The 55,763-nt window shown below is 66.4% G+C and carries 58 protein-coding genes, 4 tRNA genes and 2 pseudogenes (2 of these 64 cut by a window edge); 29 read left to right on the forward strand and 35 right to left on the reverse strand.

Translation table 11 applies throughout. The annotated features are described in order from the left end of the window. On the reverse strand, positions 1-170 hold the 5' portion of the coding sequence (locus AAHH99_RS22350; protein ID WP_418770654.1) for a hypothetical protein. The gene continues 139 nt to the left of window position 1, outside the view; the window shows 170 of its 309 coding nt (coding positions 1-170); its start codon is at positions 168-170; the stop codon falls past the left edge of the window. Between the two features lie 248 nt (positions 171-418). Beyond that, positions 419-1,156 carry a hypothetical protein gene (locus tag AAHH99_RS22355; RefSeq protein ID WP_418770655.1) on the reverse strand — a complete coding sequence of 246 codons (738 nt, stop codon included), beginning with the start codon at positions 1,154-1,156 and terminating at the stop codon, positions 419-421. A gap of 73 nt (positions 1,157-1,229) precedes the next feature. On the opposite strand from AAHH99_RS22355, the gene AAHH99_RS22360 reads away from it, so the two are divergent. Continuing rightward, positions 1,230-1,856 carry a maleylpyruvate isomerase N-terminal domain-containing protein gene (locus AAHH99_RS22360; RefSeq protein WP_418770656.1) on the forward strand — a complete coding sequence of 209 codons (627 nt, stop codon included), beginning with the start codon at positions 1,230-1,232 and terminating at the stop codon, positions 1,854-1,856. A 149-nt stretch (positions 1,857-2,005) separates the two neighbouring features. Next, a complete protein-coding gene (gene car / locus AAHH99_RS22365) occupies positions 2,006-5,527 on the forward strand; it encodes a carboxylic acid reductase (RefSeq protein WP_418770657.1) in 3,522 nt (1,173 codons plus the stop codon). A 75-nt stretch (positions 5,528-5,602) separates the two neighbouring features. On the opposite strand, the gene AAHH99_RS22370 is transcribed toward car, so the two are convergent. The 6 genes from AAHH99_RS22370 to AAHH99_RS22395 form a co-directional block, all read right to left on the reverse strand. After that, entirely contained in the window at positions 5,603-5,989 is a 387-nt protein-coding gene (locus AAHH99_RS22370) for a DUF1304 domain-containing protein (protein WP_418770658.1), read from the reverse strand. Further along, positions 5,989-6,627 carry a hypothetical protein gene (locus AAHH99_RS22375; protein ID WP_418770659.1) on the reverse strand — a complete coding sequence of 213 codons (639 nt, stop codon included), beginning with the start codon at positions 6,625-6,627 and terminating at the stop codon, positions 5,989-5,991. Before AAHH99_RS22375 ends, AAHH99_RS22370 begins: the two co-directional genes overlap by 1 nt. Before the next feature lie 11 nt (positions 6,628-6,638). Next, entirely contained in the window at positions 6,639-7,703 is a 1,065-nt protein-coding gene (gene ruvB, locus AAHH99_RS22380; protein ID WP_418770660.1) for a Holliday junction branch migration DNA helicase RuvB, read from the reverse strand. Continuing rightward, positions 7,700-8,287: a Holliday junction branch migration protein RuvA gene (gene ruvA, locus AAHH99_RS22385; protein ID WP_418770661.1), complete on the reverse strand. Its 588-nt coding sequence runs from the start codon at positions 8,285-8,287 to the stop codon at positions 7,700-7,702. Before ruvA ends, ruvB begins: the two co-directional genes overlap by 4 nt. Beyond that, a complete protein-coding gene (gene ruvC / locus AAHH99_RS22390; protein ID WP_418770662.1) occupies positions 8,284-8,850 on the reverse strand; it encodes a crossover junction endodeoxyribonuclease RuvC in 567 nt (188 codons plus the stop codon). Before ruvC ends, ruvA begins: the two co-directional genes overlap by 4 nt. Before the next feature lie 75 nt (positions 8,851-8,925). Then, on the reverse strand, positions 8,926-9,234 hold the full coding sequence (locus AAHH99_RS22395; protein ID WP_418770663.1) for a hypothetical protein: 309 nt from the start codon (positions 9,232-9,234) through the stop codon (positions 8,926-8,928). Between the two features lie 127 nt (positions 9,235-9,361). Here AAHH99_RS22395 and AAHH99_RS22400 point away from each other — a divergent pair, with 127 nt between their 5' ends. After that, positions 9,362-10,591 carry a mechanosensitive ion channel family protein gene (locus tag AAHH99_RS22400; RefSeq protein WP_418770664.1) on the forward strand — a complete coding sequence of 410 codons (1,230 nt, stop codon included), beginning with the start codon at positions 9,362-9,364 and terminating at the stop codon, positions 10,589-10,591. Between the two features lie 7 nt (positions 10,592-10,598). Here the strand turns inward: AAHH99_RS22400 and AAHH99_RS22405 are convergent, their stop codons facing one another. Beyond that, on the reverse strand, positions 10,599-10,931 hold the full coding sequence (locus tag AAHH99_RS22405; RefSeq protein ID WP_418770665.1) for a hypothetical protein: 333 nt from the start codon (positions 10,929-10,931) through the stop codon (positions 10,599-10,601). 46 nt (positions 10,932-10,977) lie between these two features. On the opposite strand from AAHH99_RS22405, the gene AAHH99_RS22410 reads away from it, so the two are divergent. After that, positions 10,978-11,379, forward strand: coding sequence for a YybH family protein (locus AAHH99_RS22410; RefSeq protein WP_418770666.1), 402 nt, complete (start codon positions 10,978-10,980; stop codon positions 11,377-11,379). On the opposite strand, the gene AAHH99_RS22415 is transcribed toward AAHH99_RS22410, so the two are convergent. Both AAHH99_RS22415 and AAHH99_RS22420 read right to left on the reverse strand, forming a co-directional pair. Beyond that, on the reverse strand, positions 11,376-12,134 hold the full coding sequence (locus tag AAHH99_RS22415; protein WP_418770667.1) for a YebC/PmpR family DNA-binding transcriptional regulator: 759 nt from the start codon (positions 12,132-12,134) through the stop codon (positions 11,376-11,378). The genes AAHH99_RS22410 and AAHH99_RS22415 overlap by 4 nt on opposite strands. Positions 12,135-12,218: 84 nt before the next feature. Continuing rightward, complete coding sequence (locus AAHH99_RS22420) at positions 12,219-12,653, reverse strand: hypothetical protein (protein ID WP_418770668.1); 435 nt, start codon at positions 12,651-12,653, stop codon at positions 12,219-12,221. A gap of 80 nt (positions 12,654-12,733) precedes the next feature. Between AAHH99_RS22420 and AAHH99_RS22425 the strand changes: the two genes are divergently transcribed. Then, positions 12,734-13,945: an acyl-CoA dehydrogenase family protein gene (locus AAHH99_RS22425; RefSeq protein WP_418770669.1), complete on the forward strand. Its 1,212-nt coding sequence runs from the start codon at positions 12,734-12,736 to the stop codon at positions 13,943-13,945. A gap of 63 nt (positions 13,946-14,008) precedes the next feature. On the opposite strand, the gene pdxT is transcribed toward AAHH99_RS22425, so the two are convergent. From pdxT to pdxS, 3 genes are read right to left on the reverse strand one after another with little or no spacing between them, the layout of a single operon-like run. Next, on the reverse strand, positions 14,009-14,593 hold the full coding sequence (gene pdxT, locus AAHH99_RS22430) for a pyridoxal 5'-phosphate synthase glutaminase subunit PdxT (RefSeq protein ID WP_064415805.1): 585 nt from the start codon (positions 14,591-14,593) through the stop codon (positions 14,009-14,011). Further along, positions 14,590-15,426 (reverse strand): acyl-CoA thioesterase II, encoded by an 837-nt coding sequence (gene tesB, locus AAHH99_RS22435; protein ID WP_418770670.1) that lies wholly within the window; start codon positions 15,424-15,426, stop codon positions 14,590-14,592. The genes pdxT and tesB overlap by 4 nt, the downstream gene beginning before the upstream one ends. 8 nt (positions 15,427-15,434) lie before the next feature. Further along, positions 15,435-16,283, reverse strand: coding sequence for a pyridoxal 5'-phosphate synthase lyase subunit PdxS (gene pdxS, locus AAHH99_RS22440; protein WP_231987587.1), 849 nt, complete (start codon positions 16,281-16,283; stop codon positions 15,435-15,437). 437 nt (positions 16,284-16,720) lie between these two features. Here pdxS and AAHH99_RS22445 point away from each other — a divergent pair, with 437 nt between their 5' ends. After that, complete coding sequence (locus tag AAHH99_RS22445; RefSeq protein WP_418770671.1) at positions 16,721-17,440, forward strand: hypothetical protein; 720 nt, start codon at positions 16,721-16,723, stop codon at positions 17,438-17,440. A 7-nt stretch (positions 17,441-17,447) separates the two neighbouring features. Here the strand turns inward: AAHH99_RS22445 and AAHH99_RS22450 are convergent. From AAHH99_RS22450 to AAHH99_RS22490, 9 genes and pseudogenes are all read right to left on the reverse strand, one after another. Beyond that, positions 17,448-18,475 (reverse strand): annotated as a pseudogene (locus AAHH99_RS22450) (NUDIX hydrolase). Beyond that, positions 18,472-19,665: a glycosyltransferase family 4 protein gene (locus tag AAHH99_RS22455; RefSeq protein ID WP_418770672.1), complete on the reverse strand. Its 1,194-nt coding sequence runs from the start codon at positions 19,663-19,665 to the stop codon at positions 18,472-18,474. The pseudogene AAHH99_RS22450 and the gene AAHH99_RS22455 overlap by 4 nt, the downstream one beginning before the upstream one ends. Then, positions 19,662-20,600 (reverse strand): phosphatidylinositol mannoside acyltransferase, encoded by a 939-nt coding sequence (locus AAHH99_RS22460; protein ID WP_418770673.1) that lies wholly within the window; start codon positions 20,598-20,600, stop codon positions 19,662-19,664. The genes AAHH99_RS22455 and AAHH99_RS22460 overlap by 4 nt, the downstream gene beginning before the upstream one ends. Beyond that, positions 20,597-21,274, reverse strand: coding sequence for a phosphatidylinositol phosphate synthase (pgsA, locus tag AAHH99_RS22465; protein ID WP_418770742.1), 678 nt, complete (start codon positions 21,272-21,274; stop codon positions 20,597-20,599). The genes AAHH99_RS22460 and pgsA overlap by 4 nt, the downstream gene beginning before the upstream one ends. Next, positions 21,271-21,858, reverse strand: a complete 588-nt coding sequence (locus AAHH99_RS22470) for an HIT family protein (RefSeq protein ID WP_418770674.1) — start codon at positions 21,856-21,858, stop codon at positions 21,271-21,273. Before AAHH99_RS22470 ends, pgsA begins: the two co-directional genes overlap by 4 nt. Next, positions 21,855-23,909, reverse strand: a complete 2,055-nt coding sequence (thrS, locus tag AAHH99_RS22475; RefSeq protein ID WP_418770675.1) for a threonine--tRNA ligase — start codon at positions 23,907-23,909, stop codon at positions 21,855-21,857. The genes AAHH99_RS22470 and thrS overlap by 4 nt, the downstream gene beginning before the upstream one ends. Positions 23,910-23,986: 77 nt before the next feature. Next, the gene (locus tag AAHH99_RS22480; RefSeq protein ID WP_418770676.1) at positions 23,987-24,391 is read right to left on the reverse strand and encodes a TIGR02611 family protein; all 405 of its coding nucleotides are present in this window, start codon (positions 24,389-24,391) and stop codon (positions 23,987-23,989) included. A gap of 11 nt (positions 24,392-24,402) precedes the next feature. Further along, positions 24,403-25,020, reverse strand: coding sequence for a PaaI family thioesterase (locus AAHH99_RS22485; protein WP_418770677.1), 618 nt, complete (start codon positions 25,018-25,020; stop codon positions 24,403-24,405). Positions 25,021-25,041: 21 nt separating this feature from the next. Next, positions 25,042-25,908, reverse strand: coding sequence for an aldo/keto reductase (locus AAHH99_RS22490; protein ID WP_418770678.1), 867 nt, complete (start codon positions 25,906-25,908; stop codon positions 25,042-25,044). A gap of 38 nt (positions 25,909-25,946) precedes the next feature. Between AAHH99_RS22490 and AAHH99_RS22495 the strand changes: the two genes are divergently transcribed. Both AAHH99_RS22495 and AAHH99_RS22500 read left to right on the forward strand, forming a co-directional pair. Next, entirely contained in the window at positions 25,947-26,444 is a 498-nt protein-coding gene (locus tag AAHH99_RS22495; RefSeq protein WP_418770679.1) for a DUF1990 family protein, read from the forward strand. Positions 26,445-26,569: 125 nt separating this feature from the next. Next, positions 26,570-27,271 carry a GAF and ANTAR domain-containing protein gene (locus tag AAHH99_RS22500; protein WP_418770680.1) on the forward strand — a complete coding sequence of 234 codons (702 nt, stop codon included), beginning with the start codon at positions 26,570-26,572 and terminating at the stop codon, positions 27,269-27,271. A gap of 13 nt (positions 27,272-27,284) precedes the next feature. Here the strand turns inward: AAHH99_RS22500 and AAHH99_RS22505 are convergent, their stop codons facing one another. Further along, complete coding sequence (locus AAHH99_RS22505) at positions 27,285-28,151, reverse strand: L,D-transpeptidase (RefSeq protein WP_418770681.1); 867 nt, start codon at positions 28,149-28,151, stop codon at positions 27,285-27,287. Positions 28,152-28,378: 227 nt separating this feature from the next. Then, a complete protein-coding gene (locus tag AAHH99_RS22510) occupies positions 28,379-28,855 on the reverse strand; it encodes a hypothetical protein (protein WP_418770682.1) in 477 nt (158 codons plus the stop codon). 353 nt (positions 28,856-29,208) lie between these two features. Between AAHH99_RS22510 and AAHH99_RS22515 the strand changes: the two genes are divergently transcribed. Together AAHH99_RS22515 and AAHH99_RS22520 are read left to right on the forward strand one after the other, a co-directional pair. After that, positions 29,209-29,610, forward strand: coding sequence for a phage holin family protein (locus AAHH99_RS22515; protein WP_418770743.1), 402 nt, complete (start codon positions 29,209-29,211; stop codon positions 29,608-29,610). Beyond that, on the forward strand, positions 29,607-29,936 hold the full coding sequence (locus AAHH99_RS22520; RefSeq protein ID WP_418770683.1) for a DUF3618 domain-containing protein: 330 nt from the start codon (positions 29,607-29,609) through the stop codon (positions 29,934-29,936). The genes AAHH99_RS22515 and AAHH99_RS22520 overlap by 4 nt, the downstream gene beginning before the upstream one ends. Positions 29,937-29,944: 8 nt before the next feature. Here the strand turns inward: AAHH99_RS22520 and AAHH99_RS22525 are convergent, their stop codons facing one another. Then, a complete protein-coding gene (locus AAHH99_RS22525; protein WP_418770684.1) occupies positions 29,945-30,352 on the reverse strand; it encodes a pyridoxamine 5'-phosphate oxidase family protein in 408 nt (135 codons plus the stop codon). Positions 30,353-30,438: 86 nt separating this feature from the next. Further along, positions 30,439-30,510 (reverse strand) — tRNA-Val (locus AAHH99_RS22530). A gap of 300 nt (positions 30,511-30,810) precedes the next feature. Here AAHH99_RS22530 and AAHH99_RS22535 point away from each other — a divergent pair. The 5 genes and pseudogenes from AAHH99_RS22535 (at position 30,811) to AAHH99_RS22555 (ending at position 32,283) form a co-directional block, all read left to right on the forward strand. Further along, a tRNA-Gly gene (locus AAHH99_RS22535) sits at positions 30,811-30,883 on the forward strand. A 27-nt stretch (positions 30,884-30,910) separates the two neighbouring features. After that, a tRNA-Cys gene (locus AAHH99_RS22540) sits at positions 30,911-30,981 on the forward strand. Between the two features lie 13 nt (positions 30,982-30,994). Beyond that, positions 30,995-31,069, forward strand: a tRNA-Val gene (locus AAHH99_RS22545). A gap of 142 nt (positions 31,070-31,211) precedes the next feature. Beyond that, a pseudogene (locus tag AAHH99_RS22550) lies at positions 31,212-31,497 on the forward strand (IS21 family transposase); the annotation flags it as partial. 321 nt (positions 31,498-31,818) lie between these two features. Continuing rightward, positions 31,819-32,283, forward strand: coding sequence for a DUF6197 family protein (locus AAHH99_RS22555; protein WP_418770685.1), 465 nt, complete (start codon positions 31,819-31,821; stop codon positions 32,281-32,283). Here the strand turns inward: AAHH99_RS22555 and AAHH99_RS22560 are convergent. Beyond that, positions 32,262-32,504, reverse strand: a complete 243-nt coding sequence (locus tag AAHH99_RS22560; protein ID WP_418770686.1) for a hypothetical protein — start codon at positions 32,502-32,504, stop codon at positions 32,262-32,264. The genes AAHH99_RS22555 and AAHH99_RS22560 overlap by 22 nt on opposite strands. A 386-nt stretch (positions 32,505-32,890) precedes the next feature. Continuing rightward, positions 32,891-33,199, reverse strand: a complete 309-nt coding sequence (locus AAHH99_RS22565; protein WP_418770687.1) for a hypothetical protein — start codon at positions 33,197-33,199, stop codon at positions 32,891-32,893. Positions 33,200-33,527: 328 nt separating this feature from the next. Between AAHH99_RS22565 and AAHH99_RS22570 the strand changes: the two genes are divergently transcribed. Further along, a complete protein-coding gene (locus tag AAHH99_RS22570; protein ID WP_068197419.1) occupies positions 33,528-33,953 on the forward strand; it encodes a hypothetical protein in 426 nt (141 codons plus the stop codon). A gap of 3 nt (positions 33,954-33,956) precedes the next feature. Here the strand turns inward: AAHH99_RS22570 and AAHH99_RS22575 are convergent, their stop codons facing one another. Beyond that, positions 33,957-34,310, reverse strand: coding sequence for a helix-turn-helix transcriptional regulator (locus AAHH99_RS22575; protein ID WP_418770688.1), 354 nt, complete (start codon positions 34,308-34,310; stop codon positions 33,957-33,959). A 76-nt stretch (positions 34,311-34,386) separates the two neighbouring features. Here AAHH99_RS22575 and AAHH99_RS22580 point away from each other — a divergent pair, with 76 nt between their 5' ends. The 6 genes from AAHH99_RS22580 (at position 34,387) to AAHH99_RS22605 (ending at position 37,832) form a co-directional block, all read left to right on the forward strand. Continuing rightward, positions 34,387-34,875, forward strand: coding sequence for a polyketide cyclase (locus tag AAHH99_RS22580; RefSeq protein WP_418770689.1), 489 nt, complete (start codon positions 34,387-34,389; stop codon positions 34,873-34,875). A 33-nt stretch (positions 34,876-34,908) separates the two neighbouring features. Continuing rightward, positions 34,909-35,634: a Clp protease N-terminal domain-containing protein gene (locus tag AAHH99_RS22585; protein ID WP_418770690.1), complete on the forward strand. Its 726-nt coding sequence runs from the start codon at positions 34,909-34,911 to the stop codon at positions 35,632-35,634. 41 nt (positions 35,635-35,675) lie between these two features. After that, positions 35,676-36,149 (forward strand): RNA polymerase sigma factor, encoded by a 474-nt coding sequence (locus AAHH99_RS22590; RefSeq protein WP_418770691.1) that lies wholly within the window; start codon positions 35,676-35,678, stop codon positions 36,147-36,149. Continuing rightward, complete coding sequence (locus AAHH99_RS22595; RefSeq protein WP_418770692.1) at positions 36,146-36,739, forward strand: methylated-DNA--[protein]-cysteine S-methyltransferase; 594 nt, start codon at positions 36,146-36,148, stop codon at positions 36,737-36,739. The genes AAHH99_RS22590 and AAHH99_RS22595 overlap by 4 nt, the downstream gene beginning before the upstream one ends. A gap of 64 nt (positions 36,740-36,803) precedes the next feature. Next, complete coding sequence (locus tag AAHH99_RS22600) at positions 36,804-37,295, forward strand: hypothetical protein (protein WP_418770693.1); 492 nt, start codon at positions 36,804-36,806, stop codon at positions 37,293-37,295. 6 nt (positions 37,296-37,301) lie between these two features. Next, complete coding sequence (locus tag AAHH99_RS22605; RefSeq protein WP_418770694.1) at positions 37,302-37,832, forward strand: GNAT family N-acetyltransferase; 531 nt, start codon at positions 37,302-37,304, stop codon at positions 37,830-37,832. A gap of 68 nt (positions 37,833-37,900) precedes the next feature. On the opposite strand, the gene zapE is transcribed toward AAHH99_RS22605, so the two are convergent. After that, positions 37,901-38,920, reverse strand: coding sequence for a cell division protein ZapE (gene zapE / locus AAHH99_RS22610; RefSeq protein ID WP_418770695.1), 1,020 nt, complete (start codon positions 38,918-38,920; stop codon positions 37,901-37,903). Between the two features lie 34 nt (positions 38,921-38,954). On the opposite strand from zapE, the gene AAHH99_RS22615 reads away from it, so the two are divergent. The 6 genes from AAHH99_RS22615 (at position 38,955) to msrB (ending at position 51,682) form a co-directional block, all read left to right on the forward strand. After that, entirely contained in the window at positions 38,955-39,737 is a 783-nt protein-coding gene (locus AAHH99_RS22615; protein WP_418770696.1) for a pyrimidine reductase family protein, read from the forward strand. 25 nt (positions 39,738-39,762) lie between these two features. Next, positions 39,763-41,328: an alpha/beta fold hydrolase gene (locus AAHH99_RS22620; RefSeq protein ID WP_418770697.1), complete on the forward strand. Its 1,566-nt coding sequence runs from the start codon at positions 39,763-39,765 to the stop codon at positions 41,326-41,328. Between the two features lie 36 nt (positions 41,329-41,364). Next, a complete protein-coding gene (gene aftC / locus AAHH99_RS22625) occupies positions 41,365-42,678 on the forward strand; it encodes an arabinofuranan 3-O-arabinosyltransferase (protein ID WP_418770698.1) in 1,314 nt (437 codons plus the stop codon). Between the two features lie 128 nt (positions 42,679-42,806). Continuing rightward, positions 42,807-43,874 (forward strand): oxidoreductase family protein, encoded by a 1,068-nt coding sequence (locus tag AAHH99_RS22630; RefSeq protein ID WP_418770699.1) that lies wholly within the window; start codon positions 42,807-42,809, stop codon positions 43,872-43,874. 2 nt (positions 43,875-43,876) lie between these two features. Continuing rightward, positions 43,877-51,259 (forward strand): AAA family ATPase, encoded by a 7,383-nt coding sequence (locus AAHH99_RS22635; protein WP_418770700.1) that lies wholly within the window; start codon positions 43,877-43,879, stop codon positions 51,257-51,259. A 9-nt stretch (positions 51,260-51,268) separates the two neighbouring features. Then, positions 51,269-51,682, forward strand: coding sequence for a peptide-methionine (R)-S-oxide reductase MsrB (gene msrB / locus AAHH99_RS22640; protein WP_418770701.1), 414 nt, complete (start codon positions 51,269-51,271; stop codon positions 51,680-51,682). Positions 51,683-51,759: 77 nt separating this feature from the next. On the opposite strand, the gene AAHH99_RS22645 is transcribed toward msrB, so the two are convergent. Genes AAHH99_RS22645 through hemE form a run of 4 tightly spaced genes read right to left on the reverse strand, consistent with a single transcriptional unit; the run spans position 51,760 to position 55,215 of the window. Then, positions 51,760-52,071, reverse strand: coding sequence for a hypothetical protein (locus tag AAHH99_RS22645; RefSeq protein WP_418770702.1), 312 nt, complete (start codon positions 52,069-52,071; stop codon positions 51,760-51,762). 27 nt (positions 52,072-52,098) lie between these two features. Beyond that, complete coding sequence (gene hemQ, locus AAHH99_RS22650; protein WP_418770703.1) at positions 52,099-52,794, reverse strand: hydrogen peroxide-dependent heme synthase; 696 nt, start codon at positions 52,792-52,794, stop codon at positions 52,099-52,101. Positions 52,795-52,798: 4 nt separating this feature from the next. Beyond that, positions 52,799-54,154, reverse strand: a complete 1,356-nt coding sequence (locus AAHH99_RS22655) for a protoporphyrinogen oxidase (protein WP_418770704.1) — start codon at positions 54,152-54,154, stop codon at positions 52,799-52,801. Further along, positions 54,151-55,215 carry a uroporphyrinogen decarboxylase gene (gene hemE / locus AAHH99_RS22660; protein ID WP_418770705.1) on the reverse strand — a complete coding sequence of 355 codons (1,065 nt, stop codon included), beginning with the start codon at positions 55,213-55,215 and terminating at the stop codon, positions 54,151-54,153. The genes AAHH99_RS22655 and hemE overlap by 4 nt, the downstream gene beginning before the upstream one ends. Positions 55,216-55,379: 164 nt before the next feature. On the opposite strand from hemE, the gene AAHH99_RS22665 reads away from it, so the two are divergent. Next, positions 55,380-55,763: the 5' portion of a DUF3000 domain-containing protein gene (locus AAHH99_RS22665; protein WP_240630794.1), read on the forward strand. The gene runs 153 nt beyond the window's last position; the window shows 384 of its 537 coding nt (coding positions 1-384); its start codon is at positions 55,380-55,382; its stop codon lies off the right edge, out of view.

A 55,763-nucleotide genomic window follows, 5' to 3' on the forward strand; every position in this document is an offset into this window, starting at 1 on the left:
ACGTCGATGTACTGGTACAGCGCCTCTTCGTCGTGCGGCGTCATCGGGCCGCTGGCCAACCGCGCGAACAGCGGCCAGTCCTCTTCCGGGAAGCCGAATGCCTCACACACCGCGGAGGCCGAATTCTGGCGCGCGACAATTGAATCGGTGATACCAGGCCTGTCGGACATGGTTGGCCTCCTGGCAAAGACTGAAGTCACTATCGAACGCCGTTGAGCGAGATCACCGAATGGCGCACATCGGTTGGATTACATAGCCAGGCTAGCTTCTGCCCCGGGTGGCCGGCAGTCATACAGGTCACACGCGTGCGGTGAAACTGGTCGCATGAGCGGACATTTGGGATCTACGTCACCCGCATGGCCCATGGCACGCAAAACGCCCCACAACCTGTGTGGGGCGCTTTGCGATCCGCTAACGCTTACCGGTGTGCGAGCTTGCCACCACGGTGGCCGCGAGAGCGGAACCTGTCAAGCAGGCCGCGGCGACGCGGTTTTGCGGCTTCGGCCGTGGGCCCGATGACCTCGGTTCGCTGCTCCGCCATCGCGGGCTGATCGGCGGCGGGAGCGGTGGTCCCGGTAACTGGGGTGGGCGAGGCCGTCGCGGCCGGAGCCGAAGTGACCGGCGCGCGTTCGTCGGCAACGGTATTCGCGGCGACAGGACGATCCGCCCACTCGACGTCGCGCACGCTTCGCACCGAGATGCGGCCAAGCGCCGCTGCGCCCAGAAACACGATCAGCGCGCCTAGACCGTAGAAGTACGTCAGCTCCAGCGCGATGCGCTTGCCCTCGGCGGCGGCGACCGGCACACCCGCGTCACCCATACCCAACGGGCCGGCCATGGCGCGGCCGATGATGAACCACACGCCACCTGCCACGGCGAGCCACCCGCCGAGCGAGGCCGTCGCACGATTCCGTGACATCAGCAGGAGCAGGCCGCCCACCACGGTCACCACACCCGGCAGTACCTCCAGCCAGCCTCGGCCGGTGGTCCACGTCCAGGCCTGGTCGGGGCTGTACGCGAAGTTGAACAGGGGCCCGATGAAGGGAGCCAGTGCGCCCCAGGCGCCCAGCAGGATCAGCAGAAATCCACTCGTGGCGCCGCGACTGCGCGGCATTCGCAGACGCCCACCACGGGGGTGTACACGCGTATCGGTCATGATGCCTCCTTGGTTGTAAAGCGTGATTACCCAGGCTGGCGATCTATAACCCGCTGTTGGCTAGGTTGGCGCCATGCGACTCGACGGTGATGGAGCCCGCCGCGTCCTGGCCGACGCGTGGGAGCGGTGGGCACGACGGTGCGAGCAGATGACGACGCAAGAGTGGTCGACACCGACGCGTTGCGAGGGCTGGAATGTAGCGGCGCTACTGGCTCACGTCTGTCCTGAACCGTCGATGTTCGACCGTCTCACCGCAGCGGTCATCGATGGACCCGCCGCCGTCGTGGATGCGGCGACCATGTTGCGCCGCTTCAACGAACCCGACGGTGTCGCCAACAGCAACGCCGGAAGCCTTGCCGAGCAAGCGGTTTCGGAGGCCGCCGCGCTGACGCCGCGCACGGCCGCGCAGCGGTTCGTCGAAAGTGCCCGGGTCCTGCGTGCCACGCCGATGCCCGCCGAGACCACAATCGAGTATCCGGTCGTCGGCAGCACAACGCTGGCGGTCGTCGCCGAAACCGCCCTGATGGAGGCGACGGTGCATCTGCTCGACCTCGCCGATGCGGTCGGCGGTGTCGACCCCTCGGCAGAGGCGTTGTGCGCAACCCGGGATCTCTTGATCTGCGTGCCCGATGCGACGTCAGCGGTCGAGGTGCTCGCAGGACGCGCCGCCCCCGCAAGGGCGGTACCGGCGATTCGCTGACCAGGCACGACGAATCCGCGCAGAAGGTACTGCTGTCTTTCACAGCAAGCTCCCAGCCAGGGCGGGAATACTCTTTATATCGCTTATCGATGTTTTTGAAGGACGCAATGGCGCGCCCCGCAGTCCACGTTCGTCCGAAGGATTTCTTGATGACGACTGATACCCGTGAGGCGCGACTCGAGCGCCGTATATCTCATTTGTTCGACACCGACCCGCAATTCGCCGCTGCGCGCCCTCTGGTGAAGATCGCGAACGCGATCGAAGAACCCGGTCTGCCTCTCCCCCAACTGATACAGACGATCTTCGACGGCTACGCGGACCGACCCGCGCTCGGTGAGCGCGCCGTCGAGTTCGTCACCGACCCCGTGACTGGCTACACCTCCGCACAGCTCCTTCCGTGCTTCGACACCATCACCTACCGCGAACTGTCCGAACGTGCCGCAGCCGTCGCCGCCGCATTGAACCAGGCTCCGGTCGAGTCCGGTGACCGCGTGGCCATCGTGGGCTTCACCAGCATCGATTACGTGACCGTCGACTTGGCGCTCATCCATCTGGGAGCGGTCTCGGTGCCGCTTCAGACCAGCGCGGCCGTGGCGCAGTTGCGGCCCATCGTCGCTGAAACCGAGCCTGTCGCGATGGTGTCGAGTGTCGACTTCCTCGACGACGCGGTCGAGCTGATCGCCGACGGCCATGTCCCACAACGCCTGATCGTGTTCGACTACCACCGCGAGGACGACGACCACCGCGCGGCGATCGACGCCGCGACGGCTCGCCTCGACGGCACCGGCGTGCACATCGAGACGTTGACAGACGTTCTCGTTCGCGGCCGTGCGCTGCCCGTCCCTCGGCCCGCCGACCTGGCCCAAAACGATCTCGCGCTGCTGATCTACACCTCGGGCAGTACGGGCGCACCCAAAGGCGCGATGTACCTGCGCGAGATGGTGGCGAACTCCTGGCGTCGCTCGAGCATGGCCATGTGGGGTGGCGGCCCGGCTCTTCCGTCGATCACGTTGAACTTCATGCCGATGAGCCACGTGATGGGCCGCGGCGTCCTTTACGCCACGCTGGGCGCCGGCGGTACCGGGTATTTCGTTGCCAAGAGCGATCTGTCGACACTGCTCGAGGACCTGTCGCTGGTGCGCCCCACCCAGCTGAGCTTCGTCCCGCGGATCTGGGACATGATGTTCCAGCAGTTCCAAAGTGACGTCGACCGCCGCACGGCCGACGGTGTCGATCGCTGGGTCGCAGAGGCCGACGTGTTGGCCGAGTTCCGGCGGCGGCTGCTGGGCGGGCGGTTCATTTCCGCGATGACGGGGTCCGCCCCCATCTCGCCGGAGATGAAGGAGTTCGTCGAATCGCTTCTGGACCTCCACCTGACGGACGGTTACGGATCCACTGAGGCCGGTTCGATATTCGTCGACGGTCAGGTCACCCGCCCGCCCGTCGTCGACTACCGACTGGTCGACGTCCCCGACCTCGGCTACTACCGCACCGACCGCCCGTATCCGCGCGGCGAACTGCTGGTCAAATCGGAGACGATGTTCCCGGGTTACTACAAGCGTCCGGAGATCACCGCGTCGGTGTTCGACGACGACGGTTACTACAAGACCGGCGACATCGTCGCCGAGGTCGGACCGGACCGGTTGGTCTATCTCGACCGGCGCAACAATGTGCTCAAGCTGTCGCAGGGTGAATTCGTCACGGTCGCCAGACTCGAAGCGGCGTTCGGTACCAGCCCGCTGGTTCGCCAGATCTTCGTCTACGGCAACAGCGCTCGCTCCTACCTGCTGGCGGTGATCGTGCCGACCGAGGATGCGCTGGCCGGCTACGACGGCGCTGAACTGAAGCCCGCGATCACTGAATCCCTGCAGGAGGTCGCCAGGACCGCGGGGCTGCAGTCGTATGAGATCCCCCGCGACTTCATCGTGGAGACGACGCCGTTCACGCTCGAGAACGGTCTGCTCACCGGGATCCGCAAACTCGCGCGCCCGACACTCAAGGAGCACTACGCCGATCGACTCGAAGCGCTCTACACCGAACTCGCTGACAGCCAGGCCGCCGAATTGGGGGGACTGCGTCAGCACGGCGCCGAACGGCCCGTCATCGAAACGATCAGCAGGGCCGCGGGTGCCCTGCTCGGCGCCACCGCGACCGATCTGCAGCCCGACGCGCACTTCACCGACCTCGGCGGTGATTCCTTGTCGGCGTTGACTTTCGGCAACCTGCTGAACGAGATCTTCGACATCGAGGTGCCCGTCGGCGTCATCGTCAGTCCGGCCAGTGACCTGGCCGCGCTCGCCGCCTACGTCGAGTCCGCGCGCGAACCGGGTTCCAAGAGGCCGACATTCGCCTCGGTGCACGGCCGTGACGCCACCGAGGTCCATGCGAGTGACTTGACATTGAACAAGTTCATCGACAACAGCACTCTGGCCGCTGCGCCCGCGCTGCCCGGTCCGAGCACCGAGGTGCGCACGGTGCTGTTGACCGGCGCGACCGGCTTCCTGGGCCGCTATCTGGCGCTGGAGTGGCTCGAGCGGATGGCGATGGTGGGCGGCAAGGTGATCTGCCTGGTGCGCGCGAAAGACGATGCGTCGGCGCGCGACCGGCTGGACCGGACGTTCGACTCGGGCGATCCCCGATTGCTGCGTCACTACCGGGAATTGGCCGCCGATCATCTCGAGGTCATCGCCGGCGACAAGGGTGAGGCCGACCTCGGCCTCGATCGTCAGACCTGGGAGCGGCTCGCCGACACCGTGGACCTGATCGTCGATCCGGCCGCATTGGTCAACCACGTGTTGCCCTACAGCCAGTTGTTCGGGCCCAACGCCGTCGGCACCGCCGAGCTGATCCGTATCGCCGTGACGACGAGGATCAAGCCGTTCGTCTATGTGTCGACGATCGGTGTCGGCGCGGGCATCGCGCCCGGACAGTTCACCGAGGACGGCGACATTCGGCATATCAGCCCGGCGCGCAGGGTCGACGACAGCTACGCCAACGGCTACGGCAACAGCAAGTGGGCCGGTGAGGTGTTGCTGCGCGAGGCCCACGATCTGTGCGCGCTGCCGGTCGCGGTGTTCCGGTGCGACATGATTTTGGCCGACACCACATACGCCGGTCAGCTCAACGTGCCGGACATGTTCACGCGGTTGATTCTGAGCCTTGTCGCGACCGGCATCGCGCCGTTCTCGTTCTACGAGGTTGACGAGGACGGCAACCGCCAACGCGCGCACTACGACGGGCTTCCCGTCGAGTTCATCGCCGAGGCCATCTCGGCGCTGGGTGCGCAGGTCGGCCATGACGGCGAACCGGGTTTCGAGACGTACCACGTCATGAACCCCTATGACGACGGAATCGGGCTCGACGATTTCGTCGACTGGTTGATCGATGCGGGTCACCCGATCGAACGCGTCGGTGACTACGCGGCGTGGCTGCAGCGGTTCGACACCGCGATCCGCGGGTTGCCCGAACGACAGCGGCAGGCGTCGCTGCTCCCGCTGCTGCACAACTACCAGCGCCCGGAGACGCCGATCCGGGGTTCGATCGCTCCGACGGAGCGGTTCCGCACGGCGGTACAGGACGCGAAGATCGGCCCGGACAAGGACATTCCGCACGTGACGCGCGAGGTCATCGTCAAGTACGTCACCGATCTGGAGCTGTTGGGGCTGCTGTAGACGACGTCGAGCGTGCGGCCACTGCGAGATTGTCCCGACGGAATCGCAGTGGCCGCACGTTCGGCGCGACGGGCCCTACAGCGTGACGGCCACCGCCAACAGCACGATCGCGATCAGCGGAAAGATCCCCTGTGTCGCAGCGGCGTTCGCCTTGTCCGGTGACGACAACAACAACACCAGCGCCGCCGCCAGCATCGACCCGACACCGGCGAAGATCAACGCGATGCCGACCCAGTTGTAGCCCATGGCGCCGATCACGATTCCAGCGAGCGTGATGATGGCCAGAAACAGGTTGTAGAAGCCCTGGTTGAAGGCCAACTCCTTGGTGGCCAGCGCTTCTTCCTCGGTGAGACCGAAGGTCGCCCTGGTGCGCGCCGACGTCCACGTCAGCGACTCCATCACCCAGATGTAGATGTGCAGCAGGGCGGCGAGGCCCGCGAAGAACAATCCGACGAAACCCATTACGCGACCACGCTTTCCACTCGCACCACCGGCGGTATGGCCAACATCACCAGACCCGTCAGCGCGATCCAGACCACCACGCTGTAGGCGCCGGGCAATCCGGTCCAGGTGTGCAGCAGCGCGGGGATCCCGAGCACCGCAAGGGCCGCCGACCACTTCGGCAGCACACCGGTACGCCACACGATGTACGCGGTGGTGAATATCAATGCGGCCGAACCGATATGGCTGTAGTGGTACAGCCATACCGCCATGCCGAGGAACGGTTGCGAGTACGACGTCACGGTGAGGTCGTCGAACCGCACGATGGCGGCGGGCACGGCGACCTCGGCGGCCAGGCCGGCCGCGGTCAGTGCGAGGAACACCGTCCCACCGATCGCCGCGGTGTACACCGCACCGGTGGGCCCGGCCGCCGACCGCAGCATCGACACGAGCACGCCGAGGAAGAGCAGGCCGAACAGCAGATGCAGTAGCGGAAGCGTGCCGTTCAGGGTGAGAAATGTTGCTGCACTGTCGAAATGGGCGTCCACCCCGTCGGCGTCCTTCGGCATCTCCGGTGAGCCGACCAGATACGCCGGTACGACCACACCGGCGCAGGCCACGCCGAGCAATCCGCCCAGCCTGATCGTGCCGCTGCCCATTGCCGTCCTCCTCAGTCGAAAAGACCCACCTGCCCAAGACCGGTGACGCCGCTCGGCGGGGTCAGGCCGAGGTGCGTCCAGGCCTGCGCGGTGGCCACGCGTCCCCTCGGTGTGCGCGCGATCATCCCGGCGCGCACGAGGAACGGCTCACACACCTCTTCGACGGTCGTCGCCTCCTCGCCGACGGCGACCGCCAGCGTGGAGACACCGACCGGTCCCCCGCCGAAACTTCGTGTCAGCGCGGACAACACGGCGCGGTCGAGGCGGTCGAGCCCGAGCTCGTCGACGTCGTAGACCTCCAGCGCCGCCTTGGCGATGTCGCGGGTGATCACCCCGTCGGCACGGACCTCGGCGTAGTCGCGGACCCGGCGCAGCAGCCGGTTGGCGATGCGCGGTGTACCTCGCGACCGTCGAGCGATCTCTGCACCCGCGTCGGCGCCCAACTCGATACCGAGAATTCCCGCCGACCGCGCCAACACCCGCTCGAGTTCGGCGGGCTCGTAAAAGTCCATGTGGGCGGTGAAGCCGAACCGGTCACGCAACGGCCCCGTCAGCGCGCCCGAGCGGGTGGTCGCCCCCACGAGCGTGAACGGAGCGACATCGAGCGGAATCGACGTCGCACCGGGCCCCTTCCCCACCACGACGTCGACGCGGAAGTCCTCCATCGCCAGGTACAACATCTCCTCGGCAGGCCGAGCGATGCGGTGAATCTCGTCGATGAACAGCACGTCGTGCTCGACGAGGTTGGACAGCATCGCGGCCAGATCGCCTGCGCGCTCGAGCGCCGGACCGGAGGTGACCCGCAGCGAGGAGCCGAGTTCGGCCGCGATGATCATCGCCAGCGACGTCTTGCCCAACCCGGGTGGTCCCGACAGCAGGATGTGATCCGGTGTGCCGCCGCGGTTCTTGGCACCCTCGATGACCAGTTGCAGCTGCTCGCGGACGCGCGGTTGCCCGATGAACTCGTGGAGCGACCGCGGGCGCAGGCTCGCGTCGATGTCGCCCTCCCCGACCGTCAGCGCCGGCGAGACGTCACGCTCGTCGGCGTCGGCGTCGTCGTCGGTGAATCGGCTCATTTGTTACCCAGCATCGACAATGCCGCCCGCAACGCGGTCGACTGATTGGCTTCGGGGTCGTTGGCCAACACCTTGTCGGTGGCTTCTTCGGCCTGTTTGGCCGCGAATCCAAGCCCAATGAGCGCTTCCACCACCGGGCCCCGCACCGCATGGCCAGTTGCCGTCGCCGCACCGGACGGCGAGACGGCGCCAACCTTGTCGCGCAGGCTCAACGCCATCAACTCGGCGGTCTTCTTGCCCACTTTGGGAATCCGGGTCAGCGCGGTGATGTCGGCGTCGCCGATGGCCTGGCGCAAGGTTGGCCCGTCGTACATCGCCAGCGCGCCGAGCGCGATGCTGGGACCGATTCCGGACACCCCGAGCAGGGTGAGGAACAGGTCGCGGGCGTCGCCGTCGGCGAAGCCGTAAAGCGTCTGGGAGTCTTCGCGCACGATCATCGCGGTGATCAGCCGCGCCTCGGCGCCGCGGCGCAGGGTGGCCAGCGTCGACGGGGTGGCCATCACCTTGTAACCGACCCCGCCCGCCTCGATCACGACGTGGTCGAGTGCGATGTCGAGAACCTCACCGCGAACGGATGCGATCACCGTGCCGCCCTCGCTTTCGCCTTGAGCGTGGCCTTGTACTTGCGTTGTTGTTCGGCGGCCAGCGCCTCGGCCGCCGCCATCCGGGCGATCATCGGCGCCCGCCAACAATGGCAGATCGCAAGGGCCAACGCGTCGGCGGCGTCGGCGGGAGTCGGTTTGGCCTGCAGCGCAAGGATTCTGGTCACCATCGCGGTCACCTGCGCCTTGTCGGCGTTGCCGTTACCGGTGACCGCCGCCTTCACCTCGCTGGGTGTGTGGAAGTGCACGTCGATGTCGCGGCGGGCCGCCGCGAGCGCGATCACTCCGCCGGCCTGCGCGGTGCCCATCACGGTGGAGACGTTCTGCTGGGAGAAGACCCGCTCGATCGCGATCACGTCGGGTCTGTGGGTGTCCATCCAGTACTCCACGGCCTCGCTGATCACCAACAGCCGCCGGTGCAGCGGATCGCCCGACGGGGTGCGAACCACGTCGACGTCGAGCGCTGTGACCTGCCGACCCGTACCGCCCTCGATGACCGACAGGCCGCAGCGCGTCAACCCGGGGTCGACTCCCATCACCCGCACGTGAGGCCCTTCTGTGAACACTTGTTCGAGAGCTTAGCCGCCTGCAGGCCCGCCACTGGGCAGGGACACGCCCGCTCAGATCACGAACTGCCCCCCGCGTCCGCCCGCGGTGATCTCCAGCGCGATCTCACTCATGCGGCCCTTCGACCGGTTCCACCCGCGGACCAGTTCGCGGCCTACTTGATGCCCGTCGCGCTCGACGGTGATCACCCAGCGCACACCGCAGAACTTGCCGAGCAACCAGAACGGCCACAACACCACAAACAGCGCGCCGACGAGAAGCTCCAGCCAACCGAACGTCAGGTCAAGGGCGTCGCCCGGGAACGGCCACCACCGCCTGCTGATCTGCCACTCGGTGCCGAATGTGTCGCGTACCACTGCCACCCGCCAATTGTGCTTGTGAGAAAGCAGAACCCGCGTTCGACGCCCCGAAGCCGATGTTTCCTCACGCGGCAACAGGGCTACCGTCGATTGAGGACCTGATCCCGATTCGTGGAGTTGACCTCATCCCATGCCCGACGAGACCGAACTGCAGACCGCAAGCAACCTCGCCGTCACCCTTGCCTGGGCGGCCGGATCGATCGCCGCCGTGTACGTGTTCGGGGTGGTGCTGACCTGGGTGATGGCACGCGTCAGTCGCCGCAGCGCGCTGATCAAGGACATCGAGGTGCTCACCCGCAAACCCGTCCGCATGCTGCTGATGGTGATCGCGGCGACGGTCACGGTGCGACGGACGTCGGACACGGCCGACTCGTGGCGCGGGTGGGTGGACCACTGGCTGCTGATCCTGATGATCGTCTCGATCACCTGGCTGGTCACGGGCTTCGTCCGCGTCGCCGAGAGGCGCATGATCGCCCGTTACGGCGGGGGCGGTGAGGAGATCTCGGACGCCGACCGGCTGTGGCGCCGGGTTCGGACGCAGGTGACGGTCCTGCGCAGGCTGGCAATCGCGATCGTCGTCATCCTCGGCGGTGCCGCGATCCTGATGACGTTCCCGTCGTTCTCCGACATCGGCACCACGGTGTTCGCCTCCGCCGGTGTGTTGTCGGTGGTGGCAGGCCTGGCCGCGCAGACGTCGCTGGGTGCGGTCTTCGCCGGAATGCAGATCGCGTTCTCCGGGGCGATCCGCGTGGGCGACATCGTCCAGCTCGAGAACGGTCAGTGGTGGGGCCGCATCGAGGAGATCACGCTGACGTACGTCGTCGTGCGGATCTGGGACGAGCGCCGGCTCGTGTTGCCGTCCACCTACTTCACCACCGAGCCGTTCGAGAACTGGACCCGCAGCGCCACCGAGATCATGGGCACCGTCGAGTTCGACGTCGACTTCAACGTCCCGTTCAACGACATGCGCGCCGAGTTGGACCGGCTGCTGTCCGAAAGCGACCTCTGGGACGGCCGGCGCGGCGTTCTGCAGGTGACCGACGCGGTCGGCGGTGTGGTTCGGGTGCGCGTCGTGGTCAGCGCACACAACGCCGGTGCGCTGTACGACCTGCAGTGCACGGTTCGCGAAGGATTGGTCGACTGGGTGCAGCGCACCGGCGGCGTGGTGCCGATCCATCGCATTCAGCCCGCCGAAGCGGCTCCGGAACCGGAGATCGGTGGCGACGTCGCCGGCGAGACCAAGCGCGTGGCCGCGGGGATGTTCTCTGGCAGTCCCGAAGCCGAGGAGCGGGCCAAGGCGTTCGATCACACCATCGACTGCGACGACGACGAGCTCGTGCGGTCCAACGGCAGGGGCTGAGCGTGCCTCAGGACGCCGCGGGCTGCTCGACCGGATCGACCGGATACGTACCCGCCTGCACGGACGCCGCGATCTCGTAGATGCGCTCGCCGGACCGGCGCCAGCCGCGCACCCGTTCGCGTCCTATCCGCTCGCCGTCGCGTTCAATGACGATCTTCCACGACACGCCGAGCCACTTCAGCAGCAGCCAGAACGGCCACATCACCATGAACGGCAGCACGAGCAGGAAGATGAACGCGTCCAGCGTGGAAAACCCGGTCTCCCATGGGATCGTGCGCCACCACCAGCGCCGCACCGTCACCGTCTCCCCCTCGGGGTCAGTCACCGTCGCCCTGGCCATACCCGCGGCCTCCGCTCCTTGAAGTCGTCATCCCGATAATGAGCCAATGACGTTCAGCGGGCACGCCGAAGACAGACAACTCATCCGAGAGCGCCTCGAAATCTACAGCGACGCAGTCATGCGCAAGGACCTCGACGCGTATCTGGCGTGCTGGACCGACGATGGCCGCCGCACCGGTTCGGGCGGGGAATGCCGTGGCAAGAGCGAACTGCGCGACCACTGGCACGGCATCTTCGGGGCCATCGAGCAGATGGCGTTCTTCACCCAGATGGCGTCGCTGACCGTGCGCGACGACCGGGCCGACGCACGGTCGTACTGCCTGGAATTCATGAAGCTGCGCGATCAACCGGGTCGCCAACTGGTCGGCGAGTATGTCGATGAACTGGTGCGCGTCGACGGGAACTGGCTGTTCGCCCACCGCCACTACCGCGTGGCCCTGAAGATCTAGTCCTCAGCGTCGAGTTCGGCAGCGACCTCGTCGGGAATGTCGATGTTGGTGTAGACGTCCTGGACGTCGTCGAGGTCTTCGAGCGCGTCGACCAGCTTCATGATCTTGCGCGCACCGTCGGCGTCCAGCGGCACCGTCACCGAGGGCACGAACCCGGCTTCTGCCGACTCGTAGTCGATGCCCGCATCCTGAAGCGCGCTACGCACAGCAACGAGATCGGTTGCCTCGCAGATGATCTCGAAAGAATCACCGAGATCGTTGACGTCTTCGGCCCCGGCGTCGAGCACTGCCATCAACACGTCGTCCTCGGTGAGGTCGTTCTTGTCGAGGGTGACGACGCCCTTGCGCGAGAAGAGGTAGGACACCGAACCCGGGTCGGCCATGCTGCCGCCGTTGCGGGTCATAGCCACGCGCACCTCGCCGGCCGCCCGGTTGCGGTTGTCGGTCAGGCATTCGATCAGCACCGCAACGCCGTTGGGCCCGTAGCCCTCGTAGGTGATGTTCTGGTACTCGGCGCCGCCGGCTTCCTCACCACTGCCGCGCTTGCGGGCGCGTTCGATGTTGTCGTTGGGTACCGACGATTTCTTGGCCTTCTGGATCGCGTCGTACAACGTGGGGTTGCCCGCCGGGTCGCCGCCGCCCACACGCGCCGCGACCTCGACGTTTTTGATCAATTTGGCGAACATCTTGCCCCGGCGGGCGTCGATGACGGCTTTCTTGTGCTTGGTGGTGGCCCACTTGGAATGGCCGCTCATGCAGGTAGTACCTCTCCGTGCGCTTTCGTGCGCCAAGTTTCGTGCGCTGAGTCCGCCCGACGAGTCTACGTGGACGTTTGCGCCCTACCGAACCGCGTCGGGCGACGTCAGCGCGATGACGCGGTAGCCGACGGCGGCCGGCCAGCCGATGTGACCGTGCACGTGCAGCTGCAGCCACGTCGGTGCGCCCGACGGGTCGTCGGTGAAGGTCACGGCGGCGTCGACGATCGCGCCGGTCTCGCCGGAGGCCTGGAGAACGACCGACACCGACAACGTCGCGCTACTCAGCGAGGCCCGGTTGTACGCGAGACTGTCGGGAAGGAAGAACGATGCCGAGAAGTTCGGCGTCCGGATGCCTTTGGGAGCGTTCGGTGCTCTGCGCAGCGCCAGACCGGACACGAGGGGTTTGCCGTCGAACCAGGCGGTTCCGGTGTACTCGGTGTGCCGCGCGTCGCTGCCATTAGGAAGCGTGACCAGGGTATCGATGCGCGGTTGCGGCTCGACTTCGACCATCGTCATCGCGGCGTTCCCGTTCTGCCGGCCCTGTTAGGTCTGCCACAATACTTCGCCGCTATCTTACTCCGCAGTAAGATAGCGGCATGTCCTTCTCGCTTGAGCTCTCGCCGGATCTCGTCCACGTCCGGGACTGGGTGCACGAATTCGCCGCCGACGTCGTCCGCCCTGCCGCCGCGGAGTGGGACGAACGCGAAGAGACGCCGTGGCCGATCATTCAAGAGGCCGCGAAGGTCGGCCTGTACTCGATGGAGTTCTTCGCCGAGCAGGCAGGCGAACCGTCCGGTCTGGGAATGCTCGTGGCGTTCGAGGAGATGTTCTGGGGTGACGCCGGTATCGCGCTGTCGATCCTGGGTACCGGCCTGGCCGCGGCGTCGCTGGCCGCCAACGGCACCCCCGAGCAGATCGGCGAATGGGTGCCCCAGATGTTCGGCAGCGTCAACGAACCGAAGGTCGCATCGTTCTGCTCGTCGGAGCCCGGCGCCGGTTCCGACGTCGGCGCCATCCTCACCCGCGCCCGTTACGACGAGGCCAAAGACGAGTGGGTCCTCAACGGCACCAAGACCTGGGCCACCAACGGCGGTATCGCCGAGGTGCATATCGTTGTCGCGTCGGTGTACCCCGAACTGGGCACCCGCGGGCAGGCCACGTTCATCATCCCGCCGAACACCCCCGGCTTCCGGCAGGGGCAGAAGTTCCTCAAGCACGGCATCCGCGCCTCGCACACCGCCGAAGTGGTACTCGAGGATGTGCGCATCCCGGGCGGGCTGATCGTCGGCGGCAGGGACAAGTTCGAGGAGCGCATCGCGCGGGTGCGCGAGGGCAAGAAGGCCAAGAGCCAGGCGGCGTTGGCGACGTTCGAGCGCACGCGGCCCACCGTCGGCGCCATGGCGGTCGGCGTGGCTCGCGCCGCTTATGAGTACGCGCTCGACTACGCCCGTCAGCGCGAGCAGTTCGGCAAGAAAATCGGCGAATTCCAGGCCATCGCATTCAAGTTGGCCGACATGAAGGCCCGCATCGACGCCGCCCGGATGCTGGTCTGGCGGGCCGGTTGGATGGCGCGCAACGGCAAGGCGTTCGAGAACGCCGAGGGGTCGATGGCCAAGCTGGTGGCCAGCGAGACCGCGGTGTACGTCACCGATGAGGCGATCCAGATTCTCGGCGGCAACGGCTACACCCGCGAGTATCCCGTCGAGCGGATGCATCGCGACGCCAAGATCTTCACGATCTTCGAGGGCACCAGCGAAATCCAGCGCCTGGTGATCGGCCGCGCGATCACCGGCCTCGAGATCCGCTAGACCGTCTGTGATTTCGGTGCACGTAGTTGCGCTGCGCGCAACCAACTACACCGAAATCGCAACTCAGAGCATCGAGACGAACAGTTTGTGGATGCGGCGGTCGCCGGTCATCTCCGGGTGGAAGGCCGTCGCGAGCCGCTTGCCCTGGCGCACCGCGACGATGTGACCGGCGGCCTCGGCGAGCACCTCGACCTCGGGTCCGACGCGTTCGACCCACGGCGCCCGGATGAACACGGCGTGCACCGGCCCGTCGACGCCGCCGAAGGCGATATCGTCTTCGAACGAGTCGACCTGGCGGCCAAATGCGTTGCGTCGCACCGTCATATCGATCCCCTTCAGCGGCGTGGCCTCCCGGCCGGTCGACCCGGCATCGAGGATCTCCGAGGCCAGCAGGATCATGCCCGCACACGAGCCGTACGCAGGCATACCGTCGGCCAGCCGCGACCGCAGGGGTTCGAGCAGATCGAGTTCGCGCAGCAGGTGGCTCATCGCCGTGGACTCCCCGCCGGGGATTACCAGCGCGTCGACGGCCTCCAGTTCTCGCACCCGCCGCACGGTCGACGCCTCCGCCCCGGCCTCGCGCAGCGCCGCCAGGTGTTCGCGGGTGTCGCCCTGTAGCGCAAGGACACCGACGTGCGCAGTGCTCACGGTGTGTAGCCGCGCTTGAAGCGGGTCAGCCCCTCCTGCATGACCGCCGCCACCATCTCGCCGTACTGGTTGAAGATCTTGCCCTGACACAACGACCGGCCCCCGGAGGCCGATGGTGAGGACTGGTCGTAGAGCAGCCACTCGTCGGCGCGAAACGACCGCATGAACCACATCGCGTGATCGAGCGAGGCCACCTGCAGATGCTTACGCTCCCCGGAGTGGTGCACCTGGGCCGATCCCAACAGCGTCAGATCGCTCATATAGGCCAGCGCGCAGATGTGCAGCACATAGTCGTCGGGCAGCGGATCGCGATGACGGAACCACACCTGCTGCTGAGAAGCCTTGCCGGGCAACCGGGTCAGCTTCTCCTGCGGCACGATGCGGACGTCCCACTCGGCGAACTGGTTGAAGCCCGCATCGTCGAACGCCTTGATCTCGGTCAGTCCCGGACAGTCGTCGGGTGGCGGCGCCACCGGCATCGCGTCCTGGTGCTCGATTCCGCTCTGGTCGGTCTGGAAGGAGGCCGACATCGAGAAGATGGTCTCGCCGTGCTGGATCGCATTGACGCGACGGGTGATGAAAGACCCGCCGTCGCGCAACCGCTCGACGATGTAGACCGTCGGCGCCTTGGCATCGCCCGGGCGCAGGAAGTAGCCGTGCAGCGAATGCACCTGAAACGTCGGGTCGACCGTGCGCACCGCAGACACCAGCGACTGGCCCGCCACGTGTCCGCCGAAAGTGCGCTGCAGGAAACCGGATTCGGGGCTGAACACGCTTCCCCGATAAATGTTGACCTCGAGCTGTTCGAGATCGAGGATCTGTTCGATCGCCATTCGGTCGGTTACCAGCCGCGTTCGGCGAGCCGGTGTGGCGCTGCGACACTCTCCACGTTGATGCCGACCATCGGCTCACCCAATCCGCGCGACACCTTGGCCAGCACGTCGGGATCGTCGTAGAACGTGGTGGCCTTGACGATGGCCGCGGCGCGCGCTGCGGGGTCGCCGGACTTGAAGATGCCCGAGCCGACGAACACCCCCTCGGCGCCGAGTTGCATCATCATCGCCGCGTCCGCCGGGGTCGCGATGCCGCCTGCGGTGAACAGCGTCACAGGCAGCTTGCCTGCCCGAGCCACCTCGACCACCAGGTCGTAGGGAGCCTGCAATTCCTTGGCCGCGACGTACAGCTCGTCCTCCGACAGCGAGGTCAGCCGACGGATCTCACCGCCGATCTGACGCATATGGGTGGTCGCGTTGGACACGTCGCCGGTGCCGGCCTCGCCCTTCGAGCGGATCATCGCCGCGCCCTCGGTGATGCGGCGCAGGGCCTCACCGAGGTTGGTCGCACCGCACACGAACGGGACGGTGAACTTCCACTTGTCGATGTGGTGGGTGTAGTCGGCAGGCGTCAGCACCTCGGACTCGTCGATGTAGTCGACACCGAGGCTCTGCAGAATCTGCGCCTCCACGAAGTGGCCGATGCGAACCTTGGCCATCACCGGGATGGTGACCGACGAGATGATCCCTTCGATGAGGTCAGGATCACTCATGCGCGCGACGCCACCCTGGGCGCGGATGTCGGCGGGCACCCGTTCGAGCGCCATGACCGCGACCGCACCGGCGCCCTCGGCGATCTTGGCCTGCTCGGGAGTGACCACGTCCATGATCACGCCGCCCTTGAGCATCTCGGCCATGCCGCGCTTCACCCGGGCTGTTCCGGTATGGCCAGAGCCGTTGTGATGCGAGCCGTTCGCTGCGGTTTCCACTGCTATCTCCTCCGATTGCTACCGATCCAGTGTAGTGGGGCCGCCAAATCAATTGGATCCGCAGTCCGCGGACGGTGACTTGCGAACCGCTGCCGTGACGGCTCCCCCACCGGGAATCAGTTCAGATGCCATTGTCTCATCACACCGGCGATAGCCGACAATTCAGCAGCGCTCGAGTGACCCACGCTGCACGGGAGAGACCTGAAGCCGGCGATTCGGCCGCCGCGGCACCTGGCGCCCGCGTCCCCTGCTGAACCTCTCCGATGCGCTGACGACGGCGATCCGTGGACGATAAGCTGCCTGCGCGCTGGGAGCCGACCGGCTGTCCGCTGATTCTGGGTCCAAGGAATGACAGGAGCGGGCAGATGACAAGCACTCCCATCGGGTTCACGTCGCTGGTAGCCGCACTCGCACTGGGCGTATGGGGCATCGGCGCCGTGGATGTCACGCACGAGGTCGCATTCGCCTCAGCAGGGACACACGGTGTCGCGGAGAGTCCGATGCTTCCGACGGAGATGCACGGTGATCCCGACGAAGCGAGCAACTACTGGAGCCAGCAGAACTTCCAGGATTGCGGCCTGATGGCGGTCGCCACCGTCGTGGGCCTCACCACTGGGAAGGCACCCACGGAGCAGGAAATCGTGGCGGTGGCCTCTAGCCTCAAGAGTCCCGGCAGCGACCGGCCGATCTATACACCACCCAATCCGAACGATCCGAACTCGGACAACGGAACCGACTCCGACGACCAAGTACTTCTCCTGAAGCACTATGGCGTCAACGCCACCGCCACTGACGACGATCTGGCTGCCCAAACCGGTTTGGCCACCGGTATTCCCGCGCTCATCACTTACCTCGACAGCGGGCGTCGACTGATCGCGGGCGTCAACTCCGAGACGATCTGGGCGGAGGATGGCAGCCACACCGACGACGACCACTCCGTCGTCGTGAGCGGTGTGGACCCGGAGGCGGGAATCGTCTACCTCTCCGACAGCGGGAGCGAGGACGGCGACGGCGAACAAGTACCCATTGACGTCTTCGAGAAGGCGTGGGCGCCCGGTGCGCACGATTTGATCGTGGCCGGCTGACGACCCGTCAGCGAATCTGCACTGTCGGCCCCGTGGGGCGGGTTCCCCCGTCGGCCAGAACGGCGGCCTGATCGAGCAGTTCGCCTAGTTGCAGCGGGTAGACGGTCTCGCCACCGGCCGCCAATTCTTGAATCACAGTCTCATCGCACCAGCGGTAGCCGTGAATCGTGCGTCGTTCCAGCGCTGTATGACCGCCCATCGTCGGCTCGAATCGTGTTGTGCGGTGCACGAAGAACAGCTCTTGGCTGCGGATCACCGAACCGTCGAACTCGAAGACCGCCTGCCGCCGCCACAACGGGCCGACCAGGTCGCGGGCGGCCACCCGCAGACCGGTCTCCTCGCCGACCTCCCGTGCCGCGGCGGCCGCGAGCTCCTCGCCCGCCTCCACGGCGCCGCCGACGGTGAACCACCAGCGCGGCGGATCGGACAGCGCCGGGTCCGAACCGCGAAACAACAGCACGGCGCCGGTCTCGTCGAGCAAAACCACCCGCGCCGACGTGCGCCAGCTCACCTCCGACCGCCCTCCGGTACCGTCTCGGACCGCTCGACGATTTCGAAATATGTTGGCAGCGCGGCGGTTCCACCGAGCCGCAACATGCGCACCACCGGCCGTTCGCGCAGAGCCAGAGTGTCGCGCACCGCGTCGTTGTGGAATCGCCGGGCCAGCACCACCCGCGCTTCGGCGTCGGTCAGTTCGGCGACCAGAGCATGCGGCACCAACCGGGGGTCCACCTGGGCCAGCGCCGCGGAAAGGTCATTCTCGGCACCCTCGCGGGCGGACCTCGGTGCCCGTTCGGCGGCGTCGGCGAGCACGGCCAGCCGCGTCGCTTCCGGTCCATTACCGTAGGCATCGACGGCGACCGCGCGGGCGACGACGGCACGGCGCGCCAACGCTCCGTCGAGCGCCTGCCAGGACAGGTCGTATCGCACATGCAATCGATCGAGCCGGTTGGCGGTCTGCAAGGCCCACGCGCCGACCACCAGGATGACCACGACCAGCACCGCCAGCGCGATCACGACGATCCAGGTGATCACCGGACGCCTCCGGTCGCCTTCCTGGCCCTCGCTGTCGCCGTGGCCCTGGCCTTGGCTGAGCTGTCACCACCGGAAACCGTCACCGTGCTGCCCGACCCGGAGACGGTCTCGTACACTCGCATGACCTGTCGGGCCACCACAGACCAGTCGTAGGGCCGGACGGCTTGGGTGGCGGCGGTGACGTAGTGCCCGCGCACCGCATCGTCGGCGAGCACCTCGATCAACCCCTCGGCCAGCGCCGCCGCGTCGTCGACCGGGACGAGGCGGCCGGCCCTCCCGTCGTCGAGCACCTGCCGGAACGCGTCCAGGTCGCTGGCGACCACGACGGTGCCTGCGGCCATCGCCTCGACGAGCACGATGCCGAAGCTCTCGCCCCCCGTGTGGGGTGCGCAGTACACGTCGGCACTGCGCATCGCCGACGCCTTGACCGCGTCATCGACCTGACCGAGAAAGCGCAGATGCGACGCGAGGTCGCCCGCATCATCACGCAGTTCGTCCTCGTCACCGCGACCGACGACGAGGACCTCGACATCGGGGAACCGTTCGACCAGCGTGGGCAGCGCGCGCAGAAGGACGGCCATGCCCTTGCGCGGTTCGTCGAAGCGGCCCAGGAACAGCACCGACCTACCCGGGCGGGGATAGCCTTCGAGCAGCGGCGCGGACGCGAACGCCGCCACGTCCACCCCGTTGGGGATGACGACGGCGTCGCTGCCCAACGCCTCCATCTGCCAGCGGCGGGCCAGGTCCGAAACCGCGATGCGCCCGACGATCTTCTCGTGCATCGGCCGCAGGATCGGCTCGAAAACGGTCAGCGTCAACGACTTTGTGGTCGACGTGTGGAACGTCGCGATGATCGGGCCCTCGGCGATGTTGAGGGCGAGCATCGACAAGCTGGGGGCGTTGGGCTCGTGCAGGTGCAGCACGTCGAAGTGGCCGTCGGCCAGCCACCGCTTGACCAGGCGGTGCGTGGCCGGCCCGAACCGGAGGCGTGCGATCGATCCGTTGTACGGAATCGGCACGGCCTTGCCGCCGGAGACGACGTAATCGGGCAGCTGCGCACCCGGCGACGACGGGGCCAGGACGCTGACGTGGTGGCCCAGGCTCTGCATCACCTCGGCCAACTGCAACACGTGCGACTGCACTCCACCCGGCACATCGAACGAGTACGGGCAGACCATGCCGATCCTCACGGGCTGGCCTCCAGCCTCGCGCGCCGCTCCGCCGACAGGTCGGCCAGCCACTGCGGTTGCATCATGTGCCAGTCGGCCGGGTGGGCGGCGATGTTGCGGGCGAACCGGTCGGCCAACGCCTGGGTGATGACGGTGACGTCACCCGACGACGTGTCGATCTCGGGAAACACCCGCATGCCCCACCCATCGCCTTCGAACCAGCAGTGCACCGGGAACAGCGCCGCCCCGGTCTCGATGGCGAGTTTGGCCGAGCCCGCGGGCATGCGCGTGGCTTCGCCGAAGAAATCCACCTCGACCCCGCTGCGGCTGAGGTCACGGTCGGCCATCAGGCACACCGGCCGGTTGTCGCGTAACCGCTCGGCGAGCACCTCGAACGGGGGCCGGTCACCGCCGGTCAGCGGGACGACTTCGAAACCCAGGCCCTCCCGGTACGCGACGAAGCGGTTGTACAACGACTCGGGCTTGAGGCGTTCGGCGACCGTGGTGAACGTGCCGTAGTTCTGGGCCAGCCAGACCCCCGCCATGTCCCAGTTGCCGCTGTGCGGCAGCGACAGCACCGCGCCGCGGCCGGCGTCCAACGCGGCCCACAGCAGGTCGACGTGGTCGACGACCAGTTCGCGGGCGATCGCCTCGTGGTCCATCGTCGGTAACCGGAAGGCCTCCCGCCAGTATCGGGCGTAGGAAGCAAGCGAAGCACGAACCAGGCCGTCTGGCACCTGCTCGGGCGGTACACCGACGACACGGGCCAGGTTCTTGCGCAGCTGTTCAGGCCCACCGCCGCGCGCCGCGAAATGGGCACCGGCGTCGAAAGTGTTGCGCGCGAAGAACTCCGGCATCGCGCGCACCATCCGCCAGCCCGCCGCGTACCCCCAATCCGCCAACCGGCCACCCAACGGGTTGGCACTGGCCGACGGCCCCGAGGGGGTGGTCGTCACGGCTCTCTCGCCTCCGGTTCGTCCCCGCCCGCGTCGGTGGCGTCGGGTTTGGCGATCCGATCCATTGCTCCCGGTGAGGTCCGCACGCTGTGCACGCGTTGCCCCAGCGTCACCAGGCTGGCCACCGCAAGCACCCACATCGCGATGTGCAGCAGCCATACGACCCCGAACAGACCGGACAGCCCCGCGCCCAGCAGCACGATGATCAGCCGCTCCGGACGTTCGATCAGACCGCCCTCCCCTGACAGTCCGCTGGCTTCGGCCCTGGCCTTGATGTAGGAGATGACCTGCGAGGTCACCAGGCAGATCGCGGTCGCGACCACCAGCGATGCGCTCTGCAGCCCGAACGCCGCCCACCACAACAGCCCGCAGAAGATGGCGCCGTCGCTGATGCGGTCGCAGGTGGCGTCCAGCACCGCCCCGAAGCGGGTGCCTCCGCCGCGCTGGCGGGCCATCGCACCGTCGAGCATGTCGGCCAGCACGAAGAGCCACACGACGAACGAGCCCCACCACAAATGACCGATCGGGTACAGCGTCAACGCCCCCAGCACTGAACCCGCGGTGCCCAGGATCGTGATGCTGTCCGGGGTGAACCCTGCGCGCAGCGCACCCTTGGCGATCGGCGTACTGATTTTCTCGTACGCCGCGCGGGTCATCAGGTAGAAGTTGCTCACTGCTGTCTCGCCCATTCGGTGGCCAGCAGTTCACGGGTCTCACGCAGCAACTGCGGCACCGCTTTCGAGCCGCCGATGATCGTGATGAAGTTCGCGTCGCCGCTCCAGCGCGGCACCACGTGCATGTGCAGATGATCGGCCAGCGAGCCGCCCGCCGACTGGCCCAGGTTGAGCCCTACGTTGAAACCGTGCGGGTGAGAGACCGACTTGATCACGCGAATGAGCTTCTGCGTGAACGAGATCAGCTCGAAACTCTCGTCGGGGTTGAGGTCCTCCAACTCGGACACCCGTCGATAGGGCACCACCATCGAGTGCCCCGGGTTGTACGGGTAGAGGTTGAGCACGATGTAGACGGACTCGCCGCGCGCGACGACCAGTCCCTCCTCGTCGGGCATCGTGGGGATGTCGGTGAACGGCTGGCGGGACTTGCCCGAGCCCGCCGACCCGCCCTTCATGGGCGCTTCGGCGATATAGCTCATCCGGTGCGGTGTCCAGAGCCGCTGCAGATGGTCAGGGTCACCGGCACCGCGGTCGACCACCGTGTGCTCGTTGATGCCGCTGTCGGCTTGCTCTTCGGCGCTCACTTGGCTGTGCCCGCCTCGAGCAGTTCGGCTGTGGGAGCGGCGTTTCGACGGCTCGCGATCCAGTCGGTGATCGCGGCGACGGCCTTGTCGCGCGGTACGCCGTTGATCTGGGTGCGGTCACCGAACCGGAAGCTGACGGCGTCGGCCTCGACGTCGCGGTCCCCCGCCACCAACATGAACGGCACCTTCTGGTTGGTGTGGTTGACGATCTTCTTGGCCATCCGGTCGTCGCTGGCGTCCACCTCAGCCCGGACACCCTTCATCTTCAGTTGCGTCGCAAGGCCGTTCAGATACGGAACGTGGTCGTCGGCGACGGGAATGCCGACCACCTGCACGGGCGCCAGCCAGGCCGGGAAGGCCCCGGCGTAGTGCTCGGTGAGGATGCCGAAGAACCGCTCGATCGAGCCGAACAGCGCGCGGTGGATCATCACGGGCCGCTGTCGCGATCCGTCCGCGGCGGTGTACTCCAACTCGAAGCGCTCCGGGAAGTTGAAGTCCAGCTGGATGGTCGACATCTGCCAGCTGCGGCCCAGCGCGTCTTTGACCTGAACCGAAATCTTCGGACCGTAGAAGGCCGCGCCGCCTGGATCGGGCACGAGGTCGAGCCCGGAGGCGGCGCCGACCTCGGCCAGCACATCGGTGGCTTCTTCCCACAGCTCGTCTGAGCCGACGAACTTCTCGGGGTCCTTCGTGGACAGCTCGAGATAGAAGTCCGTCAGGCCGTAGTCGGCGAGCAGGTCGAGGATGAAGCGCAGCAGTGAGGTCAGCTCGTCACGCATCTGTTCGCGGGTGCAGTAGATGTGCGAGTCGTCCATCGTCAGCCCGCGAACCCGCGTCAACCCGTGCACGACACCGGAGAGCTCGTAGCGATACACCGTCCCGAATTCGAAGAGCCGCAATGGAAGTTCGCGGTACGAACGCCCACGCGACCGGAAGATCAGGCAGTGCATGGGGCAGTTCATCGGCTTGAGGTAGTAGTCCTGGCCAGGTTTGCGCACTGTGCCGTCGGGGTCGAGTTCCGCGTCGAGGTGCATCGGCGGGAACATGCCGTCGGCATACCAATCGAGGTGTCCGGAGATCTTGAACAGCTCGGCCTTGGTGATGTGCGGGGTGTTGACGAACTGGTAGCCGGCCTCGATGTGCTTGCGCCGCGAGTAGTCCTCGAGCTCGCGCCGGATGATCCCACCCTTGGGATGGAAAACGGCCAGCCCCGAACCGATTTCGTCGGGGAAGCTGAACAGGTCGAGCTCGGCGCCGAGCTTGCGATGGTCGCGGCGTTGCGCCTCCTCGATGAGCTCGAGGTGCTTGTCGAGCGCTTCTTGCGACTCCCAGGCCGTGCCGTAGATCCGTTGCAGGCTGGCGTTGTTCTGATTGCCGCGCCAGTAGGCCGCTGAGCTGCGGGTGAGCTTGAACGCCGGGATGTACTTCGTCGTCGGGATATGCGGGCCACGGCACAGATCGCCCCAAACACGTTCGCGGCTACGGGGATTGAGGTTGTCGTAGGAGGTCAGCTCGTCGCCACCGACCTCCATCACGTCGGGATCGCCGGACTTGTCGTCCACCAGCTCGAGTTTGTAGGGCTCGTTGGCGAGTTCTTCGCGCGCTTGGTCTTTCGACTCGTAGACGCGCCGAGAGAACAGCTGGCCTTCTTTGACGATCTGGCGCATGCGCTTCTCCAGCGCAACGAGGTCTTCGGGCGTGAACGCGCGCTCGACGTCGAAGTCGTAGTAGAACCCGTCGGCGATCGGCGGACCGATGCCGAGCTTGGCCTGCGGGAAGAGATCCTGCACGGCCTGTGCGAGCACGTGCGCGGTGGAGTGTCGGAGCACGCTGCGGCCGTCGTCGGTGTCGGCGGCCACGGGAGTCACCTCGACGTCGGAGTCGGGCGCCCAAGACAGGTCGCGCAGCCGGCCATCGGCGTCGCGGACGACGACGATGGCGTCGGATGCGCCCCGGCTCGGCAGGCCCGCCTCGCGCACCGCCTCCCCCGCAGTCGTCCCGGCAGCGACCCGGATCAGGGCTGCTGGGGTGCGGTTGGTGGCGGCGCTCATCGGTGACTCTCCAGTTTCATTGTCAACAGACTCGAGGACGCGACCATGCTATCGGTGCCCACCTGCGATCGGCCCCGTCAGGACCCGATGCCCAGAGGGCTCTGAAGCAGCTTGTGCTCCAGCCCAACGAGGTCGCCGAAGAAGTTGACCGCGCCCAACAGCCACAGCGTGGCGAACACCACCAGCGCGGTGAACACCCCGCCGAGGATCTGCACGATGCTGTGCTGACGATGAAACCAGTCCATCGCCTTGTCGTAGCGATCCTTGGCGTAACCCAGCAGCCGTCGCGCCCACTCGAACTCGGTGGCCAGGATGCCGAGGCCGACGAAGACGATCGCCCAGCCCGGGCCCGGGTACGGGATGGCCAAAATGCCCAGCCCCAGGACCACGGCACCGACGACGCCCACCCCGATGCGGTACGCGAAGTTGATCGAGCGTCGGTCCCGGACCCGGTCGCGCCACCGTCCGAGGCGCCGTTTCACGTCTGCAGCGTTCACGGCTGGCCCGGTTTGAGTTTGACGAACAGCGCCTGTGCCTCGGCCAGCACGGTATCGCAGTCGAGCAGTCGCCCGGAGACGAAGATCTTGCGGCCGTCGATCCGGTCGATCCCCGCCTGCACCTGGAACTGCTTCTCGACGTGCGCGATGTGCCGGTAGTCGATGTGCAGAAATGCCGTGCGCTGGGCCCTACTGCCGCTGAGCTTGAACGCGGTGAAACCCAGCAGGGCGTCGAACAGCTGCGCGACGCTGCCGCCGTGGGCAGCCCCGTTGCGGCCGAGGTGGAAGCGGCGGAACTCGGCGGTGCCTTCGATGCGCTGATCGTCGGTGACCTGCACGTCGAGCGGGATCGACAAGATGTTGCCGCGGTTGGGCAGGTCCAGGCGTCGGCCGGACGGTGAGGACCATTCGTCGGCGTAGTAGGGGGCGAGCAGCTGCGAGACCTTCTCGATCTGGTCGGCGGCTTCGCTGATCACATCGTCGGGGGCATCGGCGGCGCGGGCATGATCCTGCAACGTGCGGACCGCTTCGATGAAGCGCCCGTAGTCGGGTCCACCGCTATCGGTGGCCACCGGCGGGTTGAAGCCACCACCGGGCGGCCGCTCTGAGCTCACCCGTCCACCGTATTGCCTCGCTCAGTCGCCGGCGGCTCCGGCTTTGCTCAATGTCTCGAACTCGTCGTCGGACAGGTCGATCTCGGCGGCGGCGACGTTCTCCTCCAGATGGGCCACCTTGGAGGTGCCGGGGATCGGCAGCATCACTGGCGAGCGTTTGAGCAGCCACGCCAACGCCAGCTGCGAGGCCTTGGCGTGATGGTCGGCGGCGATGCGCTGCAGTGGCCCGTCGGGCGCGGCCAACGGCCCGGCGGCCAGCGGAAACCAGGGGATGAACCCGATGTTGCGGGCTTCGCAGGCGTCGAGCACCGGTTCGGCGGAGCGGACGCTGAGGTTGTACATGTTCTGCACGGTCACAATCGGTGCCACCTTCTGTGCGGCCTCGAGCTGGTCGACGGTGACCTCGGAGAGGCCGATATGGCGGATCTTGCCTTCCTGCTGCAGCTTGAGCAGTTCGCCGACCTGGTCCTCGGCGGGGAACTTGGTGTCGATGCGGTGCAGCTGGAACAGGTCGATGGTCTCGACGCCGAGGCGCCGGAGGCTCATCTCGCACTCCTGGCGCAGGTACTCCGGGTAGCCAAGCACCGGCCACACGTCGGGTCCGGTGCGCAGCAACCCCGCCTTGGTTGCGACGACGACACCGTCATAGGGGTGCAGCGCCTCGCGGATCAGCTCCTCGGAGACGTAGGGGCCGTAGGAGTTGGCGGTGTCGATGAAGTTGACCCCGAGTTCGACGGCGCGACGCAGGACCCGCAGACACTCGTCACGGTCCTGGGGAGGACCCCAGACTCCCTTGCCGGTCAACCGCATTGCGCCGAAGCCGAGCCGGTTGACCGTCAGGTCGCCGATGATGAACGTGCCGGACGCCTGTGCGACGGGGGTGGTCATGTCATCGACCGTACGCCGACGATGGCAAGGTAGCGCTGGTGAGGCTCAGCGATCTCGCCGCGCTCCCGCTGACGTATCCCGAGGTGGGTGCCACCGCCGGCACGCTGCCGCCCGGGTACCACCACGTGCACAAGACGGCGGTCATCGGCCATGGCCGCGAACGCTTCGACGAAGCCGCAGCGGCCGGCATGCGATGGGGCATGCTGCGCGGCGCAGGGGTGCGAGTTGAGGCGACGACGGAGGTCGCCGAGGTCGGCTCGGAGGTCCTCGTGCACCTCGGCCCGATCGCGGCACCGTGTCGCGTGGTCTACGTGGTCGACAACCGCCATGCTCGCGGATTCGCTTACGGCACGCTGCCCGGTCACGCGGAGTCGGGTGAGGAGCTGTTCCTGGTCCGCTACGACCCGGCTTCCGACGAGGTGTCGGCCGTGGTGACCGCGTTCTCCCGGCATGCGACCTGGTGGAGTCGCCTCGGGTCGCCGGTGACGTCGCTGGTCCAGCGGGTGGTCACCGACCGGTATCTGAGGGCGCTGTAGCGCGCGGATCTGCGGTGCAGATAAAAAATGCACTGGCGACGGCTTTCGTCACCGATAATTACGAGCTGTCGGCAGGTCGATCTTGAACTTGCCCGCGTAATCTGGACGACGGTGAAGGACTCCGAATGGTGATGGCGAACAGACCCGACGAACGCGAGGATGCGCACCTGCGCATCGCGGAGCTGGTGCGCGGGCTCTACAGCCGACCCGATGCGGACACCGTGATCGCGGAGTTGGCCGAACATGCGGCCGTCGAGATTCCCGGGGCCCGGTACGCCGGTATCACGATCACCCGCAAGCCCAAGAGCGTCGAGACGCCTGCGGCCACGCATATGTACCCGATGCTGTTGGACAAGATTCAGCAGCGCCACCAGGAGGGTCCGTGCCTGACCGCGGCGTGGGACAAGAAGGTGGTCTACGTCGCCGATCTCCACACCGACGACCGTTTCCCGCTCTATCGCCGGGATGCCTTGGCGGAGACGCCAATTCGCTCAATCATGGCGTTCCAGTTGTTCATCGAGGGCGAGACGATGGGCGCGCTCAACGTCTATTCCGAGGAACCCGACGCCTTCGGTGAGGAGTCCAGGAGCCTGGGACTGGTGTTCGCCGCCCATTCGTCGGTGGCCTGGAATGCCGCGCGCCGCGACGAACAGTTTAGGCAGGCCCTGGCCAGCCGCGACACCATCGGACAGGCGAAGGGCATGATGATGGAACGCTACGGCGTCGACGCCGTCCAGGCCTTCGATCTCCTACGCAAACTGTCGCAGGACTCCAATGTGCCGCTACTCAAGATCGCCAAGGAGATCGTGGACAAGTCGCGCCCCTGAACGCGAAGTCCCTTTACCGGGCGATCACCCGCGGAACCTCTGGATTCGCCGGTTCGACCCGCGGTCGCGGCACCTCGATGTTGTTCTCCTGCACCAGGACAGGGTCTCCGACCTTGACGTGGTCGAAGTACCACTCGGCGTCTGCAGGACTGAGGCTGATGCATCCGTGGCTGACGTTCTCGTGGCCCAGTGAGTTGATCGCCCACGGCGCCGAATGCACGAAGATGCCACGTCTGGTGAGCCTTACAGCCCATTCCACGTCGAGCAGGTAGCCGTCGTCCGCGGTCACGGGGATGCCGACGCTGCTCGAATCCATCTTCACTTCGCGTTCTTTGCCCAATACGGGGAAAGTCCCCACCGGCGTCGGGTATTCGGGCCTGCCCATCGAGGCCGGAAAGACCCCGGGCTCACCGAAGAAGGGCCGGTGGTGCGGCGAAGGCAGTTTGTCGGGTGGGACCCCGTCAATCGTGACCGTGAAGGTGTGGTCGGCGATATTGGCAACGCCGACAACCGCGGCGCCGGTGGCGATGTTCGTCTTGAAGCCGCCGACAGACAGCGCAATGGTGCTGTGGGCGGGCCAGAATTCGTCGGGCGCCCAATGGACGGTCTTGGCGTCGAGCCACTCGAACGTGCCCGTCATCGGGGGCGTCGAGGTGATATCGAGCAACCGCTCGGCCGCATCCCTGTCGACGACGGAGTGCTTGAACGTCACTATCACGGGATGTGCGATGCCCACGACCTGATCCTCGGCGGGCAATATGGACGCGATGGCACTTCTCACCGCCTGGCTAGCGGCCGCCGCACCTTCGCCGGCCGGCCCAACGACCACACTGGTAGCGACGACAACGGCGGCGAGAACACACCGAAGTACAGCACGCAATCTTGGTGCCTCCCTTGAAATTACAACGATGTCAATAATGGTAGGTCAGCCGGAGTGCTTTAGGGCCAAGAGCGCGTAGGCAATTCGATTAAGTCTCAGTCACGGTTCGGCCACAGAATCCGCCCCGCCGAGGCCAGCGCAATTCGACTGGCCGCCAATGAATTTGGCCCGGCAGCGAGACTTGCTCGCCGCCGGGCCAAACCGGAGGGACTATCCTCGGTGGGCCGTCAGGTCACCGGTCCTGGCGGAGTGGGCTGACCCGGGACAGGCGCTCCGGGCGCCGGTGGACGGGATGGGTCTCCCTTGCCCTTTCCGGCCAGCCCGCCCATCTCCGTGAGCGGAGCGCCGACCACTGCGGGAGCGCCGCCCACGATCGGAGCTCCGGCCACTGGCGGCACCAGCGGCGGGGGCACAAGCGGTGGCACCAGGGGCGGAGGCACCAGGGGCGGAGGCACGACCGGCGGCACCAAAGGCGGCGCGATCGGAGGCGGGCCGGGAAGTGCCATCGGCACGCCGGCCATATCTGTCAGCGGAGCACAGACGGGTGCCCCGGGTGCTCCGGCAGGTGCACCGCCCTTCGATTCCACACATTCATATCCCCCGGCCGAGGCGGCCGGGCTCAGTGCGATGGCCGCTCCGATGGCCGCACCCAACAATCCAGCCCCCACAGCTGCCGCGATGTTGACTCCTTTAAAGGTCGTCATCGACGTTGATCCCTCCACTCACACTCATACTTTCGTTCAACCGAGGCAGCAGGTCTTGCATGCCGTACCGAGGTCGCGTCCGTACGACCGCGTTAATATCAGCAGGCGATTGTCAAGGACTCGCCACGCCGCACCGCACCGTTTCCAAATGGTGACCGCTTCGGCATGGGAGAGCCGCATTGGACGTCGGCCGCGGCCTCGATCTCCGGTCCCACCTGCGGTTCTGCCGCCCTCACCGTCGTCGCCCAGATAACGGTCAGCAGATGCATTCAAAGGGGCTTCGGTGTTTCGGGCCTGTTGACCACGGGCATCACTGTCGCGACACGTCAGGACAAGTCAGAGGTTGGTATGTGATGACGGTGGAATCGAGATCTGGCGCCGACGCGTCGGTCGGCGAGTTGATGAGCCAGTTGTCGACGCAGACGTCGCGGTTGATCCGCGACGAAATGCGGTTGGCGCAGAAGGAATTTCAGGAATCGGCCAGACATGCCGGGATCGGCGCGGGCTTGTTCAGCGTGGCGGGCCTGCTGGCCTTCTTCGGCGCGGCGACCTTGATCGCGGCGGGGGTGGCGGCGTTGTCTCTCGTGCTGCCCGTTTGGGCCGCGGCGCTGATCGTCGCGGCAGTACTTTTCGTGATCGCGGGCATCGCGGCCCTGGTGGGACGCAGCCAGGCTCGGGAGGTCACACCGGCGGCGCCGAAGACCGTCGAGACGGTAAAAGCAGACATCCAAGAACTAAAGGACGCCCGGTCATGACCGCACCGAACCCACGCCCCGAGCCCGGCCCGGATGCGGGCGTCGACGACATCGAGGCCGACATCGAGCAGACCCGCCAGGAACTTGGCGAGACGGTCGAGGCGCTGCAGGCCAAGTTGGATGTAAAGGCGCGCGCGAAGGAGAAGGTCGACGAGACCAAGGAGCACGCCAAGGACAGGGCGGCCGAGACCAAGGAGCGCGTCGTCGAGAAGGCGGACACGCTCCGGCACACCGCCACCGACAATCCGAAGCAGACAGTGCCGATCGCAGCGATCGTCGCCGTGCTCGCCGTTGTCGGGATCATCGTGTGGCGACGCAGGCGCTAGGCCGGCCGCTACGAACCGAAACGGAAGCGACGGCCGGTGACGCGTCGCGGAAGCACGCGGATGTAGTGGTCCTTGGTGTGCGCGGTCCAGGGCAGTAATTGCGCCTTCTCGGCCTCCGCACGGTCGTCATCGTCGTGCACGGTCCGCGCAACGCCCCGCACGATGACGCTCCATCCTTCGCCGACGTTGTGATCGTCGGCTTCGAAGAGCACGTCGCGGTTGACCGCTGTGCTCACCAACTTGGTGCCCTGTGCCGTGCGGAACAGGAGCGTCTTGCGCTGGACGACAAAGTTCACCGGAAAGATCTCGGGAATTCCATCTGCGCTGGTGACCAGGCGCCCCAACGACACGCTGCCCAGGAGATTCCAGCATTCACTTTCCGGAAGTATCTCGCCGGGCGGCTTCTCTTCAGACATGACGACGACCTGCGAACCGCGAAGTGATCTCCAGAGGCATGAGTTGAGTCTAGGGAGACGGGGCGCGACGCGTCCTGGTGAAGGGGTGGTCCCGGCTGGGTTCGAACCAGCGACCTTCCGCGTGTGAGGCGGACGCTCTCCCACTGAGCTACGAGACCGGAGAGTCGACCGAATGGCCGAACGACGTCGAAGACTAGCACGATCGAAGGTCGCGTCCCGAATCCACCCGACGGGGATTTGGGCCGTCCACTTGCTGGTTCCAGTGCCACGTGCGTCCATCGGTGGTCACATGCCGCGACTATGGCTCGGGGCGTGGATTCTTCGTCTCACGCGAGTCGTACCAGCTGTTTTGAGATGTGAACGGGCAGAGACGCACCGGCGAACGTCGGGATTTGTGCAGCTACACTTTGGTGGACTATCGTCGTCCTTCGCGACGGGCGACGAGTCGTTCGTGGCGCGCGGATGTAGCGCAGTTGGTAGCGCATCACCTTGCCAAGGTGAGGGTCGCGGGTTCGAATCCCGTCATCCGCTCGAAGGTGCAGTGGCATCAACCCCAGCGGTGGAGTGGCCGAGTGGTGAGGCAACGGCCTGCAAAGCCGTGCACACGGGTTCGATTCCCGTCTCCACCTCTACGAAGGTTCGGCGCGATTAGCTCAGCGGGAGAGCGCTTCCCTGACACGGAAGAGGTCACTGGTTCAATCCCAGTATCGCGCACCACAGTTTGTGCAGTTCAGAGGCGCTTTTCAGGATCTGAACGGGCTACATGCCCAATACGTGCCCAACCGGTGCTGGCAGAGCTCGGCTTCGACGATCGCTAACGCGAGGTTGCCGATCATGTCCCAACACCCACACGTTTGACTTGGTGGCCGGCCTTGACCGGGGGACCCGCGAGCTCGGTGGTCTCACCCGGGCGTGGCGGTTCGACCGGATGGCCACGGTCTGTGACCCCGGCAGCCGCCGAGTGACCGCCTCCTTCGCCGGGGTGGCCAAGCACTACGGAGTGACCGTGGCGATTTGTCCGCCCCGGCGTGGCAACCGCAAGGGCGTGGTGGAGAAGGTCAATCACACTGCAGCGCAACGCTGGTGGCGCACTCTCCGACGACATGACCGTTGAGCAGGCTCACGTGAGTTACCCCCGATTGGCTAAGTGAGTGAACCCCCGGACGTGGTCCAGCTACGAGCCACGTCCGGGGCCTCCCGCGGATGTCACCGAAGCGGACGATGTTCGATTTCGAGCGCTCATCCGCCGAAGCCGCCTCTCGTGTCGGTCCGCGACCACCAAGCCACCCTCGGGCCTTGAGTTGCCGGGCTACCCGGTCCTGCCACGCACCCAGCGCGGGACACCTCGATCGAGAATCCGCCTAGAAGCCCGTCACACACGAGCTCGTGCCAAGGGGGGGTTAACCCCCGTCAACTTGGAGGTCAACCTCGTGTTGTCGTGCGGCCGCACCTCGTACTTTGAAGGTATGGCTGACATGAATACCGACCGGAAGGTAATCGAGGGCGCCCTCGCGCTCATCGAGGCTGACGGCGGGTGGACCCAAGGCGCCTACTACCGCGACGCCGATGGCACCCAGGTGCACCCGGCAGTCGACTCGCCGGGCAACTGGGTGCGCGTGCACACCGAGCACGTCGGCGCGGGAGGCTACCGGACACGCACCGAGCCCGTGGCCGCCCCATGCAGCTTCTGCCTGGGAGGGGCGCTACGTACCGCAGCTGGCTACTGGCACAGCGGGCAGCCTTACGCGGCGCAACAGCAGGTCGATCGGCTGGAGTCAATGCTGGTGCGGCTGGCCAATTCCGCCGACGCAATGAACTGGCCGGACCTGAACGCCTTCAACGATGACGTGCACACCACCGCGGCCGACGCGGCGCTGCTACTGAAGCACGCCGCAGCCCATCTCGACGCTCAGGTGCACGAGCGGTCCTGAGCAGCCCATTTCAGGAAGCTCAATGTCGCGGTGAAGCTGAAGAGCACCACATCCGGAAGACGTGGATGAAGCAGAAGATTCTCGCTGCCACCATGGTGGGTGGGCGGTTCGTCGAAGCTGACCGCCGAGGCGCCCGCGAGCCCGGGTGCACTTGCGTGTAGGACGATGCCGGTCAGTAGCGCGAAGGCCCGGAACAGCATCGAGTGCATGGAGACGTTCACAGGTACACGGCATTGTTTGCCCGGCCTGGTTCTACCTCTGACCGGTGAGCCATGTCCCCAAAACCGTTTGAATAGTCAAGGCTTTTGGGAGCGGGCTCGGCGCGACCGCAGTCCTTGATCTGGCCTCGACAGGCAGATCGGATCATTAAGGAACTCCGCGATCTCACGTCCAAAAGACCGGAACGTTCTCGCGTTCAAAGAATGTGGCGCCGTGGACCTGGAGATGATTTTGTCCAGCGTTAGTCCGTTTCTACGCCGTAGCCGCCACGGAGGTACTTTATGGGCGGCCTTCAAGATCTGCTTTGCAGAGTTCTAGCAGCGCCTCGACGTCAAGCTCCGACTCGTCGCCGAGTCTTTTGAGCCATGACCCTTCTTCGTCGGCGTCTCTACACCATGGCGGTGACAAACGACAGCAGCGCGAGTACCAGGACGATGATCCCCACCAGGACGCAAAAGGCGCCGGCCGCGGTCAACTTCTGGGGCCGCCTCGTGTCCTCATTCAGGATGTCTCCGACTGACGTCTTCATCCGCGCGAACAGGTCTGTCCATGAGACGCGCCGCAGACCCTCTCGGGTAGCCGCCGGCTCGCGGCCAGGCTCGTCGGGAACCGTGCCGACGCCGTTGCCGTAGAGCACCACGCCGAACAGGATCAAAACAGCTGCCGAAACCAGTAGCACTACCGCGATTGCAATCACTTGCCCCGTTCCTCACCGAGTCGAAAATCGTTCAAGTCGAACTGCCCTCCGCGCCAACACGAGCCGTGACCCGAAGTCACTTGTGAGCGGATACCAGTGAGGCTTCCCGGTAATCGCGCGGTTGAATCGGCGACCTCGCGACTTCGCCTGCAACTGGGCAGCAGACTTTCCACACGCCGCCGCCGTGCGGACCACCCGGGCGGGAACAACCCCGCGCCTTCTCAATCGAGGGTGTTCTGCCCTGCAGTGACGGGAAAAGGCTCGGCCGCCGTGTCGCACCTACTACGCTTTGCGGAAGACCGACCGGTCCTGACATCGAGGGTGGGACATGATTCGCCAACTGCTCGCCGCCGCCGCGATCGCCGGCGCCGCCGTCTGCGCGGCCCCGTTCGCTTCCGCTGATGACACCGACTACCCCGACACGCCGGGCCGCTACGCCTCCGACGTGCCGGGCATGAACTACGACGCCCACCTCACCGGGCCGTGCTTCAACCTCGAGCGGTTCACCTTCGGGCGCGGACCCGGCGGCGAAGTCCTGCAGTGCCGCTGGATCGAGAACCAATGGCCGCCGATCCCGACCAATCAGGGCTTCTGGCAAGCCTCGTACGAACTCTTCGGCGTCCAAGACGTCGGCGCGCCCTGCCCCAAGCCTCAAGCCGCCGCCCAGACGCCCGACGGCCGCCCGATGCTGTGCCTCGGTGCGCGCGGTTGGCAGCCCGGCTTCTTCACTCGCGAAGGCTTCTTCCCGAGATAACCGTCAGGCCCGCAACGTCTCGCTCGGCGGAGTTCCGTAGGTGCGTTTGTACACGCCGCTGAAGCGGCCTGCGTGAGTGAATCCCCACCGTCCCGCGATCGCCATCACGGTGTCCCTGCGCGGGTCCGCCGTTTGCAGTTCGCGGTGGGCTCGGTCGAGTCGCACGCGCCGAAGGTACTCCAACGGCGTGGTGCCCAGATGTCGCCGGAATGCGTACTGCACCGAGCGTGGCGTCACATTGACGGCAGTGGCAATATCTCTGAGTGTTATTTCCCTGTGGGCGTTCTCGTTGATGAACGTGATCGCGCGCCGCAGCAGGGCGGACTGCACGCGAGCTGGGTCCACATGGTTGCGCATAGCAACTGGCGAATACCCCGACCGCTATGACCGAAACGACTTCCGCGACGTTTCACGTTCGGGGCATGATTTGCTGATGACTAATCGCATCGAAGTCCAGCGGACTATCGCCGCACCCGCACCCGACATCTTCGCCGTGCTGACCGATCCCCAGGGTCACGTAGCGATCGACGCGAGCGGCATGCTGCAGGACGCCGAGGGCGAACCGGTTCGCGCCGCCGGGGACAGCTTCGTCGTGCACATGGACCGCGAAGCGCTCAACGACTTCCCCATGGGCAAGTACGACGTCACCGTCTCGATCCGCGACTTCGAACAGGACAGCTTGATCTCGTGGACGATCCTGGGCCGGATCCGCCCGCAGATCGGTCATGTCTACGGCTACCGCCTCGAACCCGCCGACAACGGCACGCTCGTGACGTCGTTCTACGACTGGTCGGATATCGACCAGCACTGGCGAGAGGCGGGCATCTTCCCCGTCATCTCCGAAAGCGCGTTGCGCGCGACGCTGGGCATCCTCGACCGCACGGTTCAGCGCGGATATCCGCGATCGTCAACCCACAGTTGACGCACAGTCGGCCGTCAACCTAAGGTTGACGCCATGACGCAGCCCACCACGATCACCAACCCGGTCCGGCTCGACGACCTCATCGACGTCATCAAGACCGTGCACTCCGAACCCCTCGAACAGCTCACCGACGCGGTGCTGGCGGCGGAGTCACTCGGCGAGATCGCCGACCATCTGATCGGCCATTTCGTCGATCAGGCCCGCCGCTCGGGAGCGTCGTGGACCCACATCGGTAGGTGCATGGGCGTCACCAAACAGGCCGCGCAGAAGCGCTTCGTGCCCAAGACACCCACTGACGCCGATCTTCTCGACCCCAACGCGGGCTTCGGCCGGTTCACCCCCCGCGCCCGCAACGTCGTCGTCGAGGCCCAGAACATCGCACACGCAGCCGGCAATCCCGAGATCGGATCGGATCACCTCCTGCTGGCGTTGTTCAAGGACCCCGACGCCCTGGCCGCCAAACTGCTCGCCGGCCAGGGGGTCAACGCGGACGCGGTGTCGAAGGTGGTGTCGTTGCCGTCGCCGGCCGACGGAGAGCTTCCCACGCTCATCCCGTTCGACAGCGCCGCCAAAAAGGTGCTCGAGCTGACGTTCCGTCAGGCACTTCGTTTGGGGCACAACTACGTCGGGACCGAGCACATCCTCCTGGCGCTGTGGGAAGCCGAGGCCGACGGCGGACCGCTGCACCGCGCCGGCGTCGACAAGGACCGCTTCGAAAGCGAACTCCTCGACGCGCTGCGGGCGTTCACCAAGGACTGATCTCACACGTGTCCACCCTTCGACGTCTACATGATGTGAGGGTGCGACCGTTCGAAGACGTGGTGGCCGAGCACGGTCCGACCGTGCTGCGCGTCTGCCGCGCGGTCGTCGGTCCCGTCGACGCCGAGGACGCCTGGTCTGAGACGTTCCTGTCAGCGTTGCGCGCCTACCCGCGGTTGCCGGCCGACGCCAATGTCGAGGCGTGGCTCGTCACGATCGCGCACCGGCGCGCCCTTGACGCCGGCCGGGCCCGCTCCCGCAGACCAACGCCCACCGACTCGTTGCCGGAACGGCCCTCATCACGGGCGGACCCCGCCTCCCGCGACCCCGATTTGTGGGACGCCCTGGCGCGACTGCCCATAAAGCAGCGCCAGGCCGTCGCCTACCACCACATCGCAGGCGTGCCGTTCGCCGAGATCGCCGGGCTGCTCGGCAACTCCCCGGACGCCGCCCGCCGCGCCGCGGCCGACGGCATCAAGACCCTGCGCAAGATCTACCGTGAGGAAAGCCGATGACCTTCAACCTTTTCGATGAATTGACCCCCGAGACCGCAGCGCTCGACCGGTTGCACCGACAGCTGGAACGCGCCGCCGACGACCAGGGTGTTCTCGACGTCGCCTACCGCATGATCGACAGCCCGGTCGGCCCGCTCCTGCTGGCCGCCACCACCGTCGGACTGGTCCGCGTCGCCTTCGATATCGAGGGCCACGACGCGGTGCTCACCCGGCTGGCGGAGGTTGTCAGTCCGCGCATCCTGCAAGCACCCGCGCGACTCGACACCGTCGCACACCAACTCGACGAGTACTTCGCCAAGCAACGCACCGCGTTCGAGGTGCCGGTCGACCTACGCCTGGCCGCGGGCTTCCGCCGCAGCGTGATCGAACACCTCCGCGACATCGCCTACGGACAGCGCGCAAGCTATGCGCGCGTCGCCGCCGCCGTCGGCAACCCCCGCGCCGTGCGGGCGGTGGGAAGCGCGTGCGCCCACAACCCCCTGCCGGTGGTGATTCCCTGCCATCGCGTCGTGCGCTCGGACGGGACACCCGGTCAGTACGTCGGCGGCCCGCAGGCGAAGTCGACGCTTCTGAGCCTCGAGGCCGCCTGAGGCGTCGCCTTGGGTCTGCCTGGAAGCGTCTGTAACAGGTTTCAGTCTGTGCGATCATTCGGGGATGCGTCGCTGGTTCGTGCTCCTCGTAGTCGCCATGGCGACTGCCGCCGGGATCGTCGCTGCGCCCGCATCGGCGGTGACCGCCCCGATCGGCAGGCTCGGTGACACCTTGCAAGTGAAGTTCAAGGGTTTGGTCGCCGACATCACCGTGCACAGCGTCGATCCGTCTCCCGTTCCACCCGGCTTCGGCTACGCCCCGCGCCCCCCGCGCCAGCAGGTCTGGCGAGCCTGGGTGACGGTGCATTCCGTCCAGGTGCCGACGCCGTACGCGCAGTCGATCACCTACAGCTTCCGCGGCGTGACGCCGACCGGCGACAGCTACGAACCGCGCAACACTGACGCTCCAGACGCACTGCAGGCCCAACTGACCAACGCACCCGCAGGATCCTCGGTCAGCGGCGCGGTGTTCTGGGACTGCTACCGCGACCTGGTGTCCAACGTGGTGCTGCTCGACAAGATCACCGGTGAGCACCTGGCTCAGTGGAACGTGTAGTCGCCGTTGGGGATTGACGTCACGGCGGCCGTCGACGCCGACTTGCCCGAACTCGCCGACGTCGCCGCCCGCACGTTTCCGCTCGCCTGTCCCCCGGCAGTGACTGCCGACAACGTCGCAGCGTTCGTCGAGGAGAACCTGTCGCTATCGCGCTTCCGCGACTATCTCGTCGACCCCGATCGAGTGGTGCTCGTCGCGCGCACCGGCGCTTCGATCACCGGCTACGCCATGTTGATTCGGGGTGTGCCCGATGACCCCGACGTCCAGCGCGCGGTCGAGTCCCGCCCGGCGGTCGAGGTGTCGAAGATCTATGTGCTGCCCGAGCACCACGGCTCCGGGGTGGCGACCGCGCTAATGAGCGAATCGGTGCGGATGGCCAAGCAACTGGGCGCCGCGGCGGTGTGGCTGGGCGTCAACCAGCAGAACCAGCGTGCGCAGCGGTTCTATGCCAAGCACGGTTTCGCGGTCAGCGGCACAAAGACGTTCCGGTTGGGTGCGGCCACCGAGAACGACTACGTGATGGTGCGCACGTTCTAACGGAGCCGAGTGTGGGCTCGACGCACGTCGCGGCCCGCGAAAGGTGTGTGGGTAACCCACGTTCGCGATCAAAGGGGCTCCCGCGACAACGCGAGCAACCGGGACGTCGCGCGCAGGTACTTCTTGCGGAACCCGCCGGCCAGCATCTCGTCGCTGAAGATGGTGTCGAGCTTGGCGCCCGACGCCACCACCGGGATCCCCGCGTCGTAGAGCCGGTCGGTCAGCGACACCAGGCGCAAGGCCACATTCTGGTCGTCGACTGTGTGCACGCCGGTGAGGAAAACCGTCGCGACACCTTCGATCAACGTCAGGTACCGCGACGGGTGCATGGTCGCCAGATGCACGCACAGTGCGTCGAAGTCGTCGAGCGTCGCACCCGGCGACCGCGCGGCGCGCTCGCGAACCTCGGCGTCCCCAAGCGGTTCGGGAGCCGGCGGCAGATCCCGGTGGCGATAGTCCGGCCCGTCGATGCGCACCGTCTCGAAGATGGATGCCAGCGTATTGATCTCCCGCAAGAAATCCTGGGCCGCGAACCGGCCCTCCCCCAGTTGCTCGGGCAGCGTGTTCGACGTCGCGGCCACCGACACACCGCGCTCGACAAGCTGTGAGAGCAACCGCGAGATCAGCGTCGTGTTGCCCGGGTCGTCGAGCTCGAACTCGTCGATGCACACCACGACGTAGTCGGCCAGCAATTCGATGCACTCGACGAATCCGAAAACGCTTGCCAGTTGGGTTAATTCGCCGAAAGTGGCGAAAGCCTTCGGTTCCGGCAACCGGTAGTACGACGAGGCCAGCAGGTGCGTTTTGCCGACGCCGAAGCCCCCGTCGAGATACAACCCGACACCGGGCAGCACCTCGCGGCGACCGAAGAGCTTCTTCTTACCCGCGCGACGCTGCTGTGCCTGATCGCAGAACCGCAGGCATGACTGCACGGCCGCGGCCTGGGACGGTTCGGCGGGATCGGGGATGTAGGTGTCGAAGCTGACGTCGGAGAAGGTGGGTGGGGGCGCGAGTTGGGCGATCAACCGGCCGGGGGTGACGTCGGGGTGGCGGTCGACGAGATGCTGCACCGCTTCGGACCCGTCCATGCACGCACCCTATCGACGTGCTGCAATCATCTTCATGCCCGATACCGCCCCTGCGGCGCAGTTCACAGTGCTCGGGCCCGACGGCGCACCGATCGACGGCACCGACGGGCGGCTCGGCGACTTCTACGCCTACCCCGCCGAGCTGCGCGGGTGCTGGGTGCGCGGCAACATGATCGCCAGCATCGACGGCGGAGCGACCGCCGGCGGCAAGACCGCGGCGCTCGGAGCGGCCGGCGACCGCAGCGTCTTCGAGCAGATGCGCTACGCCGCCGACGTCATCCTCGTCGGTGCGGCCACCGTGCGCACCGAGAACTACTCCGGCGCGCATGTGCCCGTCCCGCAGCGGGGCGCCCGGCAGGCGCGCGGCCAGGCGGAGGTGCCGCCGATCGCCGTCATCACAAGATCCGGCGACCTCGACCCCGGCGCCCGCTTCTTCACCCGCACCGAAGTGCCGCCGTTGATCCTGACCTGCTCTGCGGCCTGCGACGCCACCCGCAAACGCCTCGGCGGGGTGGCCGAGGTGATCGACGCGTCGGGCCCCCGGCCCGACGAGGTTGACGCAGCGACCGCGCTGCAGGCGCTCGCCGAACGCAAGCTGTTGCGGGTGCTCTCCGAGGGCGGCCCGCTGATCTTGAGCCTGCTCATCGAGAACGACCTGCTCGACGAGCTTTGTCTGACGGTGGCCCCGTTCCTGGTCGGCGGCAAGGCACCCCGCATCGCTTCCGGCCCTGGCGAGGTGCTGACGCGGATGCGCCCGGCGCATGTGCTGAGCGACGACGACGGCTATCTCTACACCCGCTACGTGCGGCTCGACTGAACCACGCTTCAGTACTGTGGTCGGCATGCATCGGCGTGGTCAGCTGGTTCGGCTTCTCAGCCTGGCGACCGCCGTGGCTTTCGTCGCGGCGTGCGCGCCGGGCCTCGCGGCCAATCCCCGCTTCGCCACCGACTCCGGGGCGGGGCCTCAGGGCGAGCCACAAACGACCCAAGCTGCTGACGGCCCGCCGCCTATCGAGGCGCCCAAAAACGACCTGGCGTGGCGCGACTGCACGTCGCGGGTGTTCAGCGACGCGGCCATGCCTTCCGTGCCTGGTGTGACCTTGGACTGCGCCACCTACGACGCCGACCTCGACCCGATCAACGGTGCGTCGGGCTCGGTCAGCATCGGTGTGGTGCGCGCCCGCGGACCGCAGACCCCCCAGGACGCCGGCCCTGTGGTGATGACCACCGGCTCGGACCTGCCGTCGTCATTGCAGCTGCCGGTCTGGCTGTCGCGCGCGGGCACCGATGTGCTCAAGAGCCACCCGATCGTCGCCGTCGACCGCCGCGGCATGGGCATGTCCGGCGCGCTGGACTGCCGCGACCTGTTCGACCGCCAAGAAATGCTCGACCAGGCGCAGTTCCAGTCCGGCGACGATCCGGTGGCAAACCTGGGCGCCATCGTGCAGACCGCGACGACAAGCTGCACCGACACCATCGCCCCCGGTGATTCGGCCTACGACAACTCCCACGCCGCCGAGGACATCGAGCGGCTGCGCAGCACCTGGGACGTGCCCACCCTCGCACTGCTGGGCGTCGGGAACGGCGCGCAGGTGGCGCTCGCGTATGCCGGGTCGCATCCCAACAAGGTCGCGCGCCTGGTGCTCGATTCTCCTCTGCCGCTGGGCATTGCCGCCGAAGCCGCTATGGAGCAGCGGGTCAAGGGCGAGCAGGCCGCGCTGGATGCGTGGGCCGCGCAGTGCGCCGCGGCCAACTGCGCGCTGGGCCCGGATCCGAAGTCAGCGGTGGACGCGCTGCTGTCTGCCGCACGCCAGGGCCGCGGACCCAACGGCGCCGCCGTCGCGACCGTGACCAACGCGATCTCGACCGCGCTGGCTTACCCCCGCGGGGACCGCATCGAGTCGAGTAATGCGCTGGCAACCGCGATCGCGGCCGCGCAGTCGGGTGATCCCGCGCCGTTCACCGATCTGATCGCGAGGGCCGAGAGCCTGCGTAACACCGACGGTCAGTTCGTCAACGGCTGCAGTGATTCGCTGAATCGGCCCACTCCGAACCGAGTGCGCGAATTGGTCGTGGCCTGGAACAAGTTGTATCCGCAGTTCGGCACGGTCGGCGCGCTGAACCTGGTCGATTGCCTGAACTGGCCGAGCGGTTCGACATCCCAGCAGCCCGAGAACCTCAAGATTCCCGTGCTGCTGCTCGGCACCCAGAACGACCCGATCGTCGGCAACGAGGGCGTCGCCGCGGTCGCGGCCACGGTGATCAACGCCGGGTCGGCCAACAGGCGGGTGATGTGGCAAGGCATCGGGCACGGCGCCTCGATCTACTCGCCGTGCGCGCTGCCGCCGGTCCTGGGTTACCTCGACAGCGGCAATCTGCCCGACACCGATACGTTCTGCCCTGCCTGACGCCTGACCTCGACCGCGGTCGGGTACCGTGCGGTCGTGCGCGATCTTGTGGCCAATTCGTTGACGACGCCCTTCCGGCCCCGAACCTCCCCGCCCAGCGTTGCGTCGGTGTTGAAGGTGATCCTGTGGCCGCTGGCGATCCTGTTCATCATCCACCGCAGCTACGTGCTGGCGACCAACGGCTACATCACCGACGACTACGGACCCGTCTATCGGGCGGTCGTCAATTTCAAGATGGGCTGGGACATCTACAACGAGCACTTCAACCACGTCGACCCGCACTATCTGTATCCGCCGGGCGGAACGTTGTTGATGGCGCCGTTCGGCTACCTGCCCGTCGACGCCTCGCGGTACTGGTTCATCACGTTCAACACGATCGCGATCGTGTTGGCTGCCTACTTCCTGGTGCGACTGTTTGGTTACGGCTTCCGCTCGGTCGCTCTGCCGGCTCTGCTTGCGGCGATGTTCTGCACCGAAAGCGTGATCAACACACTGGTTTTCGGCAACATCAACGGGTGCATCCTGCTGGCGGAGGTGCTGTTCTTCCGCTGGCTGCTGGACGGTAAGCGCAACCACCAATGGCTGGCGGGTGCAGCGATCGGACTGACGCTGGTGGTCAAACCGCTTCTGGCGCCGCTGTTGTTGCTGCCGCTGCTCAATCGCCAGTGGCGTGCGCTGGTCGCCGCGATCGCGGTGCCGCTGGTCTTCAACGCCGCAGCATGGCCGCTGATCAGCGACCCGATGAGCTTCTTCACGCGGACGGTGCCCTACATCCTCACCACGCGCGACTACTTCAACAGCTCGATCGCCGGTAACGGGATCTACTACGGACTGCCGACGTGGCTGATCCTGTTGTTGCGCATCGCCTTTGCGGTGATCGCCGTGATTTCGCTGTGGCTGCTGTACAAGTACTACCGCACCCGCGACCCGCTGTTCTGGATGACGACGTCATCGGGCGTCCTGTTGATCACCTCGTTCCTGGTGCTGTCCCTTGGTCAGGGCTACTACTCGATGATGCTGTTCCCGTTCCTGATGACGGTGGCGCTCCCGAACTCGGTCCTGCGTAATTGGCCTGCGTGGCTTGCGATCTACGGGTTCATGAGCGCCGACCGCTGGCTGCTCGGACACTGGCCCACCACCGGGCGGTTCCTCGAGTACATGAAGTTCACCTACGGCTGGGGCCTGATGCTCGTGGTCGTGTTCTCGGTGCTGTACTTCCGCTATCTGGACGCCAAGGCAGAGGGCCGACTCGACGACGGGATCGACCCGACCTGGCTGAAGAAGCCGCCGCCGACCGAGCCGGACAGTACGGGAGAACCGGCGAGGCCCGTCGCACCGCCGATCAGCTGAAGGTGACGGCTGCACAGTATTTGCCAAAGCAAGTTCATACCGCATGTTGTCGCGCTTATATCCAGTGCTGATGCGCTTCTGGTCTCGTACGATTGATTCGCTCGCGGGGTCGACTGGGGAGGCGCAATATGCCGACAATCCCGGTGGATCCGCAGTCCATCACCCCCGAATGGCTCAGCGACGTTCTGCAGGCCGAGGTGCGAGTGTACAAGCTCGAGCAGTTCGGGATCGGCGTGGGGTTGCTCGGTCGCCTCTATCGCGCCCACCTCGACGGCGGCCCGGACGTGCCGCCGACAGTCGTGGTCAAGCTCCCAACGCTGGACACGATCGCGCGGACCAACCTGTGCGAGGACCTCGAGTTCTACCGTCGGGAAGTCCGGTTCTACCAGGAGATCGGCGTCGCTAATCCACTGCCGCCGGCACGGCCATACTTCGCGGCCTTCGACGAATCGACCCACGATTTCGTGTTGGTCCTCGAGGATCTCGGTCGACTGCGCAAAACCGACCAAGTCCTGGGGTGTTCGGTCGCGGACGCCGAAACCCTCGTCGACGCCCTCGCTCGCCACCACGCCTATTGGTGGGACAGCGACCGCCTCGCGTCGCTGTCGTGGCTGAAGATGCACGTCGATCCGCCGTTTCCTGAGGTGATCATCCGTAATTACCATGCCGCGTGGACGAGGTTCATCGAGCGACTCGGGCCGGAGCTGACGCCGGCGGTCCAGGACTACGGTGATCGGTTCGCGACGCTGATGCCGTGGTTTCTCGAGGAGGTGGCCCGTCCGCCCCTCACGTTCCTGCACGGGGATCTCCGATTGGATCAGTTGTTCTTCGCCGCCAGCGAGAGCGATCCGCCGGTGACGGTGCTGGATTGGCAGGTCAGCAGCAAAGGTCGGGGCGCCTACGACGTCGGCTACTTCCTGGGCCAGAGCCTCACCCCGGACACGCGGCGCAGTTGTGAGGATGAATTGCTCGCCCGCTATCGCGAGCGCCTCGCCGAGCACGGGGTCGACTACCCCCGCGAACAATTGCGACGAGACTACCGAATCGCCACCGCGTGGTGCTTCATCTATCCCGTCATGGCCGAGGGGCGCATCAAAGTCGTCAACGAACGAAGCCTCCGGTTGACCCGCACGATGTTTCGTCGCGCCGTGGCGACTCTCGAGGACCACGACGCCTTTTCGCTGAGCCCGGACTGAACATGGCTGAGAGCCGGCGCGCCTGCGCCTCCTGCGGGACGACGAACGAAGAGGACGCGCGCTTCTGTGAGGGCTGCGGCGCATCGCTGGCGCGGGTGTGCGCGACATGTGGGCTGGGAGCGAAGGCGACCGCACGGTTCTGCCGCGGCTGTGGCACGCCACTGGAGGGACAGGCGGCCGTAGCGGCGGACGTGCCCGTTGCGGGTCCGGCACGTAAAACGGTGACAGTGATGTTCGCCGATCTGGCCGGATCCACCACGTTCGAGGAACAGGTCGACGCGGAGACCGCCCGCGACGTGATCGGCCGCTATCACGACCTGCTGCGGTCGACCGCACAGCGGCACCAGGCGGGTACGACCAAGTACATTGGGGACGGGTTCATGGCCGTCTGGGGTGTTCCCGAGATCGGACCCGAGGACGCCGTCAGCGCCGTCGACGCTGCCGTCGAACTGCAGGAACGATTCGTCGACTTGGCTGCCCAGGTCGCCAAGGCTCACGGGACCGAACTGGCGTTGCGAGTCGCCGTCAACACGGGTGAAGTTGTCGTCGGGGCGGGCGACGCCGACCTGGTGGGTGACGCCCTGAACGTCGGCGCCCGCCTCGAAGCCGAATGCCCTCGTGGCCAAATCGTGGTCGGCGAGGAGACCTGGCGGGCGACGCGAAGTCGATACGGCTACGAGTCGCTCGGCCGGGTGCAGGTGAAAGGCCGTAGCGCTCCGGTCGCGGTGTACCAGTGGCTCGGACTGCAGCCAGACGCGGCGGACGCCGCTCCGTTCGTCGGTCGATCGCAGGAAGTGCGGCGGCTTCAGAGACTGCTGGACGACGCGATTGCGGCGCGTGCAGCCCGACTGATGACCGTCATCGGCGACCCAGGCGTCGGCAAGAGCCGACTGGCAGCGGAATTCATTGCTGCCCAGACTAATACGCATGTAATCCAGTCTCGATGTGCGGTCGACGGGGCCGTTGCGCTTGCACCGATCGTCGAGATGCTGCGTGCCCGCGATCTCGAAACCGACATACCAGCGGAAGTATCGGAGCGGGATCGTCTGTTGCGTGACCTTCACGGTCTGGCCACCGGCGTACCCGGCTCGGTCGAGGAAAACTTCTGGGCACTTCGCAGATTCATCGAAGTGCTGGCGGGAAGCGGTCGGGTCGTGTTCGTGCTCGACGACATCCAGTGGGCCGACAGCCTCCTACTCGACTTCATCGAGCACCTCGTCGAGTGGATCAAAGAAGTGCCAGTACTCGTGCTTGCGCTGGCACGACCTGAGCTGCGCGAGATTCGTCCCGATCTCGTCGCCGCGAGCCGTTGGGTCGCCGACACCATACACCTCGACGGCCTTGACGCCGGCGCGACCGCGGAACTCGCCGCCAAGGTCTTGGGGGCCACCGAGCTGCCCGCCGAACTGCTACATCGGCTGCCGTCGTCCACCGGCGGCAATCCCCTGTTCGTAAGGGAATTCGTCGGAATGCTCGCGCACGACGGCGTTCTCGTAGAGCAGCCGACCGGCTGGGAACTCACGATCGACGTCGACGCCATCACCATCCCACCGACGATTCACGCCCTGCTCGCGTCGCGACTGGAACGTCTCGACCCCGTCGACCGCCGCGTACTCGAGATCGCCTCGGTGGTGGGTAGCGACTTCTCGGTCGATATGGTGCGCGCGCTCGCCGGCGGTCAGGCGGATGCAATCAAGGTGTCGCTCAACCGACTTCGTCGTCTCGAACTCGCTCAGCCCACGGGCACCTACGTCGGCGACGAGGCTGTGTGGGGATTCCATCACGTGCTCATCCGCGACGTCGCCTACCGGCGACTGTTGAAGTCGGACCGCGCGGAACTGCACGAACGACTGGCCGACTGGATCGAGGCGGGCGGACCCAGCGTCGCGTTCGAAGCCGACGAGATGATCGCACGACATTTGGAAGCCGCTCACACCTATCGACGCGAACTAGGCGAATTCACCGAGCACACGAACGATCTGGCTTTGCTTGCCGCGCGCCATTACTCGACGTCCGCGCGGCGTTCGCTCGACCGCGACGAGTTGATCTCGGCGGGCACCCAGGCGGCGCGGGGTGCGGATCTCGCGGCGGCAGACGACGCGGTGCGCGCCGAGCTCCTACTGACAGGCTGCGAAGCGTTTCTGTCCGCGGGCGACGTCGTCGCCGGAGCGGGGCTCGTCGACGAGCTCGAACGCATTGCGGGCGAAGGCTTGGCGCCATGGGCGACGTGCTACCGGTGCCAATTCGGCGTATATACGGACCCGGAGCGGTTACTGGACTACGACAGCCGCCTGCAGGGTGCCATCGATGAGTTCGCCCACCGCGCCGACCCCGCCGGACTGGCCAAGGCGCATCGCGTGCGAGCGAGCGCACGGCTGCGTCTGGGCCGGGTCGGCGATGGTGAACTCGACCTGTTCGAGGCGTTGATCGCGGCGCGCCAGAGTGGAGACCACCGGCAGATCACCGCGGCGTTGGGGGCGGCGCCGGGTGCGGCGCTGTGGGGGCCGAGCCCGGTACCGAAGGCCGGCGGCCGTTGTCTTGACGTGGTGCGAATGCAGCGGATGACGACCGCCGCGCCCTCGCTCGAGGCGACGTCGTTGCGGCATCTGGCCGTCCTGGAACTGCTGCGCGGCCGCCCCGACAAGGCGCGCAAGATGCTTGGCGAGGCTCGCCAGATAGTGGCCGACCTCGGCCTGCGGCACGGCCTGATGGAAACGGAGCTGTTCGCCGGGATCATCGAGTTGATGAGTGGTGACCCCGTCGCGGCGGAGCCCCACTTTCGGACGGCTCTACAAGGGCTCGACGCGTTGGGCGTCGGCGCCGACGCGGGGCAAGCCGCCGCCCTATTGGCGAGATCCGTTCTTGCGCAGGGCCGCATCGAAGAGGCCGACCAGTACGCAGCAGAGAGCGAGCGCCTCGCGGGCCATAACCTCAAGACGGCGATCGCCTGGCGCGCGGTGCGGGCCGAGATCCTCTCGGCGCGGGGCCAGCATGATCAGGCGGTCGCGACGGCTCAGGACGCGGTTGCGGTCGCGGGCGGGACAGACATCGTGCTCGACCACGCCGAGGCCTGCCTCGCGTTGAGCCGTGTGCTAGACGCCGCTGGGAATATCAGCGGAGCTGATGCCGCTCGCTGCGAGGCCCAGGCGCTGTACACCGCAAAGGAAGTGGCGACCTCGGTTGGCCACGCGTCGACGCCTGCAATCTCACCACCGAAGGAGCCCACCCGGACAGGGTTGCCCGACGCCGAGAAGCAGCCGCCGACGACGAGTCGGCTTGCGGTGACTAATGAGTCATGTGCCTACTTGCCGGCGTTCATTAGAGCGACTGAGGCACGTGACGTCGAGGGTGCCCTCGACTGGTTCTCGGAGGGGTTCGTCTATGACGACCGGCGCCGGCTCAGTGGTGACCCCGTAGTCGGCATCGACGCCATGCGAACAGCGGTCACTAGAGTTTCGGAACAGTTCACACATTTCGAGCATCGCGTGCTCGCGGTCCGCGGGGAACGGTTGCATCTTCTCTGGAGTCGCTGGACAGACGACCACGGAAATATGTCGATCGCGCTCTACGTGAACGAGACCGGCGCAGACGGGCGTATCGAATATCGCATTCGTTTCGACGAGGACGACTTCGACAACGCTTACCGCGAACTGGAACGCCGGTACTACACCGGCGAGGGCGCGGAGTTCGCCGAGGCGGGTGCTGTCACGACCGAATGGATCGCCGCGCTCAATCAACATGACTACGACCGATTGATCGGAGAGCTCACCTCCCCCTCCTATCGCCTCGCGAACCGGTCGAGCTCTGTCTTCGGCCACCGCACCGCAACGGATGTCAGACGTTCCTTTGAGGACTTCGACGCCGCGGTACGTTCGTCCCGGTCCTGGGAGGCCGCCGTGTGCTGGCTGTCGCCGACAGTGGCGATCTTCCACTTCGAGCGCGAGGCAACTGACCGCGACGGCGAGCCATATTCGTGGACATGGCTTGACGTCTGCGAGATTCGCGGCGGCCGGGTCGCCTCCGCGTGTCGGTTCGACCTCGACGACGAGGATGCGGCGTTCGCTTACGCCGAGGAACGGGTTGGGGCCGCCACCAGCCGGCTCAGGATCTCAAATAGAGCAAGCGAGGAGGCCGAACTCGGATGGCGGGCACTGCTGGCGGGGGATTTCGGCGGCGGCGTTGCCCGATCATCAGATCAGTTGGTATATGACGATCGGCGGCAGTTGAGCGGTGACCCGATTGAGGGTCTCGCGGAGCTGCGCGCGGCTTCAAGGCGCATCTTCGAGCAGTATCCCTACTGCGAGTGGCGCACTCTGGCGGTCCGCGGCGAGCGACTGGAACTGCGGTCGAGCCGTTGGTGGGACGATGCGGGCAACGAGATGGGCGGCCTCCACCTTCAAGAAGTCGACGACGACGGGCTCACCGTCTATCACGGACGGTTCGACGAGGATGACTTCGAAAGTGCCTACCGCGAACTCGAACGGCGCTACTACGCAGGTGAAGGCGCCGCGTTCGCCGAAGCGGGTGCCATATCGGCGGAGTATTCGATCGCGCTGGACCACGGAGACTTCGACCGAGTATTCGGCGAGCTGTTCGCCGCGGACATGCGCGTGGAGAACAGGTCAAGTTCACCGTTTCCGGACCGTACCCTCGAAAACCTTCGCGCTAGTTACGAAGATCTGCATTCGAGGGTTCTATCGTCGCGAACGTGGTTCTCAGTGGTGCACTGGCTGTCACCGAATTGCGCCGTTGTGCGGTTCGAACGCGAGGCGATTGGACAGGACCAGGAAAGTTACTCGTGGACATGGCTTCACGTAACTGAGTGGCACGCGGGCCGCGTCGTCTTGATCTGTCGCTTCGACCTCGAGGACGAAGATGCAGCGTTCGCTTACGCCGAGGAACGGGTACGCGCCACCACCAGCCGACTCGCTGTCACGAACCGGGCCAGTGAGCGGGTCGACAACGCCTGGCGCCAAGGGACGGCCGGTCATGTTGACAGCGCGATGGCGTTGTTCTCGGATCGGTTTAGATACGACGACCGGCGACGGTTGAGCGGCAACCCGTTCCAGGGCCCCAGTGGATTGCGTGCCGCCGCCGCGCGCATCAACGAGCAGTACCCGCACTCCGAATGGCGCACCCTGGCGGTCCGCGGTGACCGACTGGAGCTCCGCTGGAGTCGCTGGTGGGATGACGCCGGGAACGAAACGGTCAGTCTGAATGTCCACGAGGTCGACGATGAATGGCGCGTCGTCTACCACGGCCGGTTCGATGAAGACGATTTCGAAGGTGCCTACCGCGAACTCGGCCGTCGGTATTGGGCCGCCGAGGGCGCCGCGATCGCCGAATCGGCGTCTCTGGTAGACGAATTCATGCGTGCTACCGACAAAGGAGACTTCGACCTGGCTTTCGGACAGCTCGCCAGCCCCGAGCTGCGCGCACACAACAAGTCAAGCTCAGCATTCGCGGACCGGTCGGCAGGCGATCTGCGCGCCAGCTTGGAACAACTCAGTTCGATGGTTGCCTCGAATCGCTCGTGGATCGCGGTCGAGCGTTACCTGTCGCCGGAGGTCGGGGTCGTCCGCCACGAACGCGAAGGCATCGGTCACGATGGCGAGTTGTATTCCTGGACACGAATTCTGGTGGGAGAGGTCCGCGACGGTCGAATTCGATCGATGTGCCAGTTCGAGTTGTACGACGAGGCGGCGGCGTTCGCTCACGCCGAGGAGCTGTTGGACGCGTCCGCCAGCCGGCTGGCCGTCACCAACAGAGCCAGCCGAATTTGGCATTCGGTGCGAGCGGCGATGGAAGCCGGTGACGCGGATCGCGCCGCCGCTTCGTTCGCCGATTCGTATGTCTACGACGATCGATGGGCGATGGCGGGCAGCCCTCCAGTCGACGTTCGAACTGCGTGTGAGGAAATCCTTGCGCAGTACTCGATCTTCGAGGGTGAGACCCTGGCGGTTCGGGGTGATTCGCTGCAGCTGTCGCGAACACGATGGGCGGACGACGCCGGATTCGAGACGCAGTACCTGCACGTCATCGAAATCGACGAGGACGGCCTCGTCTGCTATTACGGCCGATTCGGCGACGACGATTTCGAGAGCGCCTACCGTGAATTCGAGCGCCGCTACTGCATAGGCGAGGGCGCGGCGGTCGCAGAGGCAGAGACGACACTTGCGGCGTACCCGCTCGGCTTCATGAACGGCGACATCAACGGAGTCTTCGACAGGCTCGCTGCCGAAGAGTTTCGACTCGTTGACCGGTCGCGATCGGTCTTCGGCGACCGCTCGGTCGCTGACTTTCGCGCGACTTACGACGAACTATTCGCCATGGCGTCCTCGCTGCGGGTGTGGCACGGCGCCGCCTGTTGGCTGTCGCCAGCGGTGGTCGTGGCTCGTTTCGAGCAGACCGTCGTCGGACCGGACGACGAGCGGTATGCATGGACGCATATTGATGTTGCCGAAATCCAGGGCGGGAAGTTCCTCTCGGTCTCTTTGTTCGAAATCGACGATGAAGACGCGGCATTCGCCTACGCCGACGAACTCGTCCACGCGACGGCCAGTGGGCTGTCGTTGACCAATCGCGCGACAAAGACTTTCGATTCCCAGTGGAAGACCCTGCAAGCACGGGATATTGATGCCGCTACAGCGCTATTCGCCTATCCGCTCGTTTACGACGATCGGCGGCGCTTGCAGGGTAATCCACTCGGAGATACACGCACCGCCCTTGAGCGGCTGCTGAATGATTACACGTCGTTCGAAGGCCGCACGCTGGCGGTACGCGGAGAATCTCTGCACCTCGGCTTGGTGCGGTGGTCGAACGAGGATGGCTTCGAGGCGTGCTACCTGATGGTCCAAGAGGTCGATGACGTCGGGCGAATCGTGTATCACGGCCGCTTCGACGAGGACGACTTCGAAAGCGCCTACCGCGAACTCACGCGGCGGTACTGCGCCGGCGAAGGAGCGGCCGTCGCCGCGGGCACAGCGCACACCGCCGAGTTTCTGATGGCTCTGAACCAACGAAACTGGGATCGGGTGTTCGGCGAGCTGACGGATCCGGACATGCATGCGCTGAGCCGATCCAGCTCGGGCTTTCCCGACCGCTCGGCCGCCGAACTCCGCGCAAGCTACGAGGACTTGTGTGCAATGGTCGCCTGGGTGCGGTCGTGGCACTCGGCGGAACATTGGGTGTCACCCACAGTGGCGGTGACTCGTCACGAGCGCGAGGCCATGGGGCGTGACGGCGAACGATACGCGTGGACCCGGCTCATCGTGGGCGAGTTTCGCGACGGACGCGCCACCCACATGTGCGAGTTCGACGTCGACGACGAGGCCGCCGCGTTCGCCTACGCCGAGGAGCGGGTGCGTCGCGCAGAAAATCGCTAGCGTGGAGGCATGACCACACCGGCCCCCAAACTTCAGCTGACCGATGACGAGTGGCGCAAGAAGCTGAGCCCCGAGGAGTTCCACGTCCTGCGCGAGGCCGGCACCGAGCGCCCGTTCACCGGCGAGTACACCGACACCAAGACCGAGGGCGTCTACGCGTGCCGCGCCTGCGGCGCCGAGCTGTTCCGCAGTAGCGAGAAGTTCGAATCCCATTGCGGCTGGCCGTCGTTCTTCGACCCCGCCGACTCCGACGCCGTCATCCTGCGCACCGACGACTCTCTCGGGATGCACCGCGTCGAGGTGCTCTGCGCCAACTGCCACAGCCACCTTGGCCACGTCTTCGAGGGCGAGGGCTACCCCACCCCGACCGACCAGCGCTACTGCATCAACTCGATCTCGCTGCGGCTCAAGCCGACGTCCTGACGCGAAGTCGCATTCCAGCAGGGCTTTACTCGAAAAAGTTCTGCTGGAATGCCATTTCGGCGCGACGGCGCAAAGAGCTACGCCGGGTAGACGGCGAACTCGGCCCGGTCCTCGGTATCGGCGACGCACTGGAACAGCAGCGGCGCCGTCATCGCGTTACCGGAGTAACAGGTAAACGGGCCGATGACCTGGTATTTGTCGCCGTTCGGGTCGTACTGCCTGGCGTAGTCCGACGCGGTGATGCAGTCGATGTCACCGGCCGTGATGTCGATGACCTGACCGAACCGCGGCGCGCACTTCTCGCTGTCTGGAGCCTGCGCCAACCCCATCGGCGCCGCCGCCAACGCCCCGATCGACATCGCCGCACATAGCAGCACCTGTGTCCTCATCGGTCAATGATGACCGAGCCCCGCCGATTACGGCAGGCGATCGACCAACTGCTCCGCGCTGATCCGCGGACCGGTGAAGAACGGCGTCTCCTCGCGGACATGCCGCCGCGCATCCGTGGCACGCAGATCACGCATCAGGTCGACGATGCGGTGCAGTTCCGGCGCCTCGAACGCCAGGATCCACTCGTAGTCGCCCAACGCGAACGCCGGGACGGTGTTGGCTCGCACGTCCTTGTAGCCGCGCGCCGCCATGCCGTGTTCGGAAAGCATGCGGCGGCGCTCCTCGTCGGGCAGCAGATACCAGTCCAGCGACCGCACGAAGGGATACACGCAGATGTAGTTCCCCGGCTCCTCGCCCGCCAGGAACGCCGGAATGTGGCTCTTGTTGAACTCCGCGGGACGGTGCAATGCGACGTTGCTCCACACCGGATTGCTGGCGCGACCCAAGGCGGTGGTGCGCCGGAAGTCGGCGTAGGTGGCCTGCAGCGCCTCGACGTTGTCGGCGTGTGTCCAGATCATGAAGTCGGCGTCGGCGCGCATACCCGCGATGTCGTACAGGCCGCGCACCACGACGCCGCGCTCCTCCTGCTGCTTGAGGAACGTCGCGGTCTCGTCGACGACCGCGCCACGCTCCTCTCCCAGTTCCCCGGGCCGCACGGCGAACACCGAGAACATCAGGTAGCGAAGGGTCGAGTTGAGCGTGTCGTAGTCGAGCTTGGCCATGGCTCTATCGTGCCACGCGCGTGGTGACCAGCGACGCCACCGCCCTGGTGGCCGCCGACACACACGCCGGTACGCCGATGCCGTCCAGATAGCCGCCTGCGACCGCGATCGTCGGCGGCAGTCCCGAGCGCAACTCGGCGACCAGCGCGCCGTGACCGGGCCCGTACTGCGGCATCGCGTCGATCCACCGCTGCACGTGGTAGTCGACGGGCTCGGTCCTGACACCGAAGAGCGTGGCGAGATCCTCGGCCGCCCACATGAGCAGTTCCTCGTCGCCCACGCTGCGGGCCAGGTTGTCGCCGAACCGCCCGAAGGAGAGCCGGACCAACTCGACGCTGCCCCGCTGGCCCCATTTGCGCGATGTCAGCGTGACCGCCTTCGACCGCAGTCGTTCACCGCTTGCCACCAACACGCCGGACTGCTGCGGTAACGGCGTACCGCCCGGCAACGCCAACGCCACCAACGCCGTCGACGCCACCGGGATGCGCCCAGCCGCGGCCGCACTTCGGGGAGCGACCTCCGCGACCAGCCGCGCCAGCCGGGGCGCAGGCACGGCGAGCACGACCGCGTCGGCGTGGTAGCGGGCGCCCTCGTCGTCGACGAGTTCCCACCCCCGCGCGCCGCGGTGCAGCCCTTCGACGGTGACCTGCTGCCACTGTGCGCCGGCGCGCCGGACGAGCTCGTCGATCAGCACCCGGTAGCCGCCGTCGACCGCGCCGAAGACCGACCCGGTGACCGGCGGCGGCGCCGCGTCCCGAACAGCCTCGGTGAGGTTTCTCGCGCCGCGGTCAAGGGCCACAGCCAACGTCGGCACCGCCGAACGAACCCCGATCGTCGCCGCATTGCCTGCGTAGACACCGGCCAGCAGGGGTTCGACCGAACGGGTGATCACCTGCTCACCGAACCGGTCGCCGACCAGCTCGGCAACAGACGGGTCGGCGCCTGGGCGCCACGAGAACGGGCGATTGGGTTCACCGTGCATCCAGGCGATCGTCGCCTCGTCCACCAGCCCCGCCAGTGCCGACGGTTTCGCCGGTATCCCCTGCAGCGTGCCGGTGGGCAGCGGATGCAGCCTTGCCTGGCTGTAGATCAGCGGGCGCGCGCCGGTGGTGCCGATCTGGCGGTTCGCCAGGCCCAGCTCGGCCAGCAAGGCAGGGACTTCGGGTCGACGCGCGACGAACGCCTCCGCGCCCACGTCCATCGGTTGGCCGCCGATCCGCTCGGTGCGCAATACGCCGCCGAGCCGGTCGGCGGGGTCGAACAGCGTGATCGACGCGTCGGGACCTGCCGCCACGCGCAGGCGATACGCGGCGACGAGACCTGAGATCCCTCCGCCAACAACGCAATACGCCGTACTCACAGCGAATGCACCAGCGCCACCACTTCAGTGATCACCTCGGGATCGGTGGCCGGGAGCACGCCGTGCCCGAGGTTGAACACATGCCCTGCGGCGCCCGCATCGATCGCCCGCCTGCCGTCGTCGACGACCGCACGCGCGGCGCGTTCGGCCACCGGCAGGCCGGCCAGCAGCACCACCGGGTCCAGGTTGCCCTGCAACGCCGTCCCCGGGACCACTCGGGCGGCGGCGTCGGACAGCGACGTGCGCCAGTCGACCCCGACCACCGCCGGGGCGCCGTGTCCGGAGGCCGCCTCCGACATCGCGCCCAGCAGTTCGGCGGTACCGACACCGAAGTGGGTCATCGGCACTCCGGCGGCGGCCAGCGTCGCGAACACCCGGGTGCTGTGCGGCAGTACGTAGCTGCGGTAGTCGGCCAGCGACAGCGTCCCCGCCCATGAGTCGAACACCTGGATCGCATCGACACCCGCGTCCACCTGAACCTGCAGGAACGCGATCGTCACCTCGGTCAGCGCGGTCATCAGCGCGTGCCACGTCTCGGGTTCCCCGAGCATCATCGCCTTGGTGCGTTCGTGATTACGGCTCGGTCCGCCCTCGACCAGATAGGAAGCCAGAGTGAAGGGCGCGCCCGCGAACCCGATCAGCGGCACGTCACCGAGTTCGGACACCAGCGTCGCGACGGCCTGAGCGACCGGCGCGACCTGCTCCCGCTCCAGCGGTCTCATCTCCGCGATGTCGGCGGCAGTGCGAATCGGGTGCTCGATCACCGGGCCGACGTCGGGAACGATGTCGAGGTCGATGCCCGAGGCCCGCAACGGCACCACGATGTCGGAGAACAGGATCGCGGCGTCGACGCCGTGCCTGCGGATCGGCTGCAGGGTGATCTCGGTGATCAGCTCGGCGTCGAAGCAGGCCTGCATCATCGTGTTCTTTGCTCGCAGTGCGCGGTACTCGGGCAGCGAACGGCCCGCCTGCCGCATGAACCACACCGGCACGCGGCCGGGTTTGCGGCCGCGGGCGGCGGCCAGATAGGCGGAGTCGGGCAGCTCACGGCGTGTGTTCATCGCTGTCAATGCTGCCATGCGGACCGGGCGGCGCCCGTTTCGCCTCGACCGGATCGGTGCCCAACAAGATCGGCGCGCCACGCGCACAGACCTGCTCGAATGGTCTAGCGTCAAACGTCGTGACCACCGCCGAACCGGCTCAGTTCCGTGAAGCGGTGGCGGCGATGAATGCCACCACCGTCCGCCCGGAGATCGAGCTCGGCCCGATCCGTCCGCCGCAGCGGCTGGCGCCGTTCAGCTATGCGCTGGGCGCAGAGGTCCGCCATCCCGAAACGGCGATCGTGCCGGAGCGCTCGGAGGGTGACGCATTCGGCCGCCTGATCCTGCTGCACGATCCCGAGGGCGCCGACGCCTGGGACGGCACCATGCGCCTGGTCGCTTACATCCAGGCCGATCTGGACTCCAGCGAAGCCGTCGACCCGCTGCTGCCCGAGGTCGCGTGGAGCTGGCTCGTCGACGCCCTTGCGGAGCGCGCGGAGCACGTCACCGCCCTTGGCGGCACCGTCACCGCCACCACGTCGGTGCGCTACGGCGACATCTCCGGCCCG

Source organism: Mycobacterium neumannii (assembly GCF_048452905.1).
In the GTDB taxonomy this organism is placed as follows: domain Bacteria; phylum Actinomycetota; class Actinomycetes; order Mycobacteriales; family Mycobacteriaceae; genus Mycobacterium; species Mycobacterium neumannii_B.

Coding starts and splice junctions, on each gene's coding strand:
- AAHH99_RS22355 (WP_418770655.1), bottom strand. CDS start 1,156: ATGACCGATACGCGTGTACACCCCCGTGGTGGGCGTCTGCGAATGCCG.
- AAHH99_RS22360 (WP_418770656.1), top strand. CDS start 1,230: ATGCGACTCGACGGTGATGGAGCCCGCCGCGTCCTGGCCGACGCGTGG.
- car (WP_418770657.1), top strand. CDS start 2,006: ATGACGACTGATACCCGTGAGGCGCGACTCGAGCGCCGTATATCTCAT.
- AAHH99_RS22370 (WP_418770658.1), bottom strand. CDS start 5,989: ATGGGTTTCGTCGGATTGTTCTTCGCGGGCCTCGCCGCCCTGCTGCAC.
- AAHH99_RS22375 (WP_418770659.1), bottom strand. CDS start 6,627: ATGGGCAGCGGCACGATCAGGCTGGGCGGATTGCTCGGCGTGGCCTGC.
- ruvB (WP_418770660.1), bottom strand. CDS start 7,703: ATGAGCCGATTCACCGACGACGACGCCGACGCCGACGAGCGTGACGTC.
- AAHH99_RS22400 (WP_418770664.1), top strand. CDS start 9,362: ATGCCCGACGAGACCGAACTGCAGACCGCAAGCAACCTCGCCGTCACC.
- AAHH99_RS22405 (WP_418770665.1), bottom strand. CDS start 10,931: ATGGCCAGGGCGACGGTGACTGACCCCGAGGGGGAGACGGTGACGGTG.
- AAHH99_RS22410 (WP_418770666.1), top strand. CDS start 10,978: ATGACGTTCAGCGGGCACGCCGAAGACAGACAACTCATCCGAGAGCGC.
- AAHH99_RS22415 (WP_418770667.1), bottom strand. CDS start 12,134: ATGAGCGGCCATTCCAAGTGGGCCACCACCAAGCACAAGAAAGCCGTC.
- AAHH99_RS22420 (WP_418770668.1), bottom strand. CDS start 12,653: ATGACGATGGTCGAAGTCGAGCCGCAACCGCGCATCGATACCCTGGTC.
- AAHH99_RS22425 (WP_418770669.1), top strand. CDS start 12,734: ATGTCCTTCTCGCTTGAGCTCTCGCCGGATCTCGTCCACGTCCGGGAC.
- tesB (WP_418770670.1), bottom strand. CDS start 15,426: ATGGCGATCGAACAGATCCTCGATCTCGAACAGCTCGAGGTCAACATT.
- pdxS (WP_231987587.1), bottom strand. CDS start 16,283: ATGGCCGAGATGCTCAAGGGCGGCGTGATCATGGACGTGGTCACTCCC.
- AAHH99_RS22445 (WP_418770671.1), top strand. CDS start 16,721: ATGACAAGCACTCCCATCGGGTTCACGTCGCTGGTAGCCGCACTCGCA.
- thrS (WP_418770675.1), bottom strand. CDS start 23,909: ATGAGCGCCGCCACCAACCGCACCCCAGCAGCCCTGATCCGGGTCGCT.
- AAHH99_RS22490 (WP_418770678.1), bottom strand. CDS start 25,908: ATGACCACCCCCGTCGCACAGGCGTCCGGCACGTTCATCATCGGCGAC.
- AAHH99_RS22500 (WP_418770680.1), top strand. CDS start 26,570: ATGGTGATGGCGAACAGACCCGACGAACGCGAGGATGCGCACCTGCGC.
- AAHH99_RS22510 (WP_418770682.1), bottom strand. CDS start 28,855: ATGACGACCTTTAAAGGAGTCAACATCGCGGCAGCTGTGGGGGCTGGA.
- AAHH99_RS22515 (WP_418770743.1), top strand. CDS start 29,209: ATGACGGTGGAATCGAGATCTGGCGCCGACGCGTCGGTCGGCGAGTTG.
- AAHH99_RS22520 (WP_418770683.1), top strand. CDS start 29,607: ATGACCGCACCGAACCCACGCCCCGAGCCCGGCCCGGATGCGGGCGTC.
- AAHH99_RS22525 (WP_418770684.1), bottom strand. CDS start 30,352: ATGTCTGAAGAGAAGCCGCCCGGCGAGATACTTCCGGAAAGTGAATGC.
- AAHH99_RS22555 (WP_418770685.1), top strand. CDS start 31,819: ATGGCTGACATGAATACCGACCGGAAGGTAATCGAGGGCGCCCTCGCG.
- AAHH99_RS22570 (WP_068197419.1), top strand. CDS start 33,528: ATGATTCGCCAACTGCTCGCCGCCGCCGCGATCGCCGGCGCCGCCGTC.
- AAHH99_RS22575 (WP_418770688.1), bottom strand. CDS start 34,310: ATGCGCAACCATGTGGACCCAGCTCGCGTGCAGTCCGCCCTGCTGCGG.
- AAHH99_RS22580 (WP_418770689.1), top strand. CDS start 34,387: ATGACTAATCGCATCGAAGTCCAGCGGACTATCGCCGCACCCGCACCC.
- AAHH99_RS22585 (WP_418770690.1), top strand. CDS start 34,909: ATGACGCAGCCCACCACGATCACCAACCCGGTCCGGCTCGACGACCTC.
- AAHH99_RS22595 (WP_418770692.1), top strand. CDS start 36,146: ATGACCTTCAACCTTTTCGATGAATTGACCCCCGAGACCGCAGCGCTC.
- AAHH99_RS22600 (WP_418770693.1), top strand. CDS start 36,804: ATGCGTCGCTGGTTCGTGCTCCTCGTAGTCGCCATGGCGACTGCCGCC.
- zapE (WP_418770695.1), bottom strand. CDS start 38,920: ATGGACGGGTCCGAAGCGGTGCAGCATCTCGTCGACCGCCACCCCGAC.
- AAHH99_RS22615 (WP_418770696.1), top strand. CDS start 38,955: ATGCCCGATACCGCCCCTGCGGCGCAGTTCACAGTGCTCGGGCCCGAC.
- AAHH99_RS22620 (WP_418770697.1), top strand. CDS start 39,763: ATGCATCGGCGTGGTCAGCTGGTTCGGCTTCTCAGCCTGGCGACCGCC.
- AAHH99_RS22630 (WP_418770699.1), top strand. CDS start 42,807: ATGCCGACAATCCCGGTGGATCCGCAGTCCATCACCCCCGAATGGCTC.
- AAHH99_RS22635 (WP_418770700.1), top strand. CDS start 43,877: ATGGCTGAGAGCCGGCGCGCCTGCGCCTCCTGCGGGACGACGAACGAA.
- msrB (WP_418770701.1), top strand. CDS start 51,269: ATGACCACACCGGCCCCCAAACTTCAGCTGACCGATGACGAGTGGCGC.
- AAHH99_RS22645 (WP_418770702.1), bottom strand. CDS start 52,071: ATGAGGACACAGGTGCTGCTATGTGCGGCGATGTCGATCGGGGCGTTG.
- hemQ (WP_418770703.1), bottom strand. CDS start 52,794: ATGGCCAAGCTCGACTACGACACGCTCAACTCGACCCTTCGCTACCTG.
- hemE (WP_418770705.1), bottom strand. CDS start 55,215: ATGAACACACGCCGTGAGCTGCCCGACTCCGCCTATCTGGCCGCCGCC.